The sequence below is a fragment of the Bacillus sp. LQ16 genome (assembly GCF_057784645.1).
Genome location: NZ_CM173491.1, coordinates 297501 through 355171, shown reverse-complemented (window position 1 = coordinate 355171; position 57671 = coordinate 297501). Strand labels below are relative to the sequence as shown.

At 37.8% G+C, this 57671-nt stretch carries 46 protein-coding genes, 5 rRNA genes, 1 pseudogene and 3 riboswitches (2 of these 55 cut by a window edge); of the genes and pseudogenes, 11 read left to right on the top strand and 41 right to left on the bottom strand.

The genetic code is table 11. The features are described 5' to 3' along the window. Positions 1 to 61: riboswitch (purine riboswitch) on the top strand (it extends 41 nt beyond the left edge of the window). 196 nt (positions 62 to 257) lie between these two features. Beyond that, the gene (locus tag AC3EMB_RS01895; RefSeq protein WP_098874767.1) at positions 258 to 1454 is read left to right on the top strand and encodes a NupC/NupG family nucleoside CNT transporter; all 1197 of its coding nucleotides are present in this window, start codon (positions 258 to 260) and stop codon (positions 1452 to 1454) included. Positions 1455 to 1500: 46 nt separating this feature from the next. On the opposite strand, the gene AC3EMB_RS01890 is transcribed toward AC3EMB_RS01895, so the two are convergent. Beyond that, the gene (locus AC3EMB_RS01890) at positions 1501 to 2208 is read right to left on the bottom strand and encodes a hypothetical protein (RefSeq protein ID WP_242309951.1); all 708 of its coding nucleotides are present in this window, start codon (positions 2206 to 2208) and stop codon (positions 1501 to 1503) included. Positions 2209 to 2424: 216 nt separating this feature from the next. On the opposite strand from AC3EMB_RS01890, the gene AC3EMB_RS01885 reads away from it, so the two are divergent. The 3 genes from AC3EMB_RS01885 to AC3EMB_RS01875 all read left to right on the top strand — a co-directional run bounded on the left by AC3EMB_RS01885 (position 2425) and on the right by AC3EMB_RS01875 (position 5173). Beyond that, the gene (locus tag AC3EMB_RS01885; protein WP_000643592.1) at positions 2425 to 2598 is read left to right on the top strand and encodes a hypothetical protein; all 174 of its coding nucleotides are present in this window, start codon (positions 2425 to 2427) and stop codon (positions 2596 to 2598) included. Positions 2599 to 2745: 147 nt separating this feature from the next. Beyond that, entirely contained in the window at positions 2746 to 3828 is a 1083-nt protein-coding gene (locus AC3EMB_RS01880) for a polysaccharide deacetylase family protein (RefSeq protein ID WP_029441479.1), read from the top strand. Positions 3829 to 3943: 115 nt separating this feature from the next. Continuing rightward, the gene (locus AC3EMB_RS01875) at positions 3944 to 5173 is read left to right on the top strand and encodes an aminopeptidase (RefSeq protein ID WP_000007349.1); all 1230 of its coding nucleotides are present in this window, start codon (positions 3944 to 3946) and stop codon (positions 5171 to 5173) included. Positions 5174 to 5218: 45 nt separating this feature from the next. Here the strand turns inward: AC3EMB_RS01875 and AC3EMB_RS01870 are convergent, their stop codons facing one another. From AC3EMB_RS01870 to AC3EMB_RS01805, 14 genes are all read right to left on the bottom strand, one after another. Further along, positions 5219 to 5710: a DUF4352 domain-containing protein gene (locus tag AC3EMB_RS01870; RefSeq protein WP_000915109.1), complete on the bottom strand. Its 492-nt coding sequence runs from the start codon at positions 5708 to 5710 to the stop codon at positions 5219 to 5221. 132 nt (positions 5711 to 5842) lie between these two features. Next, the gene (locus tag AC3EMB_RS01865) at positions 5843 to 6166 is read right to left on the bottom strand and encodes a DMT family transporter (RefSeq protein WP_000263262.1); all 324 of its coding nucleotides are present in this window, start codon (positions 6164 to 6166) and stop codon (positions 5843 to 5845) included. A gap of 47 nt (positions 6167 to 6213) precedes the next feature. Beyond that, positions 6214 to 7665 (bottom strand): NADP-dependent succinate-semialdehyde dehydrogenase, encoded by a 1452-nt coding sequence (gabD, locus tag AC3EMB_RS01860; protein ID WP_000358137.1) that lies wholly within the window; start codon positions 7663 to 7665, stop codon positions 6214 to 6216. Then, a complete protein-coding gene (locus AC3EMB_RS01855; protein WP_053565389.1) occupies positions 7658 to 9025 on the bottom strand; it encodes a sigma-54 interaction domain-containing protein in 1368 nt (455 codons plus the stop codon). Before AC3EMB_RS01855 ends, gabD begins: the two co-directional genes overlap by 8 nt. A 115-nt stretch (positions 9026 to 9140) precedes the next feature. Continuing rightward, entirely contained in the window at positions 9141 to 10505 is a 1365-nt protein-coding gene (gene gabT, locus AC3EMB_RS01850) for a 4-aminobutyrate--2-oxoglutarate transaminase (RefSeq protein ID WP_001093019.1), read from the bottom strand. 154 nt (positions 10506 to 10659) lie between these two features. Further along, positions 10660 to 11403 carry an HAD family hydrolase gene (locus AC3EMB_RS01845; protein ID WP_047792104.1) on the bottom strand — a complete coding sequence of 248 codons (744 nt, stop codon included), beginning with the start codon at positions 11401 to 11403 and terminating at the stop codon, positions 10660 to 10662. A gap of 140 nt (positions 11404 to 11543) precedes the next feature. Beyond that, positions 11544 to 12449, bottom strand: coding sequence for a diacylglycerol kinase (locus AC3EMB_RS01840; protein WP_000977679.1), 906 nt, complete (start codon positions 12447 to 12449; stop codon positions 11544 to 11546). 557 nt (positions 12450 to 13006) lie between these two features. Next, positions 13007 to 14434, bottom strand: coding sequence for an Asp-tRNA(Asn)/Glu-tRNA(Gln) amidotransferase subunit GatB (gatB, locus tag AC3EMB_RS01835; protein ID WP_001047685.1), 1428 nt, complete (start codon positions 14432 to 14434; stop codon positions 13007 to 13009). 14 nt (positions 14435 to 14448) lie between these two features. Then, positions 14449 to 15906: an Asp-tRNA(Asn)/Glu-tRNA(Gln) amidotransferase subunit GatA gene (gatA, locus tag AC3EMB_RS01830; RefSeq protein ID WP_000051441.1), complete on the bottom strand. Its 1458-nt coding sequence runs from the start codon at positions 15904 to 15906 to the stop codon at positions 14449 to 14451. Between the two features lie 15 nt (positions 15907 to 15921). Next, the gene (gene gatC / locus AC3EMB_RS01825; protein ID WP_000086999.1) at positions 15922 to 16212 is read right to left on the bottom strand and encodes an Asp-tRNA(Asn)/Glu-tRNA(Gln) amidotransferase subunit GatC; all 291 of its coding nucleotides are present in this window, start codon (positions 16210 to 16212) and stop codon (positions 15922 to 15924) included. 141 nt (positions 16213 to 16353) lie between these two features. After that, positions 16354 to 16590 (bottom strand): YiaA/YiaB family inner membrane protein, encoded by a 237-nt coding sequence (locus tag AC3EMB_RS01820; protein WP_001254393.1) that lies wholly within the window; start codon positions 16588 to 16590, stop codon positions 16354 to 16356. 369 nt (positions 16591 to 16959) lie between these two features. After that, positions 16960 to 17814 (bottom strand): MetQ/NlpA family ABC transporter substrate-binding protein, encoded by an 855-nt coding sequence (locus tag AC3EMB_RS01815; protein WP_488517417.1) that lies wholly within the window; start codon positions 17812 to 17814, stop codon positions 16960 to 16962. Between the two features lie 21 nt (positions 17815 to 17835). Further along, positions 17836 to 18501, bottom strand: coding sequence for a methionine ABC transporter permease (locus tag AC3EMB_RS01810; protein WP_001261865.1), 666 nt, complete (start codon positions 18499 to 18501; stop codon positions 17836 to 17838). Further along, the gene (locus AC3EMB_RS01805) at positions 18491 to 19510 is read right to left on the bottom strand and encodes a methionine ABC transporter ATP-binding protein (RefSeq protein WP_053565390.1); all 1020 of its coding nucleotides are present in this window, start codon (positions 19508 to 19510) and stop codon (positions 18491 to 18493) included. Before AC3EMB_RS01805 ends, AC3EMB_RS01810 begins: the two co-directional genes overlap by 11 nt. A gap of 123 nt (positions 19511 to 19633) precedes the next feature. After that, positions 19634 to 19739: riboswitch (SAM riboswitch) on the bottom strand. Between the two features lie 242 nt (positions 19740 to 19981). On the opposite strand from AC3EMB_RS01805, the gene AC3EMB_RS01800 reads away from it, so the two are divergent. Beyond that, on the top strand, positions 19982 to 20539 hold the full coding sequence (locus AC3EMB_RS01800; RefSeq protein WP_053565391.1) for a cysteine hydrolase family protein: 558 nt from the start codon (positions 19982 to 19984) through the stop codon (positions 20537 to 20539). A 99-nt stretch (positions 20540 to 20638) separates the two neighbouring features. Here AC3EMB_RS01800 and AC3EMB_RS01795 read toward each other — a convergent pair whose 3' ends face one another. From AC3EMB_RS01795 to pcrB, 7 genes are all read right to left on the bottom strand, one after another. After that, on the bottom strand, positions 20639 to 21787 hold the full coding sequence (locus AC3EMB_RS01795) for an acyltransferase (RefSeq protein WP_053565392.1): 1149 nt from the start codon (positions 21785 to 21787) through the stop codon (positions 20639 to 20641). Between the two features lie 558 nt (positions 21788 to 22345). After that, positions 22346 to 23893 (bottom strand): L-glutamate gamma-semialdehyde dehydrogenase, encoded by a 1548-nt coding sequence (gene pruA / locus AC3EMB_RS01790; RefSeq protein WP_000259555.1) that lies wholly within the window; start codon positions 23891 to 23893, stop codon positions 22346 to 22348. 154 nt (positions 23894 to 24047) lie between these two features. Then, on the bottom strand, positions 24048 to 24818 hold the full coding sequence (locus AC3EMB_RS01785) for a TSUP family transporter (protein ID WP_000391979.1): 771 nt from the start codon (positions 24816 to 24818) through the stop codon (positions 24048 to 24050). 96 nt (positions 24819 to 24914) lie between these two features. Continuing rightward, the gene (locus AC3EMB_RS01780) at positions 24915 to 26111 is read right to left on the bottom strand and encodes a CamS family sex pheromone protein (protein ID WP_053565394.1); all 1197 of its coding nucleotides are present in this window, start codon (positions 26109 to 26111) and stop codon (positions 24915 to 24917) included. Between the two features lie 16 nt (positions 26112 to 26127). Further along, positions 26128 to 28137: an NAD-dependent DNA ligase LigA gene (ligA, locus tag AC3EMB_RS01775; protein WP_023520911.1), complete on the bottom strand. Its 2010-nt coding sequence runs from the start codon at positions 28135 to 28137 to the stop codon at positions 26128 to 26130. 14 nt (positions 28138 to 28151) lie between these two features. Further along, on the bottom strand, positions 28152 to 30401 hold the full coding sequence (gene pcrA / locus AC3EMB_RS01770; protein ID WP_139213320.1) for a DNA helicase PcrA: 2250 nt from the start codon (positions 30399 to 30401) through the stop codon (positions 28152 to 28154). 12 nt (positions 30402 to 30413) lie between these two features. After that, complete coding sequence (gene pcrB, locus AC3EMB_RS01765; protein WP_488517416.1) at positions 30414 to 31103, bottom strand: heptaprenylglyceryl phosphate synthase; 690 nt, start codon at positions 31101 to 31103, stop codon at positions 30414 to 30416. A gap of 338 nt (positions 31104 to 31441) precedes the next feature. Between pcrB and AC3EMB_RS01760 the strand changes: the two genes are divergently transcribed. The 3 genes from AC3EMB_RS01760 (at position 31442) to AC3EMB_RS01750 (ending at position 33064) form a co-directional block, all read left to right on the top strand. Then, positions 31442 to 31819: a YgaP family membrane protein gene (locus tag AC3EMB_RS01760; protein ID WP_000812341.1), complete on the top strand. Its 378-nt coding sequence runs from the start codon at positions 31442 to 31444 to the stop codon at positions 31817 to 31819. Between the two features lie 219 nt (positions 31820 to 32038). Further along, positions 32039 to 32884 (top strand): SPFH domain-containing protein, encoded by an 846-nt coding sequence (locus AC3EMB_RS01755; RefSeq protein ID WP_053565395.1) that lies wholly within the window; start codon positions 32039 to 32041, stop codon positions 32882 to 32884. Positions 32885 to 32899: 15 nt separating this feature from the next. Then, positions 32900 to 33064: a type II toxin-antitoxin system antitoxin gene (locus AC3EMB_RS01750; RefSeq protein WP_001085171.1), complete on the top strand. Its 165-nt coding sequence runs from the start codon at positions 32900 to 32902 to the stop codon at positions 33062 to 33064. 20 nt (positions 33065 to 33084) lie between these two features. Here the strand turns inward: AC3EMB_RS01750 and AC3EMB_RS01745 are convergent, their stop codons facing one another. Next, a complete protein-coding gene (locus AC3EMB_RS01745; RefSeq protein ID WP_053565396.1) occupies positions 33085 to 33954 on the bottom strand; it encodes a LysR family transcriptional regulator in 870 nt (289 codons plus the stop codon). A gap of 122 nt (positions 33955 to 34076) precedes the next feature. Between AC3EMB_RS01745 and AC3EMB_RS01740 the strand changes: the two genes are divergently transcribed. Next, the gene (locus AC3EMB_RS01740) at positions 34077 to 35255 is read left to right on the top strand and encodes a YbfB/YjiJ family MFS transporter (protein WP_488517415.1); all 1179 of its coding nucleotides are present in this window, start codon (positions 34077 to 34079) and stop codon (positions 35253 to 35255) included. A gap of 78 nt (positions 35256 to 35333) precedes the next feature. Here the strand turns inward: AC3EMB_RS01740 and purD are convergent, their stop codons facing one another. The 12 genes from purD to purE form a co-directional block, all read right to left on the bottom strand. Continuing rightward, positions 35334 to 36605, bottom strand: coding sequence for a phosphoribosylamine--glycine ligase (gene purD, locus AC3EMB_RS01735; protein ID WP_090978166.1), 1272 nt, complete (start codon positions 36603 to 36605; stop codon positions 35334 to 35336). A gap of 265 nt (positions 36606 to 36870) precedes the next feature. Continuing rightward, positions 36871 to 38406, bottom strand: a complete 1536-nt coding sequence (gene purH / locus AC3EMB_RS01730) for a bifunctional phosphoribosylaminoimidazolecarboxamide formyltransferase/IMP cyclohydrolase (protein WP_000745406.1) — start codon at positions 38404 to 38406, stop codon at positions 36871 to 36873. Positions 38407 to 38430: 24 nt separating this feature from the next. Beyond that, entirely contained in the window at positions 38431 to 39018 is a 588-nt protein-coding gene (purN, locus tag AC3EMB_RS01725; protein ID WP_000088577.1) for a phosphoribosylglycinamide formyltransferase, read from the bottom strand. Then, positions 39015 to 40055 (bottom strand): phosphoribosylformylglycinamidine cyclo-ligase, encoded by a 1041-nt coding sequence (purM, locus tag AC3EMB_RS01720; RefSeq protein WP_488517414.1) that lies wholly within the window; start codon positions 40053 to 40055, stop codon positions 39015 to 39017. The genes purN and purM overlap by 4 nt, the downstream gene beginning before the upstream one ends. A gap of 105 nt (positions 40056 to 40160) precedes the next feature. Beyond that, positions 40161 to 41576: an amidophosphoribosyltransferase gene (gene purF, locus AC3EMB_RS01715; protein WP_000879026.1), complete on the bottom strand. Its 1416-nt coding sequence runs from the start codon at positions 41574 to 41576 to the stop codon at positions 40161 to 40163. Further along, positions 41561 to 43780 carry a phosphoribosylformylglycinamidine synthase II gene (purL, locus tag AC3EMB_RS01710; protein WP_423098003.1) on the bottom strand — a complete coding sequence of 740 codons (2220 nt, stop codon included), beginning with the start codon at positions 43778 to 43780 and terminating at the stop codon, positions 41561 to 41563. The genes purF and purL overlap by 16 nt, the downstream gene beginning before the upstream one ends. Further along, positions 43764 to 44447, bottom strand: coding sequence for a phosphoribosylformylglycinamidine synthase subunit PurQ (gene purQ, locus AC3EMB_RS01705; RefSeq protein ID WP_000666784.1), 684 nt, complete (start codon positions 44445 to 44447; stop codon positions 43764 to 43766). Before purQ ends, purL begins: the two co-directional genes overlap by 17 nt. Continuing rightward, positions 44444 to 44698 (bottom strand): phosphoribosylformylglycinamidine synthase subunit PurS, encoded by a 255-nt coding sequence (purS, locus tag AC3EMB_RS01700; RefSeq protein WP_000278823.1) that lies wholly within the window; start codon positions 44696 to 44698, stop codon positions 44444 to 44446. Before purS ends, purQ begins: the two co-directional genes overlap by 4 nt. After that, positions 44691 to 45410, bottom strand: coding sequence for a phosphoribosylaminoimidazolesuccinocarboxamide synthase (gene purC, locus AC3EMB_RS01695; RefSeq protein ID WP_001170549.1), 720 nt, complete (start codon positions 45408 to 45410; stop codon positions 44691 to 44693). Before purC ends, purS begins: the two co-directional genes overlap by 8 nt. 88 nt (positions 45411 to 45498) lie before the next feature. Then, a complete protein-coding gene (gene purB, locus AC3EMB_RS01690) occupies positions 45499 to 46806 on the bottom strand; it encodes an adenylosuccinate lyase (RefSeq protein ID WP_000625682.1) in 1308 nt (435 codons plus the stop codon). After that, complete coding sequence (gene purK / locus AC3EMB_RS01685; protein WP_488517413.1) at positions 46803 to 47954, bottom strand: 5-(carboxyamino)imidazole ribonucleotide synthase; 1152 nt, start codon at positions 47952 to 47954, stop codon at positions 46803 to 46805. The genes purB and purK overlap by 4 nt, the downstream gene beginning before the upstream one ends. Further along, a complete protein-coding gene (purE, locus tag AC3EMB_RS01680; RefSeq protein WP_053565403.1) occupies positions 47951 to 48436 on the bottom strand; it encodes a 5-(carboxyamino)imidazole ribonucleotide mutase in 486 nt (161 codons plus the stop codon). The genes purK and purE overlap by 4 nt, the downstream gene beginning before the upstream one ends. Positions 48437 to 48546: 110 nt before the next feature. Further along, positions 48547 to 48648: riboswitch (purine riboswitch) on the bottom strand. Between the two features lie 279 nt (positions 48649 to 48927). Here purE and AC3EMB_RS01675 point away from each other — a divergent pair. Further along, a pseudogene (locus AC3EMB_RS01675) lies at positions 48928 to 49193 on the top strand (hypothetical protein). A gap of 43 nt (positions 49194 to 49236) precedes the next feature. On the opposite strand, the gene rrf (AC3EMB_RS01670) reads toward AC3EMB_RS01675, so the two are convergent. The 3 genes from rrf (AC3EMB_RS01670) to AC3EMB_RS01660 all read right to left on the bottom strand — a co-directional run bounded on the left by rrf (AC3EMB_RS01670) (position 49237) and on the right by AC3EMB_RS01660 (position 54022). Further along, positions 49237 to 49352: ribosomal RNA gene (gene rrf, locus AC3EMB_RS01670) — 5S ribosomal RNA — on the bottom strand. Positions 49353 to 49402: 50 nt separating this feature from the next. Next, positions 49403 to 52324: ribosomal RNA gene (locus AC3EMB_RS01665) — 23S ribosomal RNA — on the bottom strand. Between the two features lie 146 nt (positions 52325 to 52470). After that, positions 52471 to 54022: ribosomal RNA gene (locus AC3EMB_RS01660) — 16S ribosomal RNA — on the bottom strand. The 16S, 23S and 5S rRNA genes sit together here, the layout of an rRNA operon. Before the next feature lie 315 nt (positions 54023 to 54337). Here AC3EMB_RS01660 and AC3EMB_RS01655 point away from each other — a divergent pair. Further along, positions 54338 to 55129: a sulfotransferase family 2 domain-containing protein gene (locus AC3EMB_RS01655; RefSeq protein WP_000460203.1), complete on the top strand. Its 792-nt coding sequence runs from the start codon at positions 54338 to 54340 to the stop codon at positions 55127 to 55129. Positions 55130 to 55215: 86 nt separating this feature from the next. Here the strand turns inward: AC3EMB_RS01655 and AC3EMB_RS01650 are convergent, their stop codons facing one another. From AC3EMB_RS01650 to AC3EMB_RS01640, 3 genes are all read right to left on the bottom strand, one after another. Then, positions 55216 to 56136: a DMT family transporter gene (locus tag AC3EMB_RS01650; protein ID WP_000658281.1), complete on the bottom strand. Its 921-nt coding sequence runs from the start codon at positions 56134 to 56136 to the stop codon at positions 55216 to 55218. 231 nt (positions 56137 to 56367) lie between these two features. Beyond that, positions 56368 to 56483: ribosomal RNA gene (gene rrf / locus AC3EMB_RS01645) — 5S ribosomal RNA — on the bottom strand. Between the two features lie 50 nt (positions 56484 to 56533). Then, positions 56534 to 57671, bottom strand: a 23S ribosomal RNA gene (locus tag AC3EMB_RS01640); it runs 1784 nt beyond the window's last position.

Genomic DNA, 57671 nt, shown 5'->3' with positions numbered 1-57671 from the left:
GATCGAGAGTTTCTACCCGGCAACCTTAAATTGCTGGACTATGGGGAAAACTAATGAATATTAGCCTATGCGCAAAAAAGGACTCATATTGATTAGCTTTCTCTCATAGATGAAAGTGAATCCATATGGGTCTTTTTTTATTTTTCTAAAAGGTCAGACATCTTACGTATGACATAAAACCTCATTCCTTTATTTTTAGTAATATAACGAGCGTTTTATGTACAAACTTTATACGAACTTCTGAAAGGGGCAACTACATGCAATATGTAATGAGCATTATCGGTATTATTGCCGTGTTAGGTTTATGTTTTGCTTTGTCAAACAACAAAAGTAAAATCAACTTCCGTGCAATTGCAATTATGATTGGTTTCCAAATTTTAATCGGTTGGTTTATGTTTGCTACAAAGGTTGGTCAACAAATCATTATTTTCATTAGTAAAGTTTTCAACAAACTAATTAAACTTGGTACGACAGGTGTCGATTTTCTCTTTAATGGAATTCACAGAGATTTTGTCTTTTTCTTAAACGTATTATTAATTATCGTATTTTTCTCAGCACTACTTTCAATCTTTAGTTATTTAGGTGTTTTACCATTCATCGTTCGCGTTGTCGGCGGTGCAATTTCAAAAATTACTGGTTTGCCACGCGTTGAGTCATTCCACGCAGTAAACTCTGTATTCTTCGGTTCAAGTGAAGCGTTAATCGTTATTAAAAACGATTTACAGCATTTCAATAAAAACCGTATGTTTATCATTTGTTGTTCTGCGATGAGCTCCGTTTCTGCTTCTGTTACAGCATCATACGTAATGATGTTAGATGCAAAATACGTACTGGCAGCTCTTCCGCTAAACTTATTCTCAAGCTTAATCGTTTGTTCGTTATTAACACCAGTTGATACGAAGAAAGAAGATGAAGTGATTCAGAAATTTGATAGAACTCTATTCGGAGACAGCTTTATCGGCGCAATGATTAACGGTGCGCTTGATGGTTTAAAAGTAGCTGGTATCGTTGCCGCATTAATGATCGCCTTTATCGGTGTGATGGAAGTTGTAAACTACGTAATTAGTGCAGCTTCAGGCGCAATGGGACATGCTGTTACTTTACAACAAATCTTCGGTTACGTACTTTCTCCATTCGCATTCTTAATGGGTATTCCAACTCAAGATATTATCCCAGCTGGTGGTATTATGGGTACGAAGATTGTTTTAAATGAGTTTGTAGCAATCCTTGATTTAAAAGACACAGCTACAACATTAGCTCCACGTACAGTTGGAATCGTTACAGTATTCTTAATTAGCTTCGCAAGTATTAGCCAAATTGGTGCAATCGTTGGTACAATCCGTGCCCTTTCTGAAAAACAAGGAAGCGTTGTTTCTAAATTTGGTTGGAAAATGCTATTTGCATCAACACTTGCTTCTATTTTATCTGCGACAATCGCTGGATTGTTTATTTAATAAAAAATCACCTTACTTTAACGAGTAAGGTGATTTTTTTGATTCTTTATGAAATCGAGTGAAATTCAACTGCTTCTTCTGTATTGATAATCCTATCTTTATATATACCTTTTATTGAAATGTAAATGATAGATTTGTTTATGTTTTTTAACTTTCCTAATGAAAAATGATAAAGTAATCCATCGCTTTTTAAAGTCCACATCTTCCCACTCCATGGACCAGTAGCTTTTTGTTCATCCGACGCCTTTATTTCACCTTCATATTCGCATTCTCCTAAAGGAGTTTTAATTATATTCTTCTCTGTATCAATTCGAATATTTTTAATTAGCTTCAAATTTTCATCAGAGAGAATTTGAATTTCATGATCTTTCTGTTTAAAAAAGAGTTTTCCGTCTTTGGTATTTACATATTCTGCATTATTCATTTTATCTATCATAAAATCATATTCTTCTTTTGTAATACCTAAGTTTTGATGATAAGGAAACGTTTTTTTCGGTATAATTTCTTCTTCGGCATACTTCAAATACCAATCTAAATTATTTGTAATACTACCGCTCATTTTATTTCCTATTTTCTCTAATTTCTCTTTTATCTCATAAGGAAATTCTAGTGTCATAATATCCGCCGTCACTTCCGCATTCATAAGATGCGATGGAATATACTCTTCCACACTATTCGCTTTACTCACTTCACTTTGACAACCAACTATAAATAGCGATATGAAAAAGATATATATTATTTTTTTATATTTCATTTCTATTCTCCACTCCATACATTATTCTTACTTAGTTTTATAGCGGTTTTTATTATAGTATAAAATCTTTATATTTTAATAAAATCCATACCTGTATGCAAAATTGCATATTAATAAGTCTTCTTCTTACTTTAAAATTAGCTTAAATCCCTTTCCAAATTATACAAATAACAAGTTTAAAATGTTATAATTTTCAAAAAACCATTGGAGGATATTATGAAAGCCCACGCAATTTTCGATTTCTTACATTTACTAGTCTTAACGCTGAAAAGCTATTATGTATGGGGAATGCCTATCTATGTCTTCATTATTCCTCTTATCTTTGTAGTCGGTTATATTATTATTAATTCTAATAAGAAACAAAAAAATACATCTATTCAAAGTCACTAATCTATTACCTTAATAGCCTCCTAAAAATCATATTCCCCTCATTTTCTTCAAATGATATGATGAACAAGGGTATATCCCCACCACTCTTATAGCGGTGGGGATTTTAATGTCAATATGCAACATACTACACAATAGAAGGTGATTTTCATGAGGAAATACGCAGCAATTGCTTTATGTACGTCTGCCATTCTAGCAGGCTGTAATACTAACAATGTAAGTCCAGAACCTAAAAAAGAGAAAACGGCTCAAGGGATTAAGAAACAAGAAGAGACTGTGCAAAAACAAGGTAAAATCTCATATAATGCAGTTACACACGAATCTACAAACACAAGTATTCATATTACAGACATAAAAGATTCTTTAAATGAAGTACAATATAAAATTTGGCGCACAGCTGATGGCAAGGAACGTGCTAAATCTTTTTCTTCTAAAGAAAAAGAGAAACAATTCACACTTCCTTTTGATATAAAGGAATTTGAAGGAAAACGCGGTGAGTTCCAAATTGAAGCAACAGGAATGAAAGAAGATGGGAAAACAATCCCGCTTACGAAATCTACTATTACTTTCGAACAAAAGGTTCCTGTTCTTATGTATCACGCAATTGATGATTATCATGGTCAAGGTATTAAAGACTTATTCGTCTCACCAGCTAACTTTGAAGCACAAATGAAACATTTAAAGGACAATGGTTATACGCTGTTAACGTTTGAACGCTGGGGCGATATAAATAAAGTAAATAAACCGATTTTCGTTACATTTGATGACGGTATGAAAAATAATATGAATGCATTTCGCGTTTTACAAAAGCTAAAAGATGATACTTTTAAACCGGCAGCAACAGAATATATGATTGTTGATAACGTTGATGTAGAAGGTGCCCTTTCTACTTCTGAAATAAAAGAAATGGTTGATTCCGGCATTTTCTCAGTACAATCTCATACTGCAACACATGCAGACTTACCGAAAATTACAAACTATGAGGAAGAGTTAAAAGGTTCAAAAGAAAAGCTAGAAAAAATAACAGGTAAGCCTGTTATCGCGATTGCTTATCCATTCGGTCATGTAGATGATAAGGTTGTTGCAGAAACGAAGAAGTATTATCAATTTGCGACAACGACAAAACCTGGGCAATTCATTACGAAGGGTGAACCTGATGAATTGTTAAAGATGAAGCGCGTTCGTATACACCATACAACGACTGTAGAGCAGTTTGCTTCTTCAATTAAGTAAAAAGAGAGCTCAATACATTTTGAGCTCTCTTTTTACTTTATATTTATATATATTTTTAGAATTTTCTTGTATTATATATAGTAAGAAATCTTTCAAATTAAAGGAGATTATACATATGTCATTTGAACAAACGTTAGAGAAATATGCTGCTCTTGCAGTTAATGTTGGTGTTAATATTCAACCTGGACAAACTTTATCAATTAGTGCACCTCTTGAAGCTGTACAATTTGTACGCCTCGTTACAGAAAAAGCATATAAATCTGGTGCAAAACACGTATATGTAGATTGGAATGATGAGACGTTAACACGCTTAAAGTTCGATCTAGCTCCTGAAGAAGCTTTCGCTGAATTTCCATCTTGGAAAGCACATGCTCGTGAAGAATTAGCAAAAGAAGGCGCTGCATTTATGTCTATCTATGCAGAAAACCCTGATTTATTAAAAGGTGTAGAAGCATCGCGTATTGCAACAGCTCATAAAGTAGCTGGAGAAGCAATGAAAGTATACCGTGATTACGTACAAGCAGATAAAGTAAGTTGGTGTGTCATTTCTGTTCCTACGAAAGAATGGGCTGCGAAAGTATTCCCTGACGTAGCGCCAGAAGAACAAGAAGCAAAGTTATGGGATGCTATTTTCAAAGCTACTCGTGCTGATTTAGAAAATCCTGTAGAAGCATGGAAAGAACATGATGAAACATTACATACGAAAGTTGATTACTTAAACGAAAAGCATTATAAAGCTCTTCACTATACAGGTCCTGGAACAGATTTAACAATCGAACTTCCAGAAAAACATGTATGGGCTGGTGCTGGTAGCTTAAATGAAAAGAACGTACCATTTATGGCTAATATTCCAACTGAAGAAGTATTTACAATGCCACTTAAAACAGGTGTAAACGGCCAAGTTTCTAGTACAAAACCGTTAGTATTTGCAGGTAATATTATCGATAATTTCACGTTAACATTTGAAAACGGGCGTATCGTAGACTATAAAGCTGAAGCTGGTGAAGAAGCTTTAAAACATTTAGTAGAAACAGATGAAGGTTCTCACTTCTTAGGAGAAGTAGCTTTAGTACCTCATGACTCACCAATTTCAAACACAAATGTTTTATTCTACAATACACTATTTGACGAAAATGCATCTTGCCACCTTGCAATCGGAAATGCTTATGCATTTAACTTAGTTGGCGGAAAAACAATGTCTAAAGAAGAACTTGCTGAAAACGGCGCAAACGCTAGTATCACACACAACGACTTCATGATTGGATCAGCTGAGCTTGATATTGACGGTATTACTGCTGATGGCAGACATGAGCCTATCTTCCGTAAAGGTAACTGGGCGTTTTAAATTTATTACCATAAAGAAACACATTGGATAATCCAATGTGTTTCTTTATTTATTTGGTTTCAATTCAAATTTTATCGTTCTATTTTCATGCGTAAACTCCGGTCTATACGTAGCGATATACGTATTTTCTTTCGCTACGTCAAATAGCATGATATCTTGAATTTTTTCATCTGGTGCTAACTTTTTACTAATAAAGCTATCAGGGTTATTATATTCTTTAAATCTTGTACCTTTCTTATCGGTAATCTCAAATTCATAAAATGCAAAAGGTATTTCCTTTTTACTATTATTTTCTACTTTGAAAATAATCCCCAAAATCTCCTCTTTCTTTTTATTCTCATCATAATCCGGATATCCTAATTTAACTGAATCGATAGTTACTTGCAAACCATCTACGTCTACTGTCTCCCCTATTTTATACACTTTATCTTGAACATCTTCTTGTTTACTTTCATTACTATCTTTAGTCTCAGTGCAAGCACTTAAACTAAAAGCTATGCCAAAAATTAAAACAATTTGACTTACCTTTTTTAACATACTCTTTCCTCCACATAAGACAATATTTCATATGTATCATAACAAAACGCTTTACTCTTTCTTGTCATATTTTGTCGTATTAATTGCTAACTGCACAAATAGAAAAAAGCTATCTTCTACAAAAGATAGCTTTCATGATGCCGATGAAACCTTAAGCCCAATGACACCCAAAACAATAAAGAGAATACAAAATGCTTGGAATAAGCTAATATGCTCTTTAAAAAAGTAAACACTAATGATTGTAATAAGTAACGTTCCAACGCCAGACCAAATGGCATAAGCAATACTTAAATGAATCTTTTTAACGACGATAGCAAACACGCTGAAACAAATTCCATAAAATACGAAAATAAGTACACTTGGAACGAGCTTTGTTAAACCATTTGATAGTTTCATTGCGATTGTTCCAGCTACTTCAAAAATAATTGTAACAAGTAATAATAGCCAATATACCATACTAGAATCTCCTTCTCTGTTACCTTATAGAGATTCTAGTATACTACTTATAGTCCTAATGAAATATATTTAATTTCTAAATATTCCTCGATGCCGAAATGGCCTCCTTCACGGCCGATACCACTTTCTTTAAATCCACCGAATGGTGCTTGTGCAACTGATGGAAGACCATCGTTTAGACCAATAATACCGTACTCTAGCGCTTCACTAATTTGGAATGCTTGGCTAATGTCTTTCGTGAAAATATACGCAGCTAAACCGTATGGTGTATTATTTGCACGTTCAATTACTTCATCAACTGTTTTAAATTTCGCAACTGGTGCCACTGGCCCAAATGTTTCTTCATTCATACAAAGCATCGTATCATTTGCCAACCCAATTACAGTCGGTTGAATGAAATGTCCCTCTAACTCTGCGACCTTTTGACCACCATATAAAACTGTTCCACCTTTTTGAATAGCATCTTCAATATGTTCTTGTACTTTTGAAACTGCATTCTCATCAATAAGTGGCCCGACAGTCGTTCCGTCACCGAAACCGTCTCCTACTTTCAACTGCCCTACTGCCTTTTGGAACTTCTCTACAAATACTTCGTATACTTCTTCTTGAACGAATACTCGGTTTGTACATATACACGTTTGTCCTGCATTACGGAATTTCGAACCAATCACCGCTTCTACTGCTTTATCTAAATCTGCATCATTCATTACGATAAACGGAGCGTGTCCCCCTAACTCAAGCGAAACTTTTTTCATCGTTTGCGCCGCACTAGCCATTAACTCTTTCCCGATTTCCGTTGACCCTGTAAAGGACACTTTTCGAACGCGACCATCTTCCATCCATGTATCAGCAATTGCTTTTGCACTACCTGTTACAATATTGATTACGCCCTTTGGAATATCTGCTTCATGGGCTAATTCAGCTAATTTCAATGCAGTTAATGGCGTTTGACTTGCTGGTTTCACAACGGCTGTACAGCCTGCTGCAAGCGCTGGGGCTACCTTTCTCGTAATCATAGCAGCTGGGAAGTTCCAAGGTGTAATAGCTGCCATAACGCCAACTGGTTGCTTCATAACTAAAATGCGCTTATTCGGATGAGAAGCAGGAATCATTTCACCGTATACGCGTTTCCCCTCTTCTGCATACCATTCAACAAAACTGTTTGCATAATTTACTTCACCAAGCGCTTCTGCAAACGGCTTTCCTTGTTCCTTCGTCATAATCGCTGCGATCTCTTCTTTATTTTCATCAATAAGCGTAAACCACTTTTTTAACTTCGTGGCACGATCTGCTGCCGTTAACTTAGACCACGTTTTAAAAGCTTCATGCGCAGCATCAACAGCTTGCTTTGCCTCTGTTACTCCGCCTTTTGGTACAGTTGCAAATATTTCCTTCGTCGCAGGATTATTTACTTCAATTTGTTCTTGTAGTGTAATCCACTCACCATTTATATACATCGCCTTTTTATCTATACTTACGAAAGTCGCCTTTTTATCCAATGTTTTCTTCCTCCTCTATGAACTTCTTAATTTTCCTAGTAGCAGCAGATTGACTAATTTGCAAAAACTCAGCCACTTTATAACTTGATCCATACGTTTTATACGCTTTAAGAATAATATTTCTCTCTACCTCTTCCAGCATTTTATAAAGGCTTTGCCCCGATTGTTCAACTGCAGCCTCTTGCATAGAGAGTGGCAAATCCTCTACCGTTACAACATCATCGACAGTAATAACAATTCTCTCAATTACATTCTCTATCTCTCTATTGTTTCCTTCCCACGGATATCCGACAAACATTTGTAATGTACCCGGTGCTAGTTTCACATCACGTCCGTACTTTTTATTAAAGTGCTGCAAGTAATGATAAATAAGCGGTAAAATATCTTCTGTTCTTTCCCTAAGCGGGGGAATTGCAATTGGAATGACATTCAGACGATAGTATAAATCTTTCCGAAATGTTCCTTGTTTCACCATCTCGCTTAAATCTCTATTTGTTGCCGCCACAATTCGAACATCTACTTTTTTTAATTCTCTTCCGCCTATAGGACGAAATGTTTTTTCTTGCAATACTTGCAAAAGCTTCGCTTGAATTTCAATCGGCATTTCACCGATTTCATCTAAAAAAAGAGTTCCTTTATGCGCAGATTCTAATAGTCCCTTTTTCCCTTCACGATTCGCACCTGTAAAAGATCCACCTGAATATCCAAAGAGCTCCGATTCAATTAAATTAGTTGGCAATGCCGCACAATTAATTTCATAGAAACTTTCATTCTTACGGTGACTCACTTCATGTAAATGGCGTACTAATCGGCTTTTTCCTACTCCAGTCTCGCCTAAAACGAGAACAGTACTATCCACTACAGATACTTTTTTGATTGTATCGACTATTTTTTGCATAGCTAGACTTTTAAAAATAAGTCCTTCATGCTCATATGTTTCTCTTAATTCTTTTTTATATGTTTTTAGCTGATTATCCATTTCCTCTACCTTTTGACGTAATTGATAGAGTTCAGTAAGGTCGCGAGAATAACTAATCACTCTTCTTAAATTTCCCTCATCATCAAAAACAGGCCTTGTACGAACGTGTAAATACTCTCCTGATTTTGTAGTTTGAACGAGTTCAATTGGCCTCTTTTTTTCAATCACTTCTAATGTCGCTGATGGATAAAAGATTCCATCCTTTTGTAGTTCTTTTACATGCTTACCAACTAACTCTTCTGCAGCTAGTTGGTAGTGCCTTTCACATGTACTATTTACACGCACAACGATCCCTTGCTCATCTGTAACAAAAATTTCGTCAAACGCATATTCAAATACATCTTTTAAATCCATTAACACTCGTTCCTTTTCTGCAACCATCCTAGCCACCCCTAACTTCAAATCCATCGATCCACTTCACTATCTTTATTATAAAGTGAATTTTCTGCATTTAATATAGAGTCAGCTAGAATGTTTGCTATTTATACTTCAGTTTTTAAACGCGAGCGATGTTCGTTTGCTCATAACAAGCTTGCAATGATTCTTCAATTATTGTTAAACCTTCTTCAAGTTGCTCATCTGTAATAACTAAAGGCATTAACACACGGATAACATTTCCATACGTTCCTGCTGATAATAAAAGTAACCCACGCTTATTTGCTTCTGCACATAGATTAGCCGTTAACGTTTTGTCAGGTGCTTTCGTCTTACGATCTTGAACGACCTCAAATGCACACATTGCTCCTAACCCACGCACATCACCGATGCAATGATATTTATTTTTCATCTCTTCGAATCGGTTCATTACGACTTTTCCTAATTCTATCGCTCTATCATTTAATTTCTCATTTTCTATTACATCGAGAACAGCTAATGCAGCTGCACATCCTAATGGACTTCCTGCATACGTTCCACCAAGTTCACCTGGTGCAGATTCATTCATAATTTCTTTACGTCCAATGACACCACTTATCGGTACACCAGCCCCTAATGATTTAGACACTGTAATTAAATCTGGAACGACATCATAGTGATCAATTGCAAAATATTTTCCTGTACGACTAAAACCTGTTTGTATTTCATCCGCTACAAATAAGATGCCGTTCTCTGAACAAATGCGGCGTACTTCTTGAACAAATTTCTTACTTGGGACGATAAATCCACCTTCCCCTTGAACAGGTTCCATTACAACAGCTGCAATTGTTTCTGGTGCTACTTCCGATATGAAGAAGTTCTTAAACTCTTCAATAATAAAATCATCATACTGCTCTTCCGTTAATCCCTCTGGGCGACGGTATTCGTATGGAAATGGCGCTTTATATACTTCTGGAGCAAAGGGACCAAACCCAAATTTATATGGCTTCACTTTACTTGTCATCGTCATTGTCATTAATGTACGACCGTGGAAACCTTTAGAAAATGCGATAATACCAGGTCTCTTCGTATATTTACGAGCGATTTTCACCGCGTTCTCAACTGCTTCTGCACCACTATTTAAAAATAGGACTTGCTTATCGAAACTTCCTGGTGCCAATGCCGCAAGCTTTTCTGCTAATTCAATATATGGCTCATACATCATGACATTAAATCCAGTATGAATGTATTGATCGACTTGTTTATGGAGCGCTTCTTTAACCGTTGGATGACAATGCCCTACGTTAATTGTCCCGATTGCTCCTGCAAAATCAATGTACTGATTGCCATCAACATCTGTTACAAGAGCACCATTTGCAGATTGTACAAACGTTGGGATGCCGTTACTTACTCCTTTTGGTACTATATTTTGACGGCGTTCTAATAAAGATGCCGCTTTCGGTCCTGGAATTTGTTCATTTACTTTAGCAAATTTTTTTGTGTTCATTGCGTACCCCATCCTTTTCTTTACATTGTTTTCTCTTCTTATTGCAAAATATATGCCAACTTTCTTTTCTAGCATTTATCCTATATTCTTTGTATCCAGGCATAAAAAATAAGTCTATAAAGACTCATTAAGAGTCTTTATAGACTTATTTTCCTTACACATTAGACTTTTCTTTCTCCCAGAAAAACTCACCCGATTGAGAAATAAACTCTCCAACAGAATCTAACACTAAATCAGCAAGTGGTTCTAATGTTGGACGGTCTCCCGTACCAGATAGCACCCCAATTGCATAGCAATCGCCATTTTTAGCTAAATGTAAATCAGTTGGCGTATCTCCAACAACCGCAACCTCACATGATTCTAAATTAAATTTCTCACAAAACACTTCTATAATCTTTTTATCTGGTTTTTGCGCAAGGAATGTATCCGAGGCTATAATATAATCAAAAAAGTTCTCCAACTTATATTGTTTTAAAAATAATTCTGTTGGTGCGAAATCATCCGCCGTGACAACCCCTAATATAAATCCTTTATCTTTTAATGCCTGTAACACTTTCGGTAAATCCGCTGTCATTTTCATATGCGAACGATGCTCATACATAAGGGAAAATAACTTCTCACTTACCCACTGATGCATCTCTTCTTCTCTAGCAGACTCAATATAATTACAAAGCCCCTTCGCTACATCAAGGCTTGTTCCAGCAGCTATTGCACTCCTCGGATTAACAAATGCTCCCTCTACACCAATCTCTTCTAATAAGGTCTGCCCTATTGTACTTGGTAAATGATATAAACTTATACATTCAGCTACAAGTTCTTCAGCTACTTTTATCCAAATTGAATGAAAATCCATTAATGTCCCATCTTTATCAAATAGTATTGCTTTTACCTTCTCCATAGCATCCTACCTCTCGTTTCTTATCTCCTCCAGTGTATCAATAAAATATGGATGTAAAATAAAAGAATTGTAAAAATACCATAAAAATCAAACTAACTCCCAATTTACAATTCATTTTAACAAAGTAAAAGAGGATGCCTTTACAGGGCATCCTCTTGATGTTCAGGAACAAATAGTTCTAAACAATGATATATATTTTCGAATTCCATCGGTGCATCTCCACCGTACTCACCATCTAAATTAATCATTAGTTTATCTGGTGAATGTACTTTAATTCGGTTCGCTTGTGTGTATAACACCTTTGGATTGTTAATATGTTCACCACGTTGTGCTTGTGTTGCTGCTTTAATCAAATCAGCGATAGAACCTTTTTTCAGTACTAATAGATCAAATAACCCATCGTTAATAGATGCATACGGTGCTACCTTTTCAAATCCACCTACTGAACGAGTATTCGTAATTAAAAACATTGTAATTTCTTCTTGTAGTAATTTTCCATCATACTCAATTTCAACATATGTTGGATGTAATGATGGTAACATCTCGATACCTTTTAGGTAATAAGCAAGTTGTCCTAATACTGTCTTTAACTTACTCGGTACCTCGTATGTTAATTCTGTAATACGACCGCCACCAGCGATGTTAATAAAATATGTATCGTTCGCTCTACCAAGGTCTAATGGCACTGTTTTTCCTTCGCAAATAATATCTGCTGCCTCTTCAATAGAACGAGGTACACCAATCGCACGTGCAAAGTCATTTGTCGTTCCAACTGGAATAATTCCAAATTTCGGACGGAATTCATGCCCAACTAAACCGTTTACTACTTCATTTAACGTACCGTCGCCACCAGCCGCAATAACAACATCAAACTTACGATCCGCAGCTTGCCTCGCCGCCACAGTAGCGTCTCCAGGACCCGTTGTCGCATGACAAGATGTCTCATAGCCAGCTTGTTCTAATTTTTGTAATACTTCTGGTAAGCTCTTCTTAAATAGCTCACGCCCAGAAGTAGGATTATAAATAATTCTTGCTCGCTTCATCATTTATTAGCACAGGAAATTTCTTTATGTATCGAAAAAGAACATACTGAACTTCTATTCAGTATTCCTATGCCTACCTCCTCTCATCTTGCTATCCTTCTTTTATCCCGCTCAAACAGGCAGTAAGAACCCGATTCGTGTAGTCCATCAAAAGTAAATATTCATTTCAATGGTTTTTTTATTGACCCAAAAATTTATCCCGCTATTTGCGGGCAGTAAATGCCCGATTGGTGAGGGCTAATAATCAGTGTTAGATGAACCTCCTACTGATTAAAGTTTCACTTTATTTCTATCCATTCTTCCATAAAAATTTACATATAACGAATAATAACTATCTATTATTTCATGAGATGAAAAAAACCTCTATGTTTAGATTTATCATTATTCCCACCTTTTTGCAACTATCATACCATAGTTGCTATACAAACATTTTTCCACTTTTGACAGTTAATCAAACGTTTGTTTAAACGATTTTGTCTCATTTAAACAAACGTTTGATTAACCTAGAAAAACACCCATGTACGGGTGTTTTTCTGCTTAATCTTTAAAAGTCACTACTATTATCGCTTATTAATCTCTTCAAGTAAGATTTTGTTAACAAGCGGTGGATTTGCTTGTCCTTTTGTAGCTTTCATAATTTGACCAACTAAGAAGCCAATTGCACGGTCTTTACCGTTTTTAAAGTCTTCGATAGATTGCTCATTATTATCAAGAATTTCTGTTACAACTTTACGAAGTGTACCCTCGTCAGAAATTTGAACAAGACCTTTCGCTTTAACGATTTCTTCTGGGTCTCCACCTTTTTCAATTAATTCATTAAATACTTTCTTCGCGATTTTAGAAGAAATTGTACCCTTTTCAATTAATTGAACCATTTTAGATAAACCAGCAGGCGTTAATGCAACGTCTTTTAATTCTTTTTGTTGTTTGTTTAAGTATGCAAGTACTTCACCCATTAACCAGTTCGATGTTAATTTCGCATCAGCACCGTCTGCAACAGTTGCTTCAAAGAAATCAGACATCTCTTTCGTTAATGTTAACACGTGTGCATCATAAGCTGGCAAGCCTAGTTCTGCAACGTAGCGAGCTTTACGTGCATCTGGAAGTTCTGGAATAGAAGCTCGAACTGCTTCTTTCCACTCATCATCGATGTAAAGTTCAACTAAGTCTGGCTCCGGGAAGTAACGGTAATCGTCAGATCCTTCTTTCACACGCATTAAGATTGTTTTCTTCGTTGCTTCATCATAACGACGTGTTTCTTGTTGGATGATGCCACCAGATAACAATTCTTTTTCTTGGCGCACTTGCTCATGCTCAAGACCTTTTTGTACGTAAGTGAATGAGTTTAAGTTTTTCAGTTCCGCTTTTGTACCGAACTTTTCTTGTCCAACTGGACGAAGAGAAATGTTCGCATCACAACGCAAGGAACCTTCTTCCATCTTACAATCAGATACACCAGTGTATTGAATGATTGATTTTAACTTCTCTAAGTATGCATATGCTTCTTCTGGCGTACGCATATCTGGCTCAGATACGATCTCGATTAAAGGCATACCTTGACGGTTGTAGTCTACTAATGAACCATCAGCTGTATGCGTTGATTTACCAGCATCTTCTTCTAAATGAAGACGTGTAATACCGATACGTTTCTTTTTACCGTCTACTTCGATTTCAATCCAACCATTTTCACCAATTGGCTTATCAAATTGAGAGATTTGGTAAGCTTTCGGGTTATCTGGATAGAAATAGTTTTTACGGTCAAACTTCGTTTCCGTTGCGATTTCACAGTTTAATGCCATTGCAGCTTTCATTGCAAAGTTAACTGCTTCTTTATTTAAAGTAGGAAGTACCCCTGGGTATCCTAAGTCAATTACACTTGTTTGTGTATTTGGCTCCGCTCCGAATTCTGTTGGACTCGCAGAGAAAATTTTCGAATTTGTTTTTAACTCAACGTGAACCTCTAAACCAATAATTGTTTCTAAATTCATCTATGCTCGCCTCCTTACAGACTTGCTTTTTTTGTATGATAGTCTGTTGCTTGCTCAAACGCATGTGCAACGCGGTAAATTGTCGCTTCATCGAAGTGTTTACCAATAATTTGTAGACCAAGTGGCATGTTGTTAGCACCGAATCCACATGGAACTGAAATCGCTGGAACACCCGCTAAGTTTACTGGGATTGTTAAAATGTCATTTGCATACATTGTCATTGGATCGTCAACTTTTTCTCCCACTTTAAATGCCGGAGTTGGTGTTGTTGGTCCAATAATAACATCATAGTTAGCAAATACATTTTCAAAGTCGTTCTTAATTAATGTACGTACTTGTTGTGCTTTTTTGTAATATGCATCATAGTAACCAGAGCTAAGAGCAAATGTACCAAGCATAATACGACGTTTAACTTCATCACCGAAACCTTCACTACGTGTGTTTTTGTAAAGGTCTAATAAGTTATTTACATTATCAGAACGAACACCGTAACGCACGCCATCAAAGCGTGAAAGGTTAGCAGATGCTTCAGAAGAAGATAGTAAGTAATACGTTGCTAGAGCGTATTTAGAGTGTGGAAGAGATACTTCCTCCCAAGTTGCGCCCATACCTTCTAATACTTTTAAAGCAGCTAGTACTGACTCACGAGCTTCTTCGCCAACACCTTCGCCTAAGTATTCTTTCGGTACAGCAATGCGTAAACCTTTAACATCGCCTGTTAAACCAGCTAAATAGTTTCCAACTTCAACGTTTGCAGAAGTTGCATCCATGCGGTCAATACCTGAAATAGCTTGTAATAAGTATGCATTGTCTTCTACTGTACGTGTAATCGGTCCGATTTGGTCTAGTGAAGATGCGAATGCTACTAATCCGTAACGAGATACGCGTCCGTAAGTTGGTTTTAAACCTACAACACCGCAATATGCAGCTGGCTGACGGATAGAACCACCCGTATCAGAACCTAGAGAGAATAGTACTTCTCCTGCTGCTACAGCTGCTGCAGAACCACCACTAGATCCGCCTGGAACGTAATCTAAGTTCCATGGGTTTTTCGTAGCGTAGAATCCTGAGTTTTCATTTGAAGAACCCATTGCGAACTCGTCCATGTTTAATTTACCGATTGTAATTGTGTCAGCAGCTTTTAGCTTTTGCACAACTGTCGCATCATAAATTGGATCGAAGTTTGCTAACATTTTGCTCGCACAAGTTGTACGAAGACCGTTAGTTACAATGTTATCTTTTACACCAATTGGCATACCGAATAATAAACCATTATCTTCAGCGCCGATTTTTGCATCTAATTCTTTCGCTTTTGCGCGTGCATTTTCTTCATCTAATGTAAGAAAAGCTTTTACGTTATCTTCAACATCCGCAATACGTTTGTAAGATTCTTCTACTAAATCCGTAACGGAAATTTCTTTGTTGTTTAACTTCTTATGTAACTCTGATACTGAATGATCAAATAATGACATCGAAATTCCCCTCCTCTATTCTAATACTGCTGGAACACGGATTTGATTATCTTTGTGATCCGGTGCATTTTTTAATACTTCTTCGACTGGTAAACCTTTTTCTGGTACATCTTCACGCATAACATTTTTCATAGTTAATACATGAGTTGTTGGTTTTACATCTGTTGTATCTAATTCATTTAACTGTTCTGCAAATGTAACAATTGCATCTAGTTGTTTTTGAAATTTTTCTGCTTCTTGATCAGTAATTGCAAGACGTGCTAAATGTGCTACGTGCTTTACATTCTCAACGGAAATTCTTGACACGGCTAGGCCACCTCCATAATATATCGTTCAATCTACAATACTATTGATGATACCAAATTTTCAGTACTTCAAGCAAGTCAACACAGAGTACTTACGCCATTTTTACATAAAAAAAGAAAGGCAAATGCCTTTCTTTACAATCTACTCTTTATCTAACGGTTTATTTTTCGGAAATCTCTCGTTATCTTCTTCATTATCACGAATTGTTTTTTGTAATACAAAACAAGACATCGTTAAAAATAATGTTCCAATTAAATAGTATCCTTTTACACTAAGCGTTTCATCTAACGTATAAATCCCAATTAGCATACCTGAAAGCGCACAAACAAATGAAGTCCATGCTAAAAACGTGAACGCTTGCGTATTACGTCTTCTCATCGTTCTCCCCCTCGTTAGCTGTATACCCATTATAGATAAGTATATTTACCATGATGGATTTTTATGTAAATTCTAGTTTTATATTTATAAATCTATCATAAAAGAATACTATTTTAAAGAAAGTTTTCTGCCTAATCTGAAAAAGCAATCTAAACAATTGGTTTTTCAGATTACCTTACTGTTCGCTAGCTACTTTCATTCATAAAAAAAGACCAGGAAAACTCCTGGTCCATTACTCTACTTAACAAACATTGGATTCTACGTTATACAAAATTGGAAGGTACAGAATTAGGGTTCGTTTGTTAAGTTTATATGTTGAACGAACTAACAGCGGAGGGGTTCCTTCTGTTAGTCCATTAAACTCAATCATTATTTTACGATTTTTTCAAGCTCCTCAAGTGAAAGATCAACTGAAATTGAACCATCATTTGTTTCTTTCTTAATTGCATCTGTTACTTCTTTTGAATGGTATAGTTCAATTACTTTTTTCAGTGTTGGATCATCTTTATCTTTCGTACGAGCTGCGAAAATATTAATATAAGGCTTCGCATTTTCATTCTTTGGATCTTCTAAGAAAATAGGATCCTTCGCTGGATCTAATCCAGCTTGACCAGCAACACCGTTATTAATAACTGATGCCGCTACATCTTTTAACACACGAGGTGTTTGCTGTGCGATAACCGGCGTGATTTTTAACTTCTTCGGATTTTCAGCAATGCCGCTTGGATCTCCAAATAAGCCAAAATCTTTTTTAAGCTTTAATACTCCAGCTGCATCAAGAAGTTTTAATGCACGTGCTTGGTTCGTTGGATCGTTTGGAATTGCAATTTCTGAACCATCTGGAATTTCATTTGCCTTCTTATATTTTTCAGAGTATAAACCCATTGGCGCAATTTGTGTTGTACCAACAGCTGTAATATCTAACTTATGCTCTTTTTTAAATTGCTCTAAGAAAGCAATATGCTGAAATGAGTTTAATTCAATATCTCCATCAGCTAAAGCTTTATTTGGAGTTGTATAATCAGAGAACTCCACCAGTTTAATCTTAATCCCTTCTTTTCCAGCTTTTTTCTTCAAAATTTCCCAAGCGTCTCCATCCGTTCCAGTTACACCGACGCGAACTACTTTTTCTTTCGCTCCTGCACCCGTGTCTCCACTTGAGCAGCCACTTAATGCTGAGACTCCTACAATCGCTGATAATGCAAATGCTAAAATTTTCTTCATTTTCTTTTCCTCTCTTCCTTTTTATGATCTACGTAACAAGACTTTCGCAAAGTAGTTTCCTAAATTTTGAGCTATCTGTACGAGAATAATAAGTAAAACAACCGTTACAAACATAACTGATGTATCAAAACGTTGATAACCATATGTCATTGCCAAGTCACCAAGACCGCCACCACCGACAAGCCCAGCAACTGCAGAAAATTCAATTAAACCAACTGTCATAAATGTGACACCTAAGATTAATGGTGCTAACGCTTCTGGTACAAGGATTTCAAAAACGATTCTAATTGGCGAGGCGCCCATTGCTTGTGCTGCCTCAATTACTCCTTTGGGAACGGAAACAAGATTTGTTTCAACCATTCTAGCAATACCAATTGATGCGACTAACGTCATCGGGAAAATTGCTGCTGCTGTTCCAATCGTCGTTCCAATAACGCTTCTCGTTAGTGGACTTAAAGCTACTAAAAAGATAATGAATGGTACCGGACGAATTGTATTAATTATGATGTTAAGAATAGAAAAGACCCATTTATTTTCTAAAAAGTTTCCTTTTCTCGTTACATATAAAAGTAAACCTAGAGGTATACCCAGAATTGTAGCGAATATAAGGGTTACAATTACCATTAAGAGGGTATCCCCCGTCGCATCTAGTATGCGCGGCCAAAATATACTCCAATCAACTCGCATGAGCTTCTACCTCCTTCAGCTGCACTTGCAGTCTTAGATGTTGTAATGCTTTTTGAATTTCCCTCTGCTCACCTTGCAATTCTACAAGCAGATTTCCAAATAGCACATTTTGAAGTTCAATAATATTTCCATACAGTACATTTACATCGACGTTATAGTTTTTTGCGATATATGATAGTACCGGCTGTCCTGTCTCCTCACCAGTAAATGTTAGACGATAAATTTGACCACCATTTTGAATTTTCGCTAGAACACTTTCTGGTAAATGATCATTAATAACAGAACGTACAAAGTTTTGAGTCGTCTTTGTTTTTGGTTGCGTGAAAACATCGAACAGTTTTCCTTCTTCAATAACTTTTCCCTTCTCCATTACAGCTACACGGTGACAAATTTCTTTCACAACATGCATTTCATGTGTAATAAGAAGGATTGTTAAATTGTATTCTCGATTTACTTTCTTTAATAAGTTTAGAATTTCTGTCGTCGTTTCTGGATCTAAGGCTGATGTTGCCTCATCACATATAAGAATATCTGGCGATGTCGCAAGTGCTCTAGCAATACCAACACGTTGTTTTTGTCCCCCTGATAGCTGTTCTGGATAATAGTTTGCTTTATCTTCTAACCCTACAAACTTCAGCAGTTCATTCACTCGTTCCTTTATCTCGTTCTTTGGCAATTTCGCTAACTTTAATGGATAAGCAATATTCCCAAACACTGTTCTTGAATTAAATAAATTAAAGCTTTGAAAAATCATTCCGATTCTTTGTCTTAGTTTGCGCAATTCTTTCGTCGATAATGATGTAATATCTTTATCATCTATTGCAATCGTTCCTGACGTTGGTCTCTCTAACATATTTACTAAGCGTAATAATGTACTCTTTCCAGCGCCACTAAAACCGATAATGCCAAAAATTTCGCCTTTCTCAACTGATAATGTTACATCCTCCACCGCATGAACAGATCGCCCAGCTGATTCATACACTTTACTTACATTGTTAAAAGAAATCATTTTTTCCCCTCCTATATGCTGTAAAAACTTGAAGTAGAGCTTTCGAGGTAAAATAAAAAGTGCTCTCCTTCTTATCAACCATAAAGATAAGAAGGAGAGCACTTATATGTACTCGTTCACATCTTCTCATCTTCCAAGCCTTTATATGGCTTGCTGGAGTTAGCACGGTATTAAAAAACCCGTTGCTGAGGTATCGTAGGGCCAGTCCCTCCACCTCTCTGGATAAGAATGTATCGATTTAATTGTCATTTAATTAATTCTCATTATAGAACTCAGAATAATAAGAGTCAATACATTTTTTAGAAAAATATTAATTATTCCTTTATTAAAATTTTCAGATGAAAATTCATGAGAAAATAGTAACTTTCAAGGTTATTTAAAATTCTTCTTCCTCATATTTTTAAACAGGAGAATCCTCTCTACGAATTGAATAAATTTATTTGAATATGAAACTCGGAGGCAGATAAATATATGAAAACAGCTCTTTTACTCGTCGATATTCAAAACGATTATTTTCCAAATGGAAAGATGGAATTGCGTAATCCAGTAGAAGCAAGCGAATATGCTAATCAGTTATTACAACACTTTAGAACAAACAGCGAACCTATTTTTCATATCCAACACGTAGCTATAAAAGATGACGCTACTTTTTTCCTACCTAATACAGAAGGTGTACATATTCACGAAAGCGTACGTCCACTTAGAGAAGAAACAGTTATAGTCAAACATTATCCAAATAGCTTCCGAGAAACTAATCTTCTAGAGCAATTACAGCGTTTAGACATTGAACATGTCGTCGTATGCGGGATGATGACTCATATGTGTATTGATGCTACAGTAAGGGCTGCATTCGATTTTGGATTTCAATGTACCGTTATACATGATGCTTGTGCTACAAAAGACCTTTCTTTTAAGAATGCTACTATACCAGCTGTTTATATTCATAATACAATTTTAGCAAGTTTGAATAATATATATGCGGAAATACTTAGCACAAAAGAGTTTGTCCAACGAAAAAAATCCTTTTGAAAATTCAAAAGGATTTTTTTCGACTATATTATATTTACCATCTATTCATGCCCTATTTTGAGGAATTCATATCATACTTATAAAAATCTCACTAATTATTTACATTGATACATTATCATTTTTAATATCTTTTGATTGAGTCCAATTTCCCCATAAAAATTGAATATTACATGTACGAGAAGCTTCCTTAAAACTCATTCCTGTTAATGGATAACATGTGATTTTTATACTTGCAAAAATTATAATTGCTATCATTGTTATAACTGTAATTATTATGAAAGCAACTAATAACATCCAAATTGATTGTGCTGGCCAAATATTCAATCTATTCCCAATATATACAACTACTAAATTATGCATTAAATACACACCAAATGAAAAAGCAGATAAAATTTGTATCCACTTAAACATAAACGGATTCATTGAGTAATTTCTAAAATACTCTTTTACTAATAAGAAGATTGAACCTGAAAGCATTACTTCGAATACTCTAACGTATGCCTTAAAATCCTCAGAGTATTCCCCTATTTTAACCGTTGCATACCAAGTACCCAATATAATTAAAAGTGTATCTATAACGATTATGGATAGTAACAACCTTTTGGATACCTTCTTCTCATATGTCATTAAATAATAACCTATGAGGAAATACCCTATATATCCGCCTAAAAAGTTCATATCAAAATTAGGATACAACGTAAATATTGGTTTTAATTCATTTGGAACTAGTACTGCAATTGTTGGCAATAGCGAACTTACTATAAACCAAAGAATTAACATGTACTTTATAAGCTCTTTACTTAAAGCATCTACCATTTTCTTCAAAAGAGGAGAAAGAATATACAAAGGAATAATGGCATACATAAACCAAAGATGTACTGTCGCTGCTTGATTCGGTATGTATAAAATACTCTTAATAACATTTGTTATTTGTATCGGCCTTGGCGTAAAGTATAACACAGCAATAGTTGACCATATAATAAATGGCACAATTAATTTTGGCAAACGTTCTGTATAAGTTATTTTAAGTGATTCCGTTTTACTACTCCTCATTAACATCGCACCAGAAATCATAAAGAAGATAGGTACACTTGTACTAAATACAGTTGTCAGTGCATTCGTTATATGCCAAGTACCCGAACCGATATTCCCCCGTAAACTTCCTGCAGCAGTATGAAGAAACACTACCGCAAACATCGAAAATACACGTAGTACGTCAACATATTCAACATAATTCTTTTTATTCATCTAACAATCATCCCTTCCCACATAACATTTCCCCTCACCATTTTTGTCTTTTCCAAAAGTACAAATCTATTATGCCAGAATATAATCAATATTAAAATAATAACTGAAACTTAAAATCTCGATATTCGATTATAAAACCACTTAGTATACTATACAAAATCCTAAAAATAAATTCAATTTTTTTCTTATATATTTAATATTTTCCAAATCAACTACTTAAATAGAGAGTTTTTCTTCTATCTAATTATTGAACATTCCGAAATCAAAACTCTTGATCTATGTCAATAAAAAAACACTCCTTTCAGTGAGCAAAACCGAAAGGAGTGTTCCTTGTCGAACCATAGATTTTCTTTCAAATTGTATTATACAGGAAATTCTCAAAATGAATACTAAAAAATATGACTAATACGTCAACTTTTCTCATTATTTTATTTCTGTTTACATGTTTATCCCGCTATTAATAGGTTTTAGCTCATTCTCTTCGAACGACGGTAATATATGGGGTTTCAATTTTAAAAGGAGCTCTTCACACTTTGTGAAGAGCTCCTCTACTATTTCTTATAAAGTTTCAGAAGTAGTTTTTGCTTGCATGTGAAGTGCTAAGTAATCAGGTCCACCAGCTTTAGAGTCTGTACCAGACATGTTAAAGCCACCGAATGGTTGGTAACCTACGATTGCACCAGTACATCCACGGTTGAAGTATAAGTTACCAACGTGGAAGTCTTCACGTGCTTTTTCAATATGGTCACGGTTGTTAGTAATAACAGCACCTGTTAAACCGTATTCCGTATTGTTTGCAATTGCAAGTGCATGATCGAAGTCTTTTGCTTTACAGAATGCTACTACTGGTCCGAAGATTTCTTCTTTCATTAAGCGAGCATCTTCTGCAACATCAGCAACGATTGTTGGTTGGATGAACCAGCCTTTAGAATCGTCTCCTTCTCCACCTGCTAAGATTCTACCTTCTTCTTTACCAATTGCAACATAGCTCATTACTTTATCGAATGCAGCTTGGTCATTAACAGGACCCATGTTTGTACCTAATACTGCTGGGTTAGCAACTGTTAATTCTTTTGTTAATTCAACAGCACGATTTAATACGTGATCGTATACATCTTCGTGGATTACTGCACGAGAACATGCAGAACATTTTTGTCCTGAGAATCCGAATGCTGATGCAACGATAGACTTAGCTGCTAATTCAAGATCTGCTTCTTTATCAACAACGATTGTATCTTTACCGCCCATTTCAGCGATAACGCGTTTTAACCAAATTTGGCCTGGGTTTACTTTCGCTGCACGCTCATAGATACGGATACCTACATCACGAGATCCCGTGAAGCTTACGAAACGTGTACGAGGATGATCTACTAAGTAGTCACCAACTTCAGAACCATTACCTGGAACGAAGTTTACTACGCCAGCTGGTAAGCCAGCTTCTTCTAATACTTCCATAAATTTCGCTGCTACTACAGGAGTTGTACTAGCTGGTTTTAGTAATACTGTGTTACCAGAAACTAAAGCAGCTGTTGTCATACCTGCCATAATTGCGAATGGGAAGTTCCAAGGAGAAATGATAACACCTACTCCTAATGGAATGTAAGAGAAACGATTATATTCAATTGGACGGCTTTCTACTGGAATACCGTCTTTTAATTTTAACATTTGACGACCATAATATTCCATAAAGTCGATTGCTTCTGCTGTATCAGCATCTGCCTCATTCCATGGCTTACCTGCTTCTTTTACAAGAATAGCAGAGAATTCATGTTTTCTGCGACGAACGATTGCTGCAGCACGGAATAAAATGTCTGCACGCATTTCTGGCTTTGATTTTCTCCAAGTTTGGAATGTTTCATCCGCTACTTGCATTGCTTTTTCAGCTAACTCACGGCTTGCTTTTGAAACACGACCAACAAGTTCCTCTTTATTTGCAGGGTTTACAGAAACAATTTTGTCTTCTGTAGTAATTTTTTCTCCCCCAATAATTAATGGATAGTCTTGTCCAAGATAAGATTCTACTTTCTTTAAACCTTCTTCAAACGCTAATTTGTTAGCCTCCACTGAAAAATCTGTAAATGGCTCATGTTTGTATGCTACTACCATTTTTTTTAGCCTCCCCTTAGAAAAACGTTTACATTTTACAACATTATTCTACACGATAATTTAGATTTATTCAAATATTCCTAGACTTATATTTTAAAAATTAATAAATTTTTAAAATATAATAAAAAAAAGAGATTCATACATGCGTATGAATCTACAAAATATGAGTATATTCCAAAACATTTTTCCCGATCAATAATATAGTAACTAATAAAAATAAAGTCCTTACATATCCAACGCCTTTTTGAACCGCAAACTTCGATCCCAAATAAGCACCTAAGATCATTGATAATCCCATGATAATACCGTATTCAAAATGAATTATATCTAAAAATAAAAAAGTAATTAAAGATACAATATTACTAACAAAGTTCAAAAGTTTTCCAGATGCTGCCGCTTGAATAAAATCCAAACCAATTAATAAAAATGCAAAAATTAAAAATGACCCTGTCCCTGGTCCAAAAAATCCATCATAAAATCCTATCATTAAAATAACAAAGAAAAATATTAATGTTTTTCTTTGCGTCATCTTCTTATAGGTAGACACACTTCCCCAATTCTTTTTTGCAATAATATAAATAGCAATAAATACCAACATTACAAGTACTAATGGGCGTAAAATATCCGATGGAATAAATTTTACTACTAAAGCACCTGCAACAGCTCCAACAATAGTTAACGGGATTAACTTTCCTACAATTTTAAAATCAACTTTTCCTGATCGAATGAAATACATCGCACTCGTAAACGTCCCCATTGTTGCTGCTAATTTATTCGTTGCAATTGCCGAAGCTGGCGATAAGCCAACAAACATAAGCGCAGGAAGCGAAATTAACCCTCCTCCTCCAACAACAGAATCAATAAAAGCTGCTAAAAAACCGAATGCAATTAATAAAATAATGACTTGAAAACTTAATTCTTCCATGAACTTTACCCCTTACCCCTATTATTTACAACATTTTAAATTATAACAAAATTACATAAGAAAAAAAGCTGTTCCATAGAGGAACAGCCTTCATATTTAATCTAAAATTTTCACAAGTGGTTCATCTTGTTTTGCTTCACGTATAATAATAGCTTCTGGGCGTTCTACAGATTTAATCGTTACTTGTACTTTCATATAATTCGGGAAGTATTCCATAACAAGCCCTGCCACATATTGTGTAAAACCAATTATTTCAGCTTTTCCATTAAACTGGACAGGAATATCAAGCTTCATTTCTCTTAATTCATCATCTCTATACATACCAGTACCAATAACAGCTGTATAGTCGCCTTGGAAATAATCGCTTAGTTTTGCCTTAAAGTTGGATACTCTTGCAAGATCTTCACGTTTATTATCTGTTTTCGCTTGCTCTGATGGGAACAAATAGTATTTCTCATTAATTTGTTTCCAATCTTCAACCGTTTCACTACCTTTTTCTACATTTGCATAAGAAACAAAGTTACCTGGTACGAGCGAAGACTTTGGAGATTGGCGATAAATCGCAAATGTTATCGGAATATTTTTTGTATCAGGTTGTTTTTGATGTATAACTTTCAAAATTTCTTGCGCCATTTTTTTCCCTTCAGCTAACATCTTTTCATCCGGGATTGCAGCTTCACGTGGATAACCATGCTCTTCGTTAAAATATTGAACAGAATTCATTGCTAATCCAACTACCATACCAACACGTTCCTCGCTGTTATCGCCTTTTTTCACATAATAATCATGCTCTAAAATATTTGAAATATATATTGGATTTTTTTTATTTTTCACTTCTAGTGATTCGGATCCCGTTCCTAACGCAGGGTTTAATCCTATATTAGGAAATTTAACTGCATCTTTTTTTAATTTGTCCTCTAGTTCCTTTTGTTCAGCATCTGTACGTTTTCTTTTAACAAGCATCTGTATCACTTGAGTATCTAGAGCACTTCCACCTTTTAAAAAATTATCTTTCGTATTAAATGATTCTTTTGCAATTCGCATTAATCCTGTTTCAAATTCATCTATATCAAGACGACTATTTAGCCCTTGCACCACTAAACCACGTGCATTTCCACCATCAAATGGAATAGTCGTCTTATAATATTCATCCGAAATAGCGTATTTTGGAACAACTGATTGTTCTTTTGCTTTCCCCGATTTCTCAGCCACTTTTTCATCTTTGTCGGCACCTGCACTACACCCACTTACAATTAGGCCCAGGCTTAATATCGCTAATGCTATTTTTTTCATGGTAAGTTTGCACCTCTTACTTATTTAGCTCTTGTAAGAACCTCTCTTCATTCCAAACCTCAACATTATGTTTCTCCGCTTGTGCTAATTTCGAACCAGCTGCTTCACCTGCAACAACCAAATCCGTACTCTTACTAACACTTCCTGTTACTTTTCCACCTAATGCCTCAATCTTCTTCTTCGCTTCACTTCGTCCCATAACTTCTAGCTTACCTGTTAAAACAACCGTTTTTCCTGCGAAGTAAGATTCAACATTTTGTAAATCTGCAATTTTTATACCTTTGTATGTCATATTCACGCCATACTCTTTAAACTGCTGTAATAATTCTAATACATCTTCATTATCAAAATATGTCACAACAGATTGAGCCATTTTTTCGCCAATTTCATTAATTGCTTTTAGTTCTTCTTCTGTTGCTTTTACAAGCTCATCCATCGTTTCAAAGTGCTCTGCAAATGTACGTGCTGCTTTCGCTCCAACGTGGCGAATTCCAAGACCAAATAATAATCGCTCTAACGAGTTTTCTTTAGAATTTTCAATTGCTTGTATTAAGTTTGTTGCTGATTTTTCACCAAAACGTTCTAACTGTAATAATTGCTCTTTCGTCAATGCATATAAATCAGCAAATGTACGAATATAATCTGCATCAAAGAGTTGTGTAATGACACGTTCTCCAAGTCCATCAATATTCATCGCATTTCTTGAAACGAAATGGATTAATCCCTCTCGAATTTGAGCCGGACAAGTCGGATTTATACATCGAAGTGCTACTTCTTCTTCTAAACGAACAAGTTCACTCTCACATGCTGGACAATGCGTTGGCATACGGTATTCTTCTTCTTCACCAGTACGCTTATCAAAAATAACGTTCACAACTTCAGGAATAATATCTCCAGCCTTCTTCACAACAACGTAGTCACCAATTCGAATGTCTTTTTCACGAATCAAATCTTCGTTATGTAAAGAAGCACGGCGAACAATCGTACCAGCAACTCTCACTGGCTCTAGCTCTGCAGTCGGCGTTACAACCCCTGTTCGGCCAACACTTAATTCAATGCCTGTTAGTCTCGTTACAACTTCTTCAGCTGGGAATTTATAAGCAATCGCCCATCGTGGACTCTTCGCTGTAGTTCCTAGACTTTCTTGAAGAGCAACATCATCTACTTTTATAACGATTCCATCAATCTCATAATCAAGATGCGGACGTTTTTCTTGCCATTCTTCTACATAAGCTATAACCTCTTCGATTGTTTCACATGTACGGCGATTTGGATTTGTCTTAAATCCGAGTTCACCTAAGAAATCAAGCGATTCACTGTGCGATGGAATTGTTTTTTCTTCTACATTCGCAAGACCGTACACAAACATAGATAAGTTACGCTTCGCTGCAATTTTCGGATCAAGTTGACGTATTGAACCTGCTGCTGCATTACGCGGATTCGCAAATACATCTTCTCCATTTTGCTCTTTTTCTTCATTTAGTTTAACGAATGAACGCTTCGGCATATAAGCTTCGCCTCGTGCTTCTAACGTTACTTCTTCATTTAAACGAAGTGGGATAGCTTTAATCGTTTTTAAATTTTGAGTAATATCTTCACCCGTTACACCATCACCACGTGTCGCCCCTTGAATGAAGCGTCCTTTTTCATAATGAAGCGAAACGGCAAGCCCGTCAATTTTTAATTCACATATATATCTTACATTCGCACCATCAATTCCTTGACATACTCTTCTGTCGAAATCACGCAAATCCCCTTCGTTAAATGCATTCCCTAAACTTAACATTGGTGACTTATGTGTTACTTTTTCAAATATATCAAGAATAGTTCCCCCAACGCGAACGGAGGGAGAATCTTCACTCATAAACTCTGGGTTCTCTGCTTCTAATTTTATAAGCTCCTGCATATCACGGTCATATTCCGCATCAGAAACAGAAGGATTGTCTAATACGTGATATTGATAATTAAATGTATTTAACAAATCACGCAGTTCTTCTATACGTTTTTTTGCTATCTCTTTTGACATATCCTCATTCCTTTCTATTGTTTCGTCACAGGTGCAAATTTTGCTAACAAACGTTTAACACCAATCGGGCTTGGGAACGCAATATCTAATTCTTTTGCATCACCTTCACCTTTTACACTTACAACTGTACCGATTCCCCATTTTTGGTGGGAAGCTTTATCGCCTACTGCCCAGCCAATTTGCTCACCGCCTGTCGTCTTAGCTGCTGGACGCGCGAAAGCTGAACGAGAGCGTGTTGCGGTTGTCGTTGTCATTTTACTGCTACTTGTTGTTCTGCCTTTTGCACCAAACGAATTTTCACGCTTCGGCGCTGTTTCATTTAATGATTCCACTAGTTCTGCCGGGATTTCTGTAATGAAGCGAGACGCAGCGTTCATACTTGTTCTACCAAATAAAGTACGCATTTGCGCATTAGATAAATATAACTCTTCTTCTGCACGAGTAATACCTACATAAGCAAGACGACGTTCTTCTTGCATTTCATCCTCTTCCATAAGAGAACGAGTATGAGGGAATATCCCTTCCTCTAAACCAACAATAAAGACAACCGGGAACTCTAATCCTTTTGCTGAGTGCATCGTCATTAAAATAACTTCTTCACCAGCAGTTGGGTCTTCATCTACACGATCAATATCAGCAACAAGTGCTAAATCTGTTAAGAATGCAACAAGGCTCTTATCTTCACTTTGAGATTCAAATGTTTGCGTAACAGATAAGAATTCGTCTAAGTTTTCTAAACGACCTTCCGCTTCTAAAGAACGCTCATTTTTCAACATATCGCGATAGCCTGTTTTTTCAATAACTTCTTCTACTAATTCTGTAACAGATAAATACTCTTGCATATTTACCCAGTTGTGTAATAAACTTGCGAATTCTTTTACTGCCTTTGTAATTTTTGCACTTACTCCAACATGCTCAATCTCATCAAATACAGCAGTTAATGAAATTCCGTTTTGCACACCATAATTAATAATTTTATCGATAGAAGTCGCACCAATACCACGCTTTGGCATGTTAATAATACGTGCAAAACTAATTTCATCATCTGGATTACCGATTAAACGTAAGTACGCCAAAATATCTTTAATCTCTTTACGGTCGTAGAACTTAGTTCCCCCGACAATTTTGTACGGAATGTTAGATTTAAGGAAAATCTCCTCGACCATACGAGACTGAGCATTCGTACGATATAGCACTGCAAAATCAGTGTATTTTCGTTTCCCCATTTGAAGATCGTCACGAATTTTTTTCGCAACAAAATATGCTTCGTCCTTTTCAGTTGCGGCACGATAATACGAGATTTTACTTCCAACTTGATTGTCTGTCCATAATTTCTTCGGTTTACGATTCGTATTTTTTTCAATAACAGCATTCGCTGCATTTAAAATATTTTGTGACGAACGATAGTTTTGTTCTAACAAAATTACCTGTGCATTCTCATAGTCTTTTTCAAATGACAAAATGTTAGAAATATCTGCACCACGCCAGCGATAAATAGACTGGTCAGAGTCACCTACAACGCAAAGATTTTTAAAACGTGCTGCCAAATGTTTAACAAGAAGATATTGCGCTTTGTTCGTATCTTGATACTCATCAACATGAATATATTGGAACTTACGCTGATAAAACTCTAATACTTCTGGAACACGTTCAAATAGCTGAATAGTCGTCATAATTAAATCATCAAAGTCTAATGAATTATTTTTCAAAAGACGTTTTTGATACTCTGTGTATACATCGCTCGTTAATTTTTCATATGGATCAGCCATTGTAATTTTTTTTGCATATTTATCCGCAGATAACAGTTCATTTTTTGCATTACTAATACCCGCTAAAATAGAGCGCGGCTCAAATTTCTTCGGATCAATATTGCGCTCTTTCATAATTTTTTTGACTACAGTTAGCTGATCACCTGAATCTAAGATTGTAAAGTTACGATTAATACCAATACGATCGATATCGCGTCGTAAAATACGTACACACATAGAGTGGAACGTCGAAATCCAAATATCTTCTGCTTCTGGTCCCACAAGTTTATCAATACGCTCGCGCATTTCACGAGCTGCTTTATTTGTGAAGGTAATAGCTAGTACATTCCATGGTGCTACACCTTTTTCACCAAGCAAATACGCAATACGGTGTGTTAACACGCGTGTCTTACCACTACCTGCACCTGCCATTAGTAGAAGTGGTCCATTCGTTGTTTGTACTGCTTTTTGTTGCTGTGGATTTAAACCGTTTAATAACTTATCTGTCATACTCATATACGCCTGCACCTACTCTCCTTTTACTGCTTTAACTGTTTTTAACGCCGATTTTATATCATCATAAATAATATTTCCAACAACTACTGTATCAGCATATTGCGCCATTTCTTTCGCCTGTTCTGCATTAGAAATACCACCGCCATAATATAACTTGGCTTGTTTCAATTCTGCTTTTACATTTTTAACAAGTTCAACATCTCCATACGTACCGCTATATTCTAAATAAAATATCGGTAAATGTAATAACTTGTCTGCTAAACGCGCATATGCAATAACGTCATCTTCTGTTAAATCACATTTCGCATCTGTAAGCTGGGCTACTTTCGCTTCGGGATTTAAAACACAATACCCTTCCATAAAAATTTCGTCCCAGTCCATAATATCCCCAAATTCTTTCAATGCCTCATGATGAACACCTGTTACCCATTCTACTTTTCGGCTATTTAAAACACTTGGGATGTAATAAAAATCAAATCCTGGTGTAATTGCTTCTACATCAGAAACCTCTAATACACAAGGAACTGCATATCTACGAATGCTAACTAGCATGTGTAATACGTTATCAATTGTAACTCCATCACTTCCGCCTACAATAACAGCATCCGTTCCAGACTCACAAATCATTTCTAAATGTTCGTCACTTAACTCCTTATTTGGATCAAGCTTAAATACATGTTTCCACCCGGAAATATCGTACATGAAAACACCCTTTCTTTTCTCTATTTATGTATATTTCTGTTCAAAATAACAGTTTATTTTCATTAGGATTTTTTTAACTTCACCTTAAATATTTGTTTAAAACGGAGAATTAAGTTTTGAATTCCCTCTTCCACATTTTTTCAAACGAGAGGATTTAATTTTGAACTTCCTTTTATGCATTCTTTCATTATAACAAAAAAAGCTACTGACACACACGCCGAATCCAACATCTTTTTCAACGTCAAATGTTGGATTACATATCCCAAAAATCACACGGGATACTAATAAGAGAAGTAGTATTTACTATTTCAATTTTCATAAAAAGGAGTGTTTTTCTAATGAAGCAAAACATCGGGACAATAAACGCTCTAATTCGAATTACACTTGGGCTTGTCCTCTTCGGATGTAGTGCAACTAAACTTGTACGCAAGCCGTGGTGCACTTGGTCTAACATTTTTCTATGGATTGGTGCAATGAAAGTTGCAGAGGGAATTGTTCGCTTCTGCCCTATTGTTGAAGCGTGGAAATTTGGAAAATACATGAATATGGGCGCATTTAAAATGCCTGGCATGAATTTTACTGAAAAAGGACATGCTAAAGAAGAAGTGAATCAAACTTCCGCTCATGACAAGCCAAAGTCAAAGGGAAGTTATGACGCTTCTGACAAAGAGATTGAGTCAGCGATTGAAGAAATAATCCTGGCAAAACCGCTTTGAATCATTTGTCACGATGCAAGATGCTCTCAAAGGGACTTAGCTGCTGCAGTGGGCGGTTAAGTCTTCTTTATTTTACCATAAAACAGAACGTATATTCTTATTTCTAACTTTAAAATGTACATAAAAGATATCAATCAATAAATTTCAGAAAATTAGGTGCATACCCCTTGCTTAAAATGATATAAAAGTGATATCATTTTTATATCAGGAGGCGATCATATGAAAGAAAAACAAGTATTTTATGTAAATGGTTTTCTCGGTATTATTGGAATTTTGATTTTAGCTGCTATCGGTATATTTTTCCTTGCACAAGAAATTTTCGTAGGAGCAGCACTAACTATTATATTAGCCGCAATTCTCGCTACAGGTATCGGTATTGTTCAACCGAATCAAGCGAAAGTTATTACGTTCTTTGGTAATTATTTAGGAACAATTCGTCAAAATGGTTTATTTTTAACAATTCCATTCGCATTCCGTCAAACTGTCTCATTACGTGTTGAAAACTTTAATAGTAAGAAATTAAAAGTAAACGATGTTGAGGGAAATCCGATTGAAATTGCAGCTGTTATTGTATATAAAGTAGTTGATTCTGCAAAAGCAATGTTCGGTGTTGAACATTACGATCGATTTGTAGAAATTCAAAGTGAAACAGCAATCCGCCACGTCGCAACAAAATATCCTTATGACAATTTCCAAGATGAAACTTGCATTACGTTACGCGGGAATACTGAAGAAATCTCTGAAGAATTAAAGCGTGAGTTAGAAGCGCGCCTTGAAATCGCAGGCGTAGAAGTATTAGAAACTCGTTTAACACATTTAGCTTATGCAACAGAAATTGCCCATGCGATGCTACAACGTCAACAAGCAAAAGCGGTATTAGCTGCTAGAAAAGAGATTGTTGAAGGTGCTGTGAAGATGGCGAAGGATTCAATCCATATGTTAGATGAGGAAGGCGTACTTGAATTAGATGACGAGCGTAAAGCGAATATGGTAAACAACCTATTAGTTGCCATCGTTTCAGATAAAGGTGCGCAACCAGTTATTAATACAGGAAGCCTATACTAAGGGCTATAAGTAATTATGGCTAAAAAGAAAAGCTTTCCATTACGTATTGATCCTGAATTACACGCAGTCATCGAAAAATGGGCAAATGATGAGTTTCGTAGCGTCAATGCACACATCGAGTATTTACTTCGAGAAATGGCAAAGCAAAAAGGAAAATTGAAGAAAGATAAAGATGCATGAACAAACAGCCCACTGAATTTTCAGCGGGCTGTTTTTATACAAAGCAAGTCATCAATAAACTTGCTTAACGCTGCTGTTCTCACACTATCTTTCCGATAAATAAAATAAGTCGGAATAAACCTGTTTTCATGTACTAACGGTGTATGAATAAGTTCTTTATGGCTATCAAATTGCTCTGCTACTTCACGTGGTAACATAGACACCCCAAGTCCAGCTTTTACGCATCCAATAATACCGTCTAAAGAATTTAATTCCATTATTTTTTTTGGAACAATCCCTTCAGATAGTAACCATTCTTCTAAAACTTTTCTATAAAAACAACCTGATTGAAAAACGATAAAAGACTGCGATTCCGAATATCCGTTATCCCACAAAACATTCCGCTTTGAAAGTAACATCATTTCCTCTTGGAATACTTCTATCTTTTCTAAAGCTGGATCAGCTATACAATCAGCTACAAATGCCCCCTCTATTTCATATAAGAGTACCTTCTTCGTTAATTCTTCCGTATTGTGCGTTTGCAACATAATTTCCACTTCTGGATAGCGCATATGATAATTAGCTAAAATCGTGGGCAATCTAACAGCTGCTGCTGTTTCCATCGCTCCAATTTTCAATACTCCTCCAGGCTCCGCTGTATGTTTTACTTGCCTTTTTGATTCATTTAATAATTGAATCATTTTTTCAGCGTATGTTAACAACTTTTCTCCGGCTGGTGTTAATGTAACTCCATCTCGATGCCTATAAAATAATTGTGTTTCATATTCAGCTTCTAGCCGTTTTATTTTTGCTGTTATGTTTGATTGAACAAAATTCAACCGAATAGCTGCTCTTGAAATACTTTTCTCCTGCGCGACCATATAAAAAGCTACAAAATCTTGTAAGTTCATTCGTTCATATCCCTTCGTTCATATCATTAATTTTGATATTACATATAAAAAATCAGTATTTTACGCCCCATATATATTCCTCTATCATATATATTAGAAGATATTTCAAGAAGGGAGATTATATGAAAGAAACAAAAACATGGAAAATGATTATAGCTGGGATATGTTCTTTAATAGCTGTCATGGGTATTAGTCGGTTCGCCTACACACCGATTATTTCTTTTATGGAAAAGCAAGCCCATATAGAAGATGACCTCGCTGGATATTTAGCGTCCATTAATTATCTTGGTTATTTACTTGGGGCATTCTTTATTGGATTCATTACGATAAAAAATCGTGAAAAAATATTACACCACTGTTTATTCTTCAATGTTCTTTCAACTCTTTGTATGGGCTTAACCTCTTATATCTTTTTATGGTTTCCCCTTCGCTTTATCGGTGGTTTCACAAGTGCAATTGTATTTGTTCTTGCCTCTAGTATTGTTTTAGATTATTTATTTCAAAGTAATAAAGTCATGCTAGGTGGCATGATTTATAGCGGTGTTGGAATTGGCATTATTTTCTCTGGAAGTTTCGCACCTTTATTCAACTCAATTTGGAATTGGCAAGGTGCATGGATTGGGTTAGGAATTATTAGTTTTAGTTTAGCTATCCTTGTATGGAAATGGTTAAGAGAGGACAGTAGACATACTATACAGCAACCAAAAAGTACTATACAAGCTACATCTCATAGAAAAAACTATTTATTTTGGCTTATTTTAGCTTACGGATTCGAAGGGTTTGGCTATATCATTACAGGGACCTTCCTTGTCACCATTGTAGAAAGAATTACACTATCACCCTTCTATGCATCTTGTAGCTGGATTATTGTCGGTATTGCTGTCATCCCATCTAGTTACATTTGGTCCACTGTTGCTCGGAAGTACGGACCAACACGAGCTCTTACATCCGCCTATATGTTACAAATTATAAGTTTACTTTCTCTACTCCTTATTCCAAACCTTTTTGGGGCATTTCTAAGTGCATTCCTTCTAGGTGCTACATTCGTCGGAATTACAATTTTAACAACTACAGAAGCAAAACGAATAAGACCGAATGAAAGTAATAAAATCATTGGTTATACGACAGGTGTTTATGGGATTGGCCAAATTATCGGTCCAATCTTTACAGGTATTATTGCAGAGCAAATGCAAAGTTTTTCCCTCCCACTCCTTGTCGCTGCTCTTACGTTAATCATCTCAATACTGCTATTATTAATTGGAGAAATAAGATGTAAGCAGGTAGAGAAAAAGTGTATATAGATACAAATAGTTTATAATCTCTTGAAAAGATTCAACGTACTATACTCTATTTCCTATAAAAAAAGAAGCTAACATATGTTAGCTTCGCGTAATCTCATGCCCAATCGCACGATATCCTATATCACTACGATAAAATAAGCCATCGCTTTCAATCTTTGCGATTTCTTTATACACTCTATCTTTCGCTTCTTGTAAGTCTTTCGCTTTATAAGCAATAAATAGTACACGGCCACCATTTGTTACAAAATCCCCATGTTTCATCGCTGTACCTGAATGAAAGACAATAGCATCTTCTAAACGATCTAATCCTGTAATAATTTCACCTTTTTTATACGCTTCTGGATATCCTTTTGAAGCAAGTACAACACCAATTACTGCTTCCTCTGACCACTCTAACACTAACTCACTTTCATCTAATACAGCGTTACATACATCAACTAAATCATTTTCTAAGCGAGGTAATACAACTTCTGTTTCAGGATCACCAAAGCGTGCATTAAATTCAATTACCTTTGGACCATCATTTGTTAAAATAAGCCCTGCATATAAAATCCCTGTAAACGATCGATTTTCTTGGAGCATCGCTTGAGCAGTTGGATGTAATACGGTTTGAATCGCTTCTTGGACTGCTGATTCTGGAATTTGTGGTACTGGAGAATATGCACCCATTCCGCCTGTATTTGGGCCTTTATCAGCATCAAAAGCTCGTTTATGGTCCTGAGCGATTACCATCGGATGTACAGTTGTTCCATTTACAAATGCCATTAATGAAAATTCTTGTCCATCTAAAAACTCTTCAATAACAACCTTCTTACTTGCCGCGCCGAACTTCACATCTTGTAGCATTTCTTTCACAGCTTGTAATGCCTCTTCAAGCGTCATTGCTACCGTTACCCCTTTACCAGCAGCTAATCCGTCAGCTTTAATAACGATTGGTGCACCAACTTTTTGAATGTACTGTACTGCTTCTTCATAATCGGTAAAAGTTTCGTACGCCCCAGTTGGAATATCATACTTTTTCATAAGCTCTTTTGTAAAAGCTTTACTACCTTCAATAACAGCAGCCGCCTTATTTGGACCAAATACGCGAAGTCCCTCTTCTTTAAAACGATCAACAATTCCATTCATAAGTGGAATTTCTGGTCCAACGAAAGTTAATTCCACATTATTCTCTTTGGCAAATAAAACTAATGCATCAAAATCATTTTCATCAATATCAACTGGTATTGCAACATCTCGCATACCTTCATTACCTGGTGCTACATATACCTTTTTCACTTTTGCAGATTGTGCAAACTTCCAAGCTAAAGCATGCTCACGCCCACCGCGGCCAATTACTAAAACATTCATATTTCATCCCCCAATAATTAAATAAGTACAAACTAGAAGCTATGCTCCTAGTTTGCTTTTTCATATCAATAAAAGGTTATCTTGACCGGACTTTTTAAACATCCATCTCAATAAAGGTTTAAAAAGGAGGATCAAGAGCACCGAGCATGTCTAGGCGCATTTGCCAGGAGGACACGGAGTGTAGCTTTCCTACATGAGTACCGCACTGGCGATGCAACGACGACATGCGAAGGTTACCTTGACCGGACTTTTTAAACATCCTCTATTAGTGTTTGAAATGACGTACGCCAGTGAACACCATAGCAATCCCATACGTATCTGCCACTTTAATAGAATCTTCATCACGGATCGATCCGCCTGGTTGAATGATTGCTGTAATTCCCGCTTTTGCTGCTTCTTCTAATGTATCTGGCATTGGGAAGAAAGCATCAGATGCAAGCGCGCTACCTTGTGCTTTTTCACCAGCTTGTGTAATCGCGATTTTTGCAGAACCTACACGGTTCATCTGTCCCGCACCGACACCAATTGTCATGTCATCTTTCGCTAAAACAATTGCATTTGATTTCACATGTTTTACAACTTTCCAAGCTAGTTTTAAATCTTTCCATTCTTGCTCTGAAGGTTCACGTTTCGTTGGAATTGAAATTGTACTTTCATCTAATGATAACGTATCTTCCTCTTGAACGAGAAGTCCACCTTGTACAGAAGTTAGTTTTTTGCTTGCACTTGTCGCTTTTTCAATATTTATAGTTAATAAACGTAAGTTCTTCTTACTTTGCAACACTTCTAAAGCTTCTTGCGAGAACGAAGGTGCGATAACAATTTCTAAGAAAATTTCATGTAACTTTTCTGCTGTAGCTTTATCAATTTCACGATTTGCTGCAATAATACCGCCGAAGATTGATACTGGATCTGCTTCATAAGCACGAGTATATGCTTCGTGAATATTAGTTCCTACTCCAACACCACATGGATTCATATGTTTTACTGCTACTACTGCTGGTTCTGTAAATTCTTTTACGATGCTAAGCGCTGCGTCTGCATCATTAATATTGTTATACGATAATTCTTTACCGTGTAATTGTTCTGCGTATGCAACAGAAGAAGTTGCTGCGAATGGCGCTTTATAGAAAGTAGCTTTTTGATGTGGGTTCTCGCCATAACGTAAGTCTTGCTTTTTCTCAAATGTCACAGTTAATGTTTCTGGACTTTCTTCACCCATTTGCTCTGTTAAGTAGTTAGAAATTAACGCATCATACGCTGCTGTATGACGGAATACTTTCGCTGCTAGTTTACGTTTCGTTTCCTCTGCTACTTCACCGTTCTCTTTCAGTTCTGCTAACACAATATCATAATCTACTGGATCTACAATTACAGATACGAATTTATGATTTTTCGCAGCAGAGCGAATCATTGTCGGGCCACCGATATCAATATTTTCAATTGCATCAGCAAATGTTACATCAGGCTTAGCGATTGTTTCTTTAAATGGGTATAAGTTAACAACAACAAAATCAATTGCTTGAATACCTAATTCATTCATTTGCGCTACATGTGTTTCATTATCACGAACTGCTAATAGACCACCATGAATATTTGGATGTAAAGTTTTCACACGACCATCCATAATTTCAGGGAAACCAGTTACTTCAGAAATACCAATTACTTGTAAGCCGTTTTCTTCTAGTAACTTTTTCGTACCACCTGTTGAAATAACTTCAATCCCTTGCTCTAGTAACCCTTTAACAAATTCTACTACTCCTGTTTTATCTGAAACACTTACTAATGCACGCTTTTTCATTTATCCTTCACCCCTGGTTGTATGTTAGTTAACAGTTGCTTCTTTCACAGACTGAACAATTTGATTCACTGTATTTACGTATAATTTATGTTCAACTTGCTGAATTTTCTTTTGTAAGCTTTCTCTCGTATCCCCTTCAGAAACAACCACTGCTTCTTGCGCAATAATTGGCCCTGTATCCATACCTGCATCTACATAATGAATTGTTACTCCAGTTACTTTCACACCTGCTTCTAACGCTTGACCGACAGCATCTTTACCCGGAAAGCTCGGTAGTAATGATGGATGAATATTAATAATCTTTCCGCCGTATGCTTCTAGTAACGTCGGCCCGATTAAACGCATATATCCAGCTAAAATAATATAATCAATTTCATATTCTTCTAGCTTCTTTAATATCTCTTTTTCAAACGCTTCTTTGGACTCATATGCTTTCGCTGAAAAAGCGAAACACGGAATATGATGATAATGCGCTCGCCCAACAGCACGTGCTTCTGGTTTATCACATACTAATAAACTAATTTCTGCATCCAATCTTTTTTCTTCTACCGCATTAACGAGAGATTGAAAGTTAGATCCACTTCCAGAAGCAAAAACTGCTAATCTACTCATAGTGCTTTGCCCCCATTAAAAGTAACGCCAGCTCCTTGTACAGTACGTCCAATAATACGAGCCGTTTCTCCTTGCTCTTCAAGAAGACGAACAACATCTTTTGCATCTTCTTCCTTCACTGCTACTACCATACCAATACCCATGTTAAAAATATTGAACATTTCTTTCTCTTCCAGTTCCCCAACTTCTTGAAGTAAATGGAAGATCGGCTGAATTTTCCAAGATCCTAGTTCAATCTCAGCACCAATTCCTTCTGGCAACATACGTGGGATATTTTCAATAAATCCGCCCCCTGTAATATGCGCCATACCGTATACTTCATGCTTCTTCAATAGTTCTAAAATAGGTTTGACATAAATTTTCGTTGGTTTTAATAATTCTTCACCAAGAGGTAGTTCTAAGCGTCCATAAATACGCTCTAAAGTTAGTTCTCCATCTTCTAGTAACACTTTTCGTACTAAAGAGTAACCATTGCTATGAATACCGCTAGATGCTAAGCCAATTAGCACGTGACCAGCTTCAATCTTTTCACCTGTTACAATTTTCTTTTTATCAACAATCCCAACTGTAAAACCAGCTAAATCATATTCTTCCGTAGAATACATTCCTGGCATTTCAGCTGTTTCTCCACCGATTAATGCACAACCAGCTTGGCGACAGCCCTCTGATATACCTTTGACGATGTTTTCAATTTTACTAGGTTCAGCTTTACCACAAGCAATATAATCAAGGAAGAAAAGCGGCTCTGCTCCTTGGACAACAATATCATTTACACACATTGCTACTGCATCAATACCAATTGTGTCATGTTTATCTGCCATAAAAGCGAGCATCAATTTTGTTCCCACGCCATCTGTTCCAGATACTAATACAGGTTCTTCTAATGCAAATTTTGATAGATCAAACATACCTCCAAAACCGCCTAAACCGCCTAGTACTTCTTTTCTCATAGTTGTTTGTACGTGTTTTTTCATGCGAGATACCGCTTCATATCCAGCTTCAATATCTACTCCTGCTTGCTTATATGCATTCGCCATCGTTATTTACACCTCGTCTTTTAATTTCTCCCCATCCAGGGCGGGCCGTTTTAAGAAAAAAGCTAGCTTCTACAGCAAAAGAAGTAGAAGCTTTTTTCACTTTTCTTATTTCATACTTTCTAAAAGCTCTTGCTCATAATCATAAAGAGCTGTTGGATAGTCCCCATTAAAGTAAGCCATGCATAGGCCGCCATATTTCCCTTCATATGGACGTCCAATTGCATCTACTAATCCATCTTCGCTTAAAAATGTTAAAGAATCTGCTCCGATCATTTCGCGGATTTCTTCTACTGTATTATTTGCTGCAATTAATTCTTTTCTCGTTTGAATATCAATGCCATAGAAACATGGATATTTCAGAGGTGGTGAAGCAATTCTTACATGAACTTCTGTCGCTCCAGCCTCACGAAGCATACGAACAATTCGTTTACTTGTCGTTCCTCTTACGATAGAGTCATCAATCATAACAACTCGTTTCCCCTCAACCACACCTCTTACTGCGGAAAGCTTCATCTTAACCCCTTGCTCACGCAGTTCTTGCGAAGGCTGGATAAAAGTACGTCCAACGTAACGATTTTTAATTAATCCTAATTCATACGGAATGCCTGTTGCCTCCGCATAGCCAATCGCAGCTGAAATACTAGAGTCTGGTACACCAGTAACAACATCCGCTTCAATAGGAGCTTCCGCTGCTAAACGTTTTCCCATATTTTTACGCGCTGCATGAACGTTAACACCAGCAATATTAGAATCTGGTCGTGCAAAGTAAATATATTCCATACTACAAATCGCATGTTCTACATCGTTTGTGAAACGATCTACGTGAATTCCTTCATCATTAATGATAAGTAATTCACCAGGTTCTACATCGCGAATGTATGTTGCACCTACTACATCAAAGGCACATGTTTCAGATGCTACAACGTAAGCATCCCCCATCTTTCCAATTGAAAGCGGACGGAATCCATTTGGATCTAACGCAACGATCATTTCATTTCCAGTTAGTAAAAGATACGCAAACGCACCTTTCACTTTATTTAGAGCCTCTTTTACACTTTCAATTAAAGAGTCTTTCGTACTACGTTTAATAAGATGTAAAAGTACTTCTGTATCTGAACTAGTTTGAAAAATACTTCCCTCTGCTTCTAATTCACGACGAAGCATTTTTGCGTTAATTAAATTTCCGTTATGAGCTAACGCCATACTATGATCGGAAAAACGGAACAACAATGGTTGAACGTTAGCAACTTCACTTCCACCAGCTGTTGCATATCGTACATGTCCGATTGCTGATTTTCCATTTAATCCTTCTAACTCACCTCTTGAAAACACTTCTGATATTAAACCTAACCCCTTGTGACCGACGATTTTTTCCCCATTATTTACGACAATGCCTGCGCCTTCTTGCCCACGGTGCTGTAAACTGTGCAATCCGTAGTATGAAACTTGTGCTGCATTTTCATGCCCCCAAATTCCGAAAACGCCACATTCTTCGTTTAACCCCTTTATTTCAGCAAGCATGGGATTGCCCCTTTCCAAGCCTTTCTCATTTCATCTACATTTGCTGTAAGTAATACTTCATTTTCTTCATTATGAATTGTTACTTCATTTGTACTTGTTACTTCTCCAACTTGGATTGCTTCTACCGCTTTCTCAAACGCCTCTTTATTTTCACGTTTTACAGTTATCACGAAGCGAGACTGTGATTCAGCGAATAATGCTGCTGTTGCTTCTCCATCTAATTTCACAGTAGCACCTAAGCCGTTAGCACCAATTGCACTTTCTGAAATTGCAACTGCTAAACCACCCTCAGCAACATCATGTGCAGATTGAACAAGACCAGCTTGAATTGCTTCTAATACTTGTTTTTGGCGTTTTAATTCTACATCTAGATCGATACTTGGTGATTGACCGAAAATTTTTCCGTGAATCATTTTCTGTAATTCACTTCCGCCAAACTCAGCTTTCGTCTCACCGATTATATAAACTAAATCACCAGCTTGCTTAAACTCTTGTGTTGTTACATGTTTTAAGTCATGTACAAGTCCGACCATCCCAACAGTTGGTGTTGGATATACAGCTTCGCCACTACGTTCGTTATACATCGATACGTTTCCGCCGATAACTGGTGTTTGTAATGTGCGACAAGCTTCACTCATACCGTCTACTGATTTCTCAATTTGCCAGAAGATTTCTGGTTTTTCTGGGTTACCGAAGTTTAAGCAATCTGTAATTGCAAGTGGCTCACCGCCAGAGCATACGATATTACGCGCTGCCTCTGCTACTGCAATTTTACCGCCCATTTCTGGATCTAGATAAATGTAGCGAGAATTACAATCTGTCGTCATTGCTAATCCTTTTTCTGTACCGCGTACACGTACAACTGCTGCATCTGAACCTGGTGTAACCACTGTGCTTGTACGAACTTGGTAATCGTATTGATCGTATACCCACTCTTTACTTGCAATTGTTGGTTGCTGTAATAGAGCGAATAACGCTTCTTTATAATTTTCTACTTTTGGCGTTTCCATTTTCATTGCTTGGAATTCAGTAAAGTATGCTGCTTCTTTTGATGGTTTATGATAAATTGGTGCTTCTTCTGCTAAAGCATCTGCTGGAACTTCAGCTACCTTTTCACCTTTATGGAATAAACGAAGCATTTTATCTTCCGTTACTTTCCCCATCGTAACCGCTGCGAGACCATACTTCTCAAATAAATCTACTATTTCTTGTTCTCTACCTTTTTTCACAACAATTAACATACGCTCTTGTGATTCAGACAGCATCATTTCATATGGTGTCATTCCTGTTTCACGCTGTGGTACATCATCTAAGTACATTTCAATACCCATTCCTGCTTTACTTGCCATTTCTGCAGATGATGATGTTAAACCAGCCGCACCCATATCTTGAATTCCAACAAGTGCATCAGATTGAATTAATTCTAAACACGCTTCAATAAGAAGTTTTTCCATAAATGGATCCCCTACTTGAACCGCTGGACGTTTCGCTTCTGAGCTTTCAGATAGTTCTTCCGACGCGAATGTTGCACCGTGAATACCGTCACGACCAGTTGATGCTCCTACGTACATTACTGTGTTACCAGCACCGTGCGCTTGCCCTTTTTTAATGTCTTCGTGGTTAATCAAACCTACGCACATTGCATTTACAAGTGGATTTCCTTCGTAACATGGATCAAATTGTACTTCGCCGCCAACAGTCGGAATACCGATGCAGTTACCGTATCCTGCAATTCCTGCTACTACTTCTTCGAATAAATATTTCACACGTGGTGACTGTAATTCACCGAAACGAAGTGAGTTTAATAGAGCTACCGGACGTGCTCCCATAGAGAATACGTCACGAATAATACCACCAACACCTGTTGCTGCTCCTTGATATGGTTCAATAGCTGAAGGATGGTTATGACTTTCCATTTTAAATACAACTGCTTGATTATCACCGATATCTACAATTCCAGCGCCTTCTCCAGGTCCTTGCAGAACGCGCTCACCTGTCGTTGGAAACTTACGAAGAACTGGTTTTGAATTTTTATAACTACAATGTTCAGACCACATTACAGAGAACAATCCTGTTTCTGTATAATTTGGCAGACGACCTAAAATCTTTTCAACCATGGCAAACTCTTCGTCTGTTAGCCCCATTTCCGCATATATACGCTCTTCTTTAATTTGTGTTGGATTTGGTTCAAGCATTAACGACATATGTTTCCCTCCACTGTTTTAAGATAGATTGAAAGACTTTTAACCCTTCAGCACCGCCAAGTAATTCATCTACAGCACGCTCTGGATGTGGCATCATACCAAGTACATTTCCTTTTTCGTTTACAATACCAGCAATATCTGAAACGCTACCGTTAGGATTTTCTACGTAACGGAATGCGATTTGATTATTCTCTTCTAATTGTTTAAGAGTCTCTTCGTCACAATAGTAATTCCCCTCACCATGAGCGATTGGAATATTGATTACTTCATTTTTTTCATATTGTGATGTAAACATCGTTTCATTATTTTCAACACGCAACTGAACAGTACGACACATAAATTTTAAGTTTTCGTTTCTCATTAATGCTCCTGGTAGTAATCCTGATTCAACAAGAATCTGGAATCCATTACATACACCTAAAATCGGCTTTCCTTGCTCAGCAGCTTTTTGTACTGCTTTCATTGCATTAGCAAAGCGAGAAATAGCACCGCAGCGTAAGTAGTCACCGTAAGAGAATCCACCTGGTAGTAAAATTGCATCATATTCATCTAAATTCTCTGTATCGTGCCAAACGTAATCTACTTCTTCGCCAAGCTCATCTTTAATTGCATGGAACATATCGACATCACAGTTCGAACCTGGAAATACTATTACGGCAAATTTCACTGTGCGACAACCTCCTCAACTTCATAACGGAAGTCTTCCATTACAACGTTCGCTAATAGTTTTTCACACATTTCTTTTACCTTGCTATCTAAGTCAGATACAGATTTATCAATTGTTAGTTCCATGTACTTTCCGATTCGAACGTCTTGTACTTCTGTGAATGAAAGACTATGAAGAGCTCCTTTTACCGCTGTTCCTTGTGGATCTAATACGCTTTCTCTTAATGTTACATATACCTTAACTTTATACATGTGAAATTCCCCCTAAACGTTTTAAAATCTCTTCATAAGCATCTGTTAAATTTCCAAGATCGCGACGGAATACGTCTTTATCAAACTTCTCATTGCTCGTTTCATCCCATAAACGGCAAGTATCTGGTGAAATTTCATCCGCTAATATGATTTCTCCCTCTTCCGTTACACCAAACTCTAATTTGAAATCTACTAATCTTACACGACAGCTTGCGAAATGATCAATCAACACTTGATTGATTTGTAGAGCCATATCTCGTAATACGCTTACTTGCTCTGGCGATGCAACGTTTAATACACGAATATGATCTTCCGTTACAAGCGGATCTCCTAAATTATCATCTTTGAAGTAAAATTCTACGATTGGTTCTGCAAGTACAGTTCCCTCTTCCATTCCTAATCGTTTTGAAAGACTTCCTGCAATTACATTTCTTGTGACAACTTCTAAAGGAATAATACTCACTTTTTTAACAAGTTGTTCTGTTTCAGATAACTTCTCAACAAAATGTGTTTTAATTCCTACTTCTTGTAACTTTCTGAACAATAAAGTTGTAATCTCATTGTTCAAACGACCTTTTCCTGTAATCGTCTCTTTTTTCTCCCCATTGAAAGCAGTCGCACTATCTTTGTACTCTACCCAAACCATATCTGCTGATTCTGTACGATAAATTCTTTTTGCCTTACCTTCATACAGCAATTCTAGCTTTTGCATTTCGCAAGCCCCCTGTAGTTTGAAAAATGTGAATAATGTTTTTATAAAGAATGGCACAGAATGACTCTATTCTGTGCCATATGAAATTTTACGCTTCGTTTAATCCAAGGCGTTCAAAGATTGTATCAACGTGTTGCATATGATGCTCATAGTTGAAGCATTCATTAATTTCTTCTTGTGTTAACTTACTTGTAATACGCTCATCAGCTTCTACAAGCTCTTTAAATTGTACTTGTGTTTCCCAAGCTTCCATCGCTTTAGGCTGTACGATATCATAAGCTTCTTCACGTACCATACCTTTGTCGATTAGTGTAAGCATTACGCGCTGAGAATAAATTAAGCCGTATGTTCTTGTCATATTGCGTTTCATATTCTCTGGGTATACAGTTAAGTTTTTAACGATATTACCAAAGCGATTTAACATGTAATTTAATGCGATTGTAGCATCTGGTAAAATTACGCGTTCTGCTGAAGAGTGAGAAATGTCACGCTCATGCCACAATGGAACATTCTCATAAGCTGTCATCATATAACCGCGGATAACACGAGCTAAACCAGTCATATTTTCAGATCCAATTGGATTACGCTTATGTGGCATTGCAGAAGAACCTTTTTGGCCTTTTGCGAAAGCTTCTTCAACTTCACGTGTTTCACTCTTTTGTAAGCCACGAATCTCAACTGCCATCTTTTCGATAGATGTTGCGATTAATGCAAGTGTTGACATGTAGTGTGCGTGACGATCACGTTGCAATGTTTGTGTTGAAATTGGTGCTGCTTCTAATCCTAGATTTTCACAAACATATTTTTCTACGAATGGATCGATATTTGCATATGTACCAACCGCACCAGATAGTTTACCAACACGAACTGTATCAGCAGCTTGTTTGAAACGCTCTACGTTACGTTTCATCTCTTCATACCAAAGACCAAGTTTTAAACCGAATGTTGTTGGTTCTGCATGAACACCGTGTGTTCTTCCCATCATGATTGTGTATTTATGCTCTTTCGCTTTGTTAGCTAAAATACTTACAAAGTTCTCTAAGTCTTTTAATATAATTTCATTCGCTTGTTTTAAGATGTAAGATAATGCTGTATCTACTACATCTGTAGATGTTAAACCGTAATGAACCCATTTACGTTCTTCGCCTAGTGCTGGCGTTTCTGATACAGCACGAGTGAATGCAACTACGTCATGACGTGTTTCTTTTTCAATTTCATAAATACGATCAATATCAAATGATGCATGTTCACGAATTTTTTTAACATCTTCTTTTGGAATATCGCCAAGCTCAGCCCATGCTTCACAAGCTAAAATCTCAACTTCTAACCACGCTTTAAATTTGTTCTCTTCCGTCCAAATCGCACCCATTTCAGGGCGTGTATAACGACTAATCATCTTTTTCCCTCCAACAGTTGTTCTTGATGGTCCCAAATATGCAAACTCTTCGCTTTTTCTAGAGCGACTTCAATATTATCATTTAAAATATTAACATGCCCCATTTTTCGCTGTACTTTTGCTTCTTCTTTTCCATACAAGTGTAAATAGCACCCGGTTAATCTATTCACTTGTCTTAGGACCCCTTCTATATGTTCGCCTAAAATGTTTACCATGACAACTGGTTTTAACAAATTTGTTTCTCCTAGAGGTAAATTACAGATTGCTCGAATATGTTGACCAAATTGGCTCGTTTCACATGCATCCTGTGTATAGTGTCCTGAATTGTGAGGTCTTGGTGCTAATTCATTAATGTAAATCTCACCATTAGCTGTAGCAAACATCTCTACAGCTAGTGTTCCCACAAGTTTTAATTCATCCGCAAGTACCTTTGCATAAGCAATTGCTTTGTGAGAAAGCTCTTCTGTAATACGAGCTGGAACGATAGATTCATGCAAAATGTTATTTACATGAATATTTTCCGCTACCGGAAATACTTTCGTTTCACCACTTACACTACGAATCACAATAACGGATACTTCTTTTTCAAAAGGCACCCATTTCTCTAAAATACACTCTGCTTTATCCACAAGATCTCTTGCTGTCTCAACATCAGCCTCACTTCTTAAAACAACTTGCCCTTTCCCATCATATCCACCTGTCGTCGTTTTTAAGACGGAAGGGAATGATAACTCAGCAATTGCTTCTGTAAGCTGATCTTGATTTTGAACTAATCTATACGTTGCTACTGGTAACCCAGCCTTCTCAATTGCATTCTTTTCTGTAAAACGATTTTGCGTTTTATTTAACAACTGACTACCTTGTGGCAAGTAAGCATGTTTTTCAAGCCATTGTAAACATCTATAATCAATATTCTCAAATTCATATGTGACAACATCACTTATCTCTGCTAAATGCTGAATTGCCTTTAAATCGTCATACGGTGCAACAATTTCAATATCAGCAACTTGTGCACATGGTGAATGCTTTGTAGGATCTAAAACAGCAATTTTATATCCCATCTCCTTGGCTGCCAATGCCATCATTCTTCCTAGCTGGCCGCCTCCAATAATGCCGATTGTTTTTCCAGGTAAAATGATTCTCGTCATACTAGCTCACTACCTTCACGCACATCTTTTTCAATCGCTTCTCGTCTCAATTCTAATGCATCATGTACATCATCATGGAATGATCCAAGTATTTGTGCAGCAAGTAATCCAGCATTCGTTGAACCGGCTTTACCAATTGCAACAGTTGCAACTGGAACACCTCCTGGCATTTGGACGATGGATAATAATGAATCTAAGCCGTTTAATGCTTTTGATTGAACTGGAACTCCAATTACAGGAAGATTTGTCTTCGCTGCAACCATTCCTGGTAAATGTGCTGCTCCACCAGCTCCAGCAATAATAACTTTCAATCCACGTTCACGAGCCGTCTCTGCATATTCAAACATATAATCCGGAGTCCGATGAGCGGATACAACTTTTTTCTCATACGGTATATTTAATTCATCTAAAATGTCACAAGCATATTTCATTGTTTCCCAGTCTGATGTACTTCCCATTATGACTCCAACTAGTGATTTCATATTAGAATCCCCCCGATTCAAATAAAAAAAGCCTGAAATAGAACAGTTTCTCTTTTACTATGAGAGAAAGCGCTCTACTCAGGCATACGTATCCCTTGTGAATAGAAAAATACCGAGTGACTTTCCCTCATAGTCTAACGAATAACGGTCGTTAGGTAGAGACTTGCAGGCCATATCCCCGCGATTATATGAGGTCTTATATTATTGTTTCTATGGCTATATTAACAATATTTCATAAACGATGTCAATAAATAATCGAATGTTTTTTTATTAGTAGTCAATAACGTTCGTGTTTTAGTTATATTCAAAACAAGAATTGCAACTATATGCAAGAAGAAAAGGGAATTAGAATATATATTTCTAGAGATCTATTTACTTATAATCGTTTATATAGTACTTCAGTATGTTTTAAATCACAATATGTACAATCTTGTATTCTACACATCAATAGAACTTTTATTATAACGATTTAATTTCTAAGGAGGATAAACATGAAAGAAAGAACTACGCTATTATCCTATTTATTTTTTCTATCGCAGTAATTGTTGTAATTATTGAATACTTATTTATAGCATCTCATTATTTAAAATATATACTTATGATAGAAATAATGTGTCCTATTTTAAGTATTACTTTAGCGGCATTAGGAAAATCAGAAACACAAAAAATCATTGCTATTATTTTAAACAGTCTCTATTTCATTCTTTTTTCGTCTTTAGCGTTTTTAAATTTATGGATTATAACATCCGGTAAATAAAAATAAACACAAAAAAACCTAAGTCGAAACGACTTAGGTTTTTGCTTGGCGACGTCCTACTCTCACAGGGACAAGGTCCCAACTACCATCGGCGCTAGAGAGCTTAACTTCCGTGTTCGGTATGGGAACGGGTGTGACCTCTCTGCCATCATCACCAAACTATTGAAGGTATATTCCTTCAAAACTAGATAACATTTGCTACATATTATATGGTTAAGTCCTCGATCTATTAGTATTCGTCAGCTCCACATGTCACCATGCTTCCACCTCGAACCTATCAACCTGATCATCTTTCAGGGATCTTACTAGCTTACGCTATGGGAAATCTCATCTTGAGGGGGGCTTCATGCTTAGATGCTTTCAGCACTTATCCCTTCCGCACATAGCTACCCAGCTATGCCCTTGGCAGAACAACTGGTACACCAGCGGTGCGTCCATCCCGGTCCTCTCGTACTAAGGACAGCTCCTCTCAAATTTCCTACGCCCACGACGGATAGGGACCGAACTGTCTCACGACGTTCTGAACCCAGCTCGCGTACCGCTTTAATGGGCGAACAGCCCAACCCTTGGGACCGACTACAGCCCCAGGATGCGATGAGCCGACATCGAGGTGCCAAACCTCCCCGTCGATGTGGACTCTTGGGGGAGATAAGCCTGTTATCCCCGGGGTAGCTTTTATCCGTTGAGCGATGGCCCTTCCATGCGGAACCACCGGATCACTAAGCCCGACTTTCGTCCCTGCTCGACTTGTAGGTCTCGCAGTCAAGCTCCCTTATGCCTTTGCACTCTACGAATGATTTCCAACCATTCTGAGGGAACCTTTGGGCGCCTCCGTTACACTTTAGGAGGCGACCGCCCCAGTCAAACTGCCCACCTGACACTGTCTCCCGGGTCGATAAGACCCGTAGGTTAGAATTTCAATACAGTCAGGGCGGTATCCCACCAGCGCCTCCACCGAAGCTAGCGCTCCGGTTTCAATGGCTCCCGCCTATCCTGTACAAACTGTACCAAAATTCAATATCAGGCTACAGTAAAGCTCCACGGGGTCTTTCCGTCCTGTCGCGGGTAACCTGCATCTTCACAGGTACTATAATTTCACCGAGTCTCTGGTTGAGACAGTGCCCAAATCGTTACACCTTTCGTGCGGGTCGGAACTTACCCGACAAGGAATTTCGCTACCTTAGGACCGTTATAGTTACGGCCGCCGTTTACTGGGGCTTCAGTTCAGAGCTTCGCTTACGCTAACCCCTCTCCTTAACCTTCCAGCACCGGGCAGGTGTCACCCCCTATACTTCGCCTTACGGCTTCGCAGAGAGCTGTGTTTTTGCTAAACAGTCGCTTGGGCCTATTCACTGCGGCTTTCCGTTAAGAAAGCACCCCTTCTCCCGAAGTTACGGGGTCATTTTGCCGAGTTCCTTAACCAGAGTTCTCTCGCACACCTTAGGATTCTCTCCTCGCCTACCTGTGTCGGTTTGCGGTACAGGCACCTTTTATCTCGCTAGAAGCTTTTCTTGGCAGCGGGGAATCAAAGACTTCGCTCCATAAGGAGCTTCCCCATCACAGCTCAGCCTTCACGATAAGCGGATTTGCCTACTTATCAGCCTAACTGCTTGGACGTGCACAACCAATCGCACGCTTCTTCTATCCTTCTGCGTCCCTCCATTGCTCAAACGATAAAGAGGTGGTACAGGAATATCAACCTGTTGTCCATCGCCTACGCCTGTCGGCCTCGGCTTAGGTCCTGACTAACCCTGAGCGGACGAGCCTTCCTCAGGAAACCTTAGGCATTCGGTGGACGGGATTCTCACCCGTCTTTCGCTACTCATACCGGCATTCTCACTTCTAAGCGCTCCACCAGTCCTTCCGGTCTGACTTCACTGCACTTAGAACGCTCCCCTACCACTGATACCATTGGTATCAATTCGCAGCTTCGGTGGTGTATTTAGCCCCGGTACATTTTCGGCGCAGAGTCACTCGACTAGTGAGCTATTACGCACTCTTTAAATGGTGGCTGCTTCTAAGCCAACATCCTAGTTGTCTAAGCAACTCCACATCCTTTTCCACTTAATACACACTTTGGGACCTTAGCTGGCGATCTGGGCTGTTTCCCTCTTGACTACGGATCTTATCACTCGCAGTCTGACTCCTAAGGATAAGTCATTGGCATTCGGAGTTTGACTGAATTCGGTAATCCGATGAGGACCCCTAGTTCAATCAGTGCTCTACCTCCAAGACTCTTACACTTAAGGCTAGCCCTAAAGCTATTTCGGGGAGAACCAGCTATCTCCAGGTTCGATTGGAATTTCTCCGCTACCCACACCTCATCCCCGCACTTTTCAACGTGCGTGGGTTCGGGCCTCCATTCAGTGTTACCTGAACTTCACCCTGGACATGGGTAGATCACCTGGTTTCGGGTCTACGACCACGTACTAAACGCCCTATTCAGACTCGCTTTCGCTGCGGCTCCGCCTCTTCAGCTTAACCTTGCACGGGATCGTAACTCGCCGGTTCATTCTACAAAAGGCACGCCATCACCCATTAACGGGCTCTGACTATTTGTAGGCACACGGTTTCAGGATCTCTTTCACTCCCCTTCCGGGGTGCTTTTCACCTTTCCCTCACGGTACTGGTTCACTATCGATCACTAGGGAGTATTTAGCCTTGGGAGATGGTCCTCCCAGATTCCGACGGAATTTCACGTGTTCCGCCGTACTCAGGATACATTCAAGAGAGAACGAAGTTTCGACTACGGGGTTGTTACCCTCTACGACGGACCTTTCCAGGTCGCTTCGTCTACCTCGTTCCTTTGTAACTCCGTATAGAATGTCCTACAACCCCAAGAGGCAAGCCTCTTGGTTTGGGCTATGTTCCGTTTCGCTCGCCGCTACTCAGGAAATCGCATTTGCTTTCTCTTCCTCCAGGTACTTAGATGTTTCAGTTCCCTGGGTCTGTCTTCCATACCCTATGTATTCAGGTAAGGATACCATACCATTACGTATAGTGGGTTTCCCCATTCGGAAATCTTCGGATCAAAGCTTACTTACAGCTCCCCGAAGCATATCGGCGTTAGTCCCGTCCTTCATCGACTCCTAGTGTCAAGGCATCCACCGTGCGCCCTTTCTAACTTAACCAAACTAAAAATTAAAAAATATGAGCTACACTGTTATCTAGTTTTCAAAGAACATACATTTATATATGAGAGATAGTTCTCTCAAAACTGAACAAAACGAAACACGGAAACTTATATTGATGAACAGCGTTCATCAATTCTCCATAGAAAGGAGGTGATCCAGCCGCACCTTCCGATACGGCTACCTTGTTACGACTTCACCCCAATCATCTGTCCCACCTTAGGCGGCTGGCTCCAAAAAGGTTACCCCACCGACTTCGGGTGTTACAAACTCTCGTGGTGTGACGGGCGGTGTGTACAAGGCCCGGGAACGTATTCACCGCGGCATGCTGATCCGCGATTACTAGCGATTCCAGCTTCATGTAGGCGAGTTGCAGCCTACAATCCGAACTGAGAACGGTTTTATGAGATTAGCTCCACCTCGCGGTCTTGCAGCTCTTTGTACCGTCCATTGTAGCACGTGTGTAGCCCAGGTCATAAGGGGCATGATGATTTGACGTCATCCCCACCTTCCTCCGGTTTGTCACCGGCAGTCACCTTAGAGTGCCCAACTTAATGATGGCAACTAAGATCAAGGGTTGCGCTCGTTGCGGGACTTAACCCAACATCTCACGACACGAGCTGACGACAACCATGCACCACCTGTCACTCTGCTCCCGAAGGAGAAGCCCTATCTCTAGGGTTTTCAGAGGATGTCAAGACCTGGTAAGGTTCTTCGCGTTGCTTCGAATTAAACCACATGCTCCACCGCTTGTGCGGGCCCCCGTCAATTCCTTTGAGTTTCAGCCTTGCGGCCGTACTCCCCAGGCGGAGTGCTTAATGCGTTAACTTCAGCACTAAAGGGCGGAAACCCTCTAACACTTAGCACTCATCGTTTACGGCGTGGACTACCAGGGTATCTAATCCTGTTTGCTCCCCACGCTTTCGCGCCTCAGTGTCAGTTACAGACCAGAAAGTCGCCTTCGCCACTGGTGTTCCTCCATATCTCTACGCATTTCACCGCTACACATGGAATTCCACTTTCCTCTTCTGCACTCAAGTCTCCCAGTTTCCAATGACCCTCCACGGTTGAGCCGTGGGCTTTCACATCAGACTTAAGAAACCACCTGCGCGCGCTTTACGCCCAATAATTCCGGATAACGCTTGCCACCTACGTATTACCGCGGCTGCTGGCACGTAGTTAGCCGTGGCTTTCTGGTTAGGTACCGTCAAGGTGCCAGCTTATTCAACTAGCACTTGTTCTTCCCTAACAACAGAGTTTTACGACCCGAAAGCCTTCATCACTCACGCGGCGTTGCTCCGTCAGACTTTCGTCCATTGCGGAAGATTCCCTACTGCTGCCTCCCGTAGGAGTCTGGGCCGTGTCTCAGTCCCAGTGTGGCCGATCACCCTCTCAGGTCGGCTACGCATCGTTGCCTTGGTGAGCCGTTACCTCACCAACTAGCTAATGCGACGCGGGTCCATCCATAAGTGACAGCCGAAGCCGCCTTTCAATTTCGAACCATGCGGTTCAAAATGTTATCCGGTATTAGCCCCGGTTTCCCGGAGTTATCCCAGTCTTATGGGCAGGTTACCCACGTGTTACTCACCCGTCCGCCGCTAACTTCTTGAGAGCAAGCTCTCAATCCATTCGCTCGACTTGCATGTATTAGGCACGCCGCCAGCGTTCATCCTGAGCCAGGATCAAACTCTCCAATAAAGTTAGTTTGTCTAGCATCTAAAAATAAAAATTGACGTTTCACGTTGTTTGTTTCGTTCAGTTTTCAAAGAACTACTTGGTCGCTCATTTGCGACTTCCTTATGTTAACATCTTCGTTAGTTAATGTCAACTAAGTTTTTTATTTCGTTTGTCGCTTGCGACATTAATGTCATCGGCGACTTGTCCTATATTACACCTCTATATAATAATAGTCAATATTAATCTTTCATTTTTTTAAAAAAGATGAAAAAGACTCTCATACCCCCTCTTTATTCCTCATACATATCAGTAAAATAACTGAAAGGAGTGTAGAACTTGTTCGATCCTTCTTTATTAAACACCATAAGCGCCCATTCAAGAAGCCCACACTATCATAGGAAGTTTCCCATCATTCTATTTTGGAGTCAAAAAAGCGGTTGCACTTCTCTTGCCAATTGGTTCTTTTACCAGATTGATTTATTGCAAACAGCTCTAAGTTATAGTCCTTTCATTCATAATTATGAATATGATATATACAAAAGTACACCTGCTTATAGTGTACGACTAGGGGTAGCGCTACGAGAAAAACAAAAAGAAACGTTTAAACTTGTTCGTAACCCTTATAGGAGAGCAGTCAGTTCTTTCGTATCCTTAATTGGACCTCCTTATATGGAAAATCCCGAATGGAAACCCATCCGAAAGTTTTTATATCAAGATGAAAATTCCCCCAAAGGGATCTCATTTAAACAATTTCTATACTATCTATTTATGAAAGGGGCTCACGCAAGTGATATTAACCCACATTTCACACAACAATATATAGCTGGTGAAGAAGAATATGTCACCAATTATATATACTTAGAAAACTTTGATCAGGAAATGAAAGAATTAGAAAAGCGTTTCGAATTAAAAAACGCACCAATAAATGAGTTCTCAACATCATGGCATCATCAAACTCCCGCCATGATTTATAAAGGGAATTTTAGCGAAGGCGATATTACTGATCCTTTATTTCCCCGTCATCCAACTTTTGAAAGCTTTTATGATACTGAATGTATACAACTTGTTCAAACAATATTTCAAAATGATTTCGACACATATAAATACAGCAAAGAATATCCATACTAATTTTAGTCTATTATCTTTGCTAAATAAAAAAGATACCTCATATATAAGGTATCTTTTTAACATTTCAATTATATAAATCATACTGTTTAACAGTCTCTATTCTCCACCTTGTTACCTTTTAATAGATTACATAACTTTTGCTTATCCGCCCATCCTACTCCAATTAAAACTAAACTTGCTCCCATTATTACTCTCCATGTCAGAGATTCATTTAATAGAATAATTGAAGTAACAATACTTATTAACGGTAATGCATTTAAATATAATCCGCTTACTGATGCTGAAACTCTCTCTAGCGCTTTATTCCAAAACCAATACGCTAAAATTGTTGCTCCAATAACAAGGTATATTACACTAAGTCCCGTTTTCCAAGTTTCAATCTTCGGTAAACCGTAATAAAGAATTTCTACCAGTGCAAATGGTAATAGAATAACAGCTCCAATAATTAAAGTTAATGTTGTAAAAACCTCGTTTGATAAATACTGTTCTTGTTTTGGTCGTTTTAGCAAAACCGTGTAGAAAGCAAATAGAAAAGTACTTAATAATATCAGTATATCTCCTATTAAAGACACTTCTTGATCAGCACTTTTAGATGGAATCGTAATAAAGAGTACTCCTATAGCACCCAATATAATTCCTATCCAATAATTCAATCGAATTTTCTCTTTCAAAAAGAATGCTGAAAAAAGAATTGTAACTAATGGTAATGCAGCATCTATGATACTAACATGTAATCCACTTGTTAAAGAAATACCGTACGATGTGAACATAAAATACCCAGCTACACCGGTAAAAGCTAACAAACTCATTCTTTTCCATGGAACTTTTTTATGTACAACTGATTTTTGTAGTTGCTTAAATGAAAATAGCATACAAATTCCACCTGCAAAGAAAAGACGAATAAACAACAAAGTAAACGGCTGAATAGATTCTAACGCCCATTTTGTTGGCGCAATAGCTGTCCCCCATAATATAACAGCCACTAATAACATGCATATTTCTTTCATAATCCCCCACACCCATCAAAAATATATGTTAACTACCTTAATTATAGATTTTTTCTTATGTAAAATCCTTTAAAAACACAAAAGGTTATGCAAAAAGAGCTAGATTGCTACTTTTTGCATAACCTTTTTTTATATCTCGACTATACCCTTATAAAAGGTAATTCTTACCTTTATATTTTAAGTAATAAAAATAAACACAAAAAAACCTAAGTCGAAACGACTTAGGTTTTTGCTTGGCGACGTCCTACTCTCACAGGGACAAGGTCCCAACTACCATCGGCGCTAGAGAGCTTAACTTCCGTGTTCGGTATGGGAACGGGTGTGACCTCTCTGCCATCATCACCAAACTATTGAAGGTATATTCCTTCAAAACTAGATAACATTTGCTACATATTATATGGTTAAGTCCTCGATCTATTAGTATTCGTCAGCTCCACATGTCACCATGCTTCCACCTCGAACCTATCAACCTGATCATCTTTCAGGGATCTTACTAGCTTACGCTATGGGAAATCTCATCTTGAGGGGGGCTTCATGCTTAGATGCTTTCAGCACTTATCCCTTCCGCACATAGCTACCCAGCTATGCCCTTGGCAGAACAACTGGTACACCAGCGGTGCGTCCATCCCGGTCCTCTCGTACTAAGGACAGCTCCTCTCAAATTTCCTACGCCCACGACGGATAGGGACCGAACTGTCTCACGACGTTCTGAACCCAGCTCGCGTACCGCTTTAATGGGCGAACAGCCCAACCCTTGGGACCGACTACAGCCCCAGGATGCGATGAGCCGACATCGAGGTGCCAAACCTCCCCGTCGATGTGGACTCTTGGGGGAGATAAGCCTGTTATCCCCGGGGTAGCTTTTATCCGTTGAGCGATGGCCCTTCCATGCGGAACCACCGGATCACTAAGCCCGACTTTCGTCCCTGCTCGACTTGTAGGTCTCGCAGTCAAGCTCCCTTATGCCTTTGCACTCTACGAATGATTTCCAACCATTCTGAGGGAACCTTTGGGCGCCTCCGTTACACTTTAGGAGGCGACCGCCCCAGTCAAACTGCCCACCTGACACTGTCTCCCGGGTCGATAAGACCCGTAGGTTAGAATTTCAATACAGTCAGGGCGGTATCCCACCAGCGCCTCCACCGAAGCTAGCGCTCCGGTTTCAATGGCTCCCGCCTATCCTGTACAAACTGTACCAAAATTCAATATCAGGCTACAGTAAAGCTCCACGGGGTCTTTCCGTCCTGTCGCGGGTAACCTGCATCTTCACAGGTACTATAATTTCACCGAGTCTCTGGTTGAGACAGTGCCCAAATCGTTACACCTTTCGTGCGGGTCGGAACTTACCCGACAAGGAATTTCGCTACCTTAGGACCGTTATAGTTACGGCCGCCGTTTACTGGGGCTTCAGTTCAGAGCTTCGCTTACGCTAACCCCTCTCCTTAACCTTCCAGCACCGGGCAGGTGTCACCCCCTATACTTCGCCTTACGGCTTCGCAGAGAGCTGTGTTTTTGCTAAACAGTCGCTTGGGCCT

Bases quoted from the DNA above. Each gene is read 5' to 3' on its own strand.
- AC3EMB_RS01895 (WP_098874767.1), top strand. From the start codon at position 258: ATGCAATATGTAATGAGCATTATCGGTATTATTGCCGTGTTAGGTTTA.
- AC3EMB_RS01890 (WP_242309951.1), bottom strand. From the start codon at position 2,208: ATGAAATATAAAAAAATAATATATATCTTTTTCATATCGCTATTTATA.
- AC3EMB_RS01885 (WP_000643592.1), top strand. From the start codon at position 2,425: ATGAAAGCCCACGCAATTTTCGATTTCTTACATTTACTAGTCTTAACG.
- AC3EMB_RS01880 (WP_029441479.1), top strand. From the start codon at position 2,746: ATGAGGAAATACGCAGCAATTGCTTTATGTACGTCTGCCATTCTAGCA.
- AC3EMB_RS01875 (WP_000007349.1), top strand. From the start codon at position 3,944: ATGTCATTTGAACAAACGTTAGAGAAATATGCTGCTCTTGCAGTTAAT.
- AC3EMB_RS01870 (WP_000915109.1), bottom strand. From the start codon at position 5,710: ATGTTAAAAAAGGTAAGTCAAATTGTTTTAATTTTTGGCATAGCTTTT.
- AC3EMB_RS01865 (WP_000263262.1), bottom strand. From the start codon at position 6,166: ATGGTATATTGGCTATTATTACTTGTTACAATTATTTTTGAAGTAGCT.
- AC3EMB_RS01855 (WP_053565389.1), bottom strand. From the start codon at position 9,025: ATGGTTGCAGAAAAGGAACGAGTGTTAATGGATTTAAAAGATGTATTT.
- gabT (WP_001093019.1), bottom strand. From the start codon at position 10,505: ATGAACACAAAAAAATTTGCTAAAGTAAATGAACAAATTCCAGGACCG.
- AC3EMB_RS01845 (WP_047792104.1), bottom strand. From the start codon at position 11,403: ATGGAGAAGGTAAAAGCAATACTATTTGATAAAGATGGGACATTAATG.
- AC3EMB_RS01840 (WP_000977679.1), bottom strand. From the start codon at position 12,449: ATGATGAAGCGAGCAAGAATTATTTATAATCCTACTTCTGGGCGTGAG.
- gatB (WP_001047685.1), bottom strand. From the start codon at position 14,434: ATGAATTTAGAAACAATTATTGGTTTAGAGGTTCACGTTGAGTTAAAA.
- gatA (WP_000051441.1), bottom strand. From the start codon at position 15,906: ATGTCATTATTTGATCATTCAGTATCAGAGTTACATAAGAAGTTAAAC.
- AC3EMB_RS01820 (WP_001254393.1), bottom strand. From the start codon at position 16,590: ATGAGAAGACGTAATACGCAAGCGTTCACGTTTTTAGCATGGACTTCA.
- AC3EMB_RS01815 (WP_488517417.1), bottom strand. From the start codon at position 17,814: ATGAAGAAAATTTTAGCATTTGCATTATCAGCGATTGTAGGAGTCTCA.
- AC3EMB_RS01810 (WP_001261865.1), bottom strand. From the start codon at position 18,501: ATGCGAGTTGATTGGAGTATATTTTGGCCGCGCATACTAGATGCGACG.
- AC3EMB_RS01805 (WP_053565390.1), bottom strand. From the start codon at position 19,510: ATGATTTCTTTTAACAATGTAAGTAAAGTGTATGAATCAGCTGGGCGA.
- AC3EMB_RS01800 (WP_053565391.1), top strand. From the start codon at position 19,982: ATGAAAACAGCTCTTTTACTCGTCGATATTCAAAACGATTATTTTCCA.
- AC3EMB_RS01795 (WP_053565392.1), bottom strand. From the start codon at position 21,787: ATGAATAAAAAGAATTATGTTGAATATGTTGACGTACTACGTGTATTT.
- pruA (WP_000259555.1), bottom strand. From the start codon at position 23,893: ATGGTAGTAGCATACAAACATGAGCCATTTACAGATTTTTCAGTGGAG.
- AC3EMB_RS01785 (WP_000391979.1), bottom strand. From the start codon at position 24,818: ATGGAAGAATTAAGTTTTCAAGTCATTATTTTATTAATTGCATTCGGT.
- AC3EMB_RS01780 (WP_053565394.1), bottom strand. From the start codon at position 26,111: ATGAAAAAAATAGCATTAGCGATATTAAGCCTGGGCCTAATTGTAAGT.
- ligA (WP_023520911.1), bottom strand. From the start codon at position 28,137: ATGTCAAAAGAGATAGCAAAAAAACGTATAGAAGAACTGCGTGATTTG.
- pcrA (WP_139213320.1), bottom strand. From the start codon at position 30,401: ATGAGTATGACAGATAAGTTATTAAACGGTTTAAATCCACAGCAACAA.
- pcrB (WP_488517416.1), bottom strand. From the start codon at position 31,103: ATGTACGATATTTCCGGGTGGAAACATGTATTTAAGCTTGATCCAAAT.
- AC3EMB_RS01760 (WP_000812341.1), top strand. From the start codon at position 31,442: ATGAAGCAAAACATCGGGACAATAAACGCTCTAATTCGAATTACACTT.
- AC3EMB_RS01755 (WP_053565395.1), top strand. From the start codon at position 32,039: ATGAAAGAAAAACAAGTATTTTATGTAAATGGTTTTCTCGGTATTATT.
- AC3EMB_RS01750 (WP_001085171.1), top strand. From the start codon at position 32,900: ATGGCTAAAAAGAAAAGCTTTCCATTACGTATTGATCCTGAATTACAC.
- AC3EMB_RS01745 (WP_053565396.1), bottom strand. From the start codon at position 33,954: ATGAACTTACAAGATTTTGTAGCTTTTTATATGGTCGCGCAGGAGAAA.
- AC3EMB_RS01740 (WP_488517415.1), top strand. From the start codon at position 34,077: ATGAAAGAAACAAAAACATGGAAAATGATTATAGCTGGGATATGTTCT.
- purD (WP_090978166.1), bottom strand. From the start codon at position 36,605: ATGAATGTTTTAGTAATTGGCCGCGGTGGGCGTGAGCATGCTTTAGCT.
- purH (WP_000745406.1), bottom strand. From the start codon at position 38,406: ATGAAAAAGCGTGCATTAGTAAGTGTTTCAGATAAAACAGGAGTAGTA.
- purN (WP_000088577.1), bottom strand. From the start codon at position 39,018: ATGAGTAGATTAGCAGTTTTTGCTTCTGGAAGTGGATCTAACTTTCAA.
- purM (WP_488517414.1), bottom strand. From the start codon at position 40,055: ATGGCGAATGCATATAAGCAAGCAGGAGTAGATATTGAAGCTGGATAT.
- purF (WP_000879026.1), bottom strand. From the start codon at position 41,576: ATGCTTGCTGAAATAAAGGGGTTAAACGAAGAATGTGGCGTTTTCGGA.
- purL (WP_423098003.1), bottom strand. From the start codon at position 43,780: ATGTCGTTAATGCTTGAACCAAATCCAACACAAATTAAAGAAGAGCGT.
- purS (WP_000278823.1), bottom strand. From the start codon at position 44,698: ATGTATAAAGTTAAGGTATATGTAACATTAAGAGAAAGCGTATTAGAT.
- purC (WP_001170549.1), bottom strand. From the start codon at position 45,410: ATGCAAAAGCTAGAATTGCTGTATGAAGGTAAGGCAAAAAGAATTTAT.
- purB (WP_000625682.1), bottom strand. From the start codon at position 46,806: ATGATTAGTCGTTATACACGCCCTGAAATGGGTGCGATTTGGACGGAA.
- purK (WP_488517413.1), bottom strand. From the start codon at position 47,954: ATGACGAGAATCATTTTACCTGGAAAAACAATCGGCATTATTGGAGGC.
- purE (WP_053565403.1), bottom strand. From the start codon at position 48,436: ATGAAATCACTAGTTGGAGTCATAATGGGAAGTACATCAGACTGGGAA.
- AC3EMB_RS01650 (WP_000658281.1), bottom strand. From the start codon at position 56,136: ATGAAAGAAATATGCATGTTATTAGTGGCTGTTATATTATGGGGGACA.